Genomic DNA, 57,671 nt, shown 5'->3' with positions numbered 1-57,671 from the left:
GATATCTTCTGCCCGTTTATCATCAATTGCATTTACGATTAATTTTAATTCTTGTTCGACTGTCATAGGACGGTCCCCTTTCGTTTAGCCGTGACGAACGCGTTATACGTTTCAATCGTCAACGGAAAAATCACTGTTTGTTTGTTACATAAAAATTGGATGGTATGCGCAAGCGTCGCGATGACGGCGTCCGTTAAATCGGCGTCTGCAATTTCACGTAATGTTTCAACGCCTGGATACGTACGATTCGGCTCAATCGCATCGGCGACGAAAATCACTTGATCGAGCAATGGCATATCCGGAGCACCGGTCGTATGATTCGCGATCGCTTGGTAAATCACCGTATCTTTGACGCCAAGTTCACGTTTGACGAGTTCTGCGCCGATTGGCGCGTGCAAAAGCTCATCGTCATAATCGAGCAACTCGAGCTGTCCGAGTTCGCGAGCGAGCGTCCGCATTTCTTCGGTGTCCCGATACTTCGCATAATCGTGCAGCATCGCAGCGAACGCTGCCGTTTCCTCGTCGACACCGTTTCGCCGTGCGAGTTGACGAGCTGTTTCAACAACTCCAAGCGTATGCATATAACGCTTATGCGGGAGTGTTTGTTTAATGATATCGTCTGCTTCTTCAAGTAACATACAATTCCCACTCCTCGATTAGTTGTCGGACAGCTTCAGGAACAAGGTAACGGATACTTTTACCGCGGGCGACACGTTTTCGAATGTCCGTCGAAGACACTTCAAGCGACGGTAAGTCGACTGCTGTCACTTGCGCACCTGCCGGAATCAAATAACGACTGCCTGGACGTGCGACCGCTCCGAATTGAACTGCCTCAAACAGGCGGTCTGCTTGATACCATGTATCAAGGCTCGCAAGCGAGTCTGCCCCGAGTAGAAACACGAACTCGTCTGTCGGATACCGTTTTTTCAATTCGAGAACCGTCTCAAGCGTATACGATTTTTCCTGACGCTCGAACTCAATCGTCGAGACGGAAAACGCATCGTTTGCCTGGACAGCGGCTTCAACGAGCTTCAACCGTTGCGCAGCACTCGTCACGTTCGCCGCTTTATGCGGAGGGACGTTCGCAGGTAAAAACCAAACCGCATCAAGATGCAGTTGTTCCTTTGCTTGTTCCGCTATCAATAAATGACCGATGTGGGGCGGGTCAAACGTTCCGCCCATCAAACCAATCTTCATCGTGGTAATTGTAACGTTTTATTCTCTTTCGATTCTTTGTAGAGAACAACAACTTTACCGATGACTTGAACGAGTTCAGCATTTGTTCCGTCGACGAGTTCAGCCGCTACGTCTTTTGGTGTGTCGGCACAGTTCTGCAAAACTTGGACTTTCAATAATTCACGTTTTTCGAGTGCATCGATCAAATCCGCACACATCGCTTCTCCAACGCCATTTTTCCCTACTTGGAAAATCGGGCTTAAATCATGTGCTGTCGCACGTAAAAATCGTTTTTGTTTACCTGTTAACATATCAATATTCCTCCAATTGCTTTCGAATCACCTGCTCACCAAGCGTAAGATCAGGTGCATGACCGGTGAAGCGTTCAAATGCTTCAGCCGCTTGTAAAACGAACATCGGGACGCCGTCTAGTGTCGCGAGTCCTCGAGCCGAGGCATCACGTAGTAGTTGCGTCGGAGTCGGTCGATAAATAATATCACAAATCAGTGCCGTCGTCTCGGTCAATACGATTGGTGTTGCTTCGATGCGTGGCATCATACCGACCGATGTCGTATTGATGATTGTGTCATACGGCGTTAAATCTGGTGACCCCGACCAGTCGATTGCCTGCGCCTGAAATTCAGCGGCAAGCGCGCGCGCGCGTTGATTCGTCCGGTTCATGAGTGTGACAGTCCCGTCGAGCGCTGCGACGATTCCTCGCGCCGCCCCGCCCGCGCCAATCACAAGAATGTTTTCTGACGATTGTCTTGCGGACAAGGCACGAACGAATCCCGTCCCGTCCGTATTCGCACCGACCAGTTCCGTCCCGTCAAAATAGACCGTATTGACCGCCCCTGCTTTTTCAGCAGAAGGCTCGAGTCGATCAAGAAACGGGATGATTGCCGTCTTATAGGGAATCGTGACGTTAATCCCGTCGAGCTCGCGCATCCGTAATTGCCGGACGACCTGCTCTAAATCGTCTGCTTCGACATCTATCATACTATAACAGCCGAAAAGCCCAGCCGCTTCCAGCCATGCCTCGTGCAGCACGGGTGAAAGTGAATGGGCAATCGGATGACCGATGACAGCGAAACGCATCAGACGAGCGCCTCACGTAAGGAAACAGCAACACCTTTAGGCGCGTAGGCAGCTACTCGTCCACCTTTTCCGTGAACTGCAACCCAACCGAGTCCACTGAAGACGATATCTGTTTTCATGTTGTCACGTAAGCTGAACTCATGACGGACGAGCGGTGGTAACATCTCAAGCGTTTTTTCATTCGGAGGCGATAATAACTCTCCATTATGATTTGCATAAAGATCGTCCGCCTTATCTAACTTCGTCCGGTGAACCTTGAGTTCATTTGACATATAGATGACGAATGAACGTTTGTTCCCTTCCATGTAGTCAAGGCGTGCTAAACCACCAAAGAATAACGTTTGTTGCGGGTGGATTTGGAAGACTTGTGGTTTGATTTCTTTTTTCGGCGTAATCAATTTCAAGTCGCGCGCATCGACATAGTGCGCCATCTGATGATGATTGATGATTCCTGGCGTGTCGTACAGGTTACAGTTGTCATCTAGCGGAATGTCGATCAAATCGAGTGTCGTTCCTGGGAAGTGACTGACGGTGATGACGGCCTCTTCTTCTTCACCAAAACGTTTAATGACTTGGTTGATGAGCGTTGATTTCCCGACGTTCGTACAGCCGACGACGTAAACGTCGCGCCCTTTACGATAGTAGTCAATCTTCTCGGCTAATTCATCGACGCCATGCCCTTTTTTCGCACTAATCAAGTGAACATCTACCGGACGTAAGCCCAGTTCCTTCGATGTTTGGCGCATCCAGTTCATCAAACGATTCGGATTAAGTGATTTCGGCAACAAATCTGCCTTATTCCCGACAAGCAGGACATCATTTTTTCCGACGAAGCGGTGTAATCCTGGTAACCAACTTCCGTTGAAATCAAAAATATCAACGATTTTAACGACGAGTGCATCTTTTTGACCGATTCCGTCTAAAATTTTGACAAAATCATCGTCCGTCAATGCAACGTCTTGAATTTGGTTGTAGTGTTTCAGTTTAAAACAACGTTGGCAAATGACCATTTCACGGTCAAGTGCAGATTTAGGCGCATAACCTGGTGCTTTCGGATCCTCTGTTTGAATCTCGACACCACAGCCGGCGCAATGAATTTCTTCGTTCATATGTGTGTTGAGCCGCATCGGGAACTTTCCCTTCTCTATTCAACGTAGCACCCTGCACGCTACTCCAAGAGCGTAACTTCCGACCTATTGCCGTACATGTTGCGACTACTGCCTATCCTTTCATCTACCGGTATGACAGGGTCATTGTTGCTTATCTTGACGCAGTGACTCGATCTGCCGCTTTTCCGTTTCAGACTCTTCTTTGACACGTTGCGTCAATTTATAGATGCCTTTACGTTTCATGCGACGGAAGACGAGACGTTCCATCAAGCGATTGAATTTAGTGACGACACCGTCTGTTTTAACGACGGGTTGGACGTGAATGACTTCGATGCCTACGGAATTTGCTCCTAGCACATCAGTAAACAGCTGATCCCCAAGAAATACAACTTCTTTTGCATGGTAACCGAATTCCGTTAATGCTCGTTTGAAACCGATTGGTAATGGTTTTCGGGCAGGTGCAATATAGTGAAGTCCGAGTGGATCCGCGAACTTTTTGACACGATCGCCGTTATTATTCGAGACGATGATGACGTCAAATCCGTATTGATTATTCACCATATCCAGCCATGACACCAATTCGTCTGGAGCATCGGCAATATCCCATGCAACAAGCGTGTTATCAAGATCCGTCAAAATTGCTTTGACACCGTTTCGTTTTAACATCTCTAAATCGATATCATAAATGGATGCGACGAAATGTTTCGGATAAAGTCGTTTGAACAAGAATAAAACCTCCAGATAATGGTCTAGCTCTATAGTTAAGTTTAAGAAACAGTTATGTTCTTATCGTTCGATTATAGCACAATCAATGGCGTAGAGCGATGCACAAAAGAAAACGCCCTTTCACTTTAAGGGCGCTTTTGCTTTCATGAATTCCAAATACCAAGTGCTTGTCCCATCAAGACAGGACCAGTTACATCACCTTCTAAATCAAGCGCACCTTTTGGAGCAATTAAAACGACCGTCGAACCGAATGAAAAATACCCGAACTCGTCGCCACGACGAATGTCACGTGCATGATTCGTCTGGACGATCGTGTTGACGTTCAACGCTCCGACCATGACGTGTTCAAGCGCATGTGCACCTTGGACGATTCGCGTCACCCGTCGATAGTTTCGTGTCAGCGGTCGCGTTCCGTAAGCCAATCCAAGATCATTGACCGGTGCAGAATCCCGCCCGAGCGTATAACTCGTCCGAACTGTCCCATCGATTGGAACATGAACGCGATGATAATTTTGTGGGCTGAGATAAAAAATCAGGACACGGCCACCAACGTACGTTGCCGCTTCATGGTGTGAACCAATCAATTCCGCGACTGAATACGTTTGTCCTTTGACCGTGAAGCGACTCTCTTCCGTCAAGTCGTCGACGACAGATAAAACACCGTCGCACGGACTGACGAATGCGTGCTCAGCTTGCGTAATCGGTCGGACTTCTTCTTTTAAGTGACGGACGAACAACTCATGTAGAGTCGGGTACGCGTCGACCGGCTGACTCGCTTCGTCCATTTGTAAATCATACAGCTTAATAAACGGTTTGATGAAAGGCCGGCTCAATTCACTCATCGCAAAGCGCCGCAATTGATGTGCGACGAACGGGCGTCCATTTAATTCGAATAGATTTTTAAAAAACCATTTTTTAATCATTTAAATCACCCGATGATTCTTCTTTTGAATCCTCAATATCCTTACCTGCGAAGAATTCCTTATAGCTTTCTTCTGTCTGTTCGCCTGCGACACGGCTTACTTCTTTCCCATCTTTGAAGTGGACGACAGTTGGTGTTCCTTCGATACCGAATGTATCCCACGCCGACTGTTCGACAGCAAGATCAATCTGTTCAAACGGAATATCCTGTTGCTCGCCGAGCGGTACTAAGTACGGTTTTACTTTTTCACAGTGGACGCACCCTGTCTGATAGAAGTACGTATAGAATTCGTCACCTGACTTTAATTTTTCAGCGACTTGACTCGCTGTTAGATTTCCATCTTTCGTTGCTGAATCTTCATTATCCATGAAGAGCAGCAATGTTGCTCCCAGTATGACGATCAATGCGATGACGCCGGCCGTTATCCAATTCGCTTTTGATTGCGACTTTTTCGACGGCTTCACGCGCGTAGACTTTTTCGACAAATCGATCCCTCCATCATTTTGGCATAAGCCATTTTTTCTGAATCATTATAGCATGACCACCCGCTAGAATCGTATCGATTTCAAAAGCGTCACTAATCAGTAACAGGTCGGCACGTTCACCCGGTTTGATTGTCCCTCCAGAAATCCCGTAAGCTTCGGCAACGTTTCGTGTGACCGTCTGAATGGCGTCCGTAAACGCTACCCCATGACGAACCGCTTCCTCGACCGCTTGCAACATCGAGGTCGGCTTTCCTGATTCCATTCGTAGAAGTTTACCTGCCGCATCGAACGCCGGCAGACTCGCACCGGCGTCACTCGACATCGTGATCTGCCGTAAGGGAATCCCTGCTTCAAGTGCCCGTTTCAGCGCAAGTCCAGCCGGCACCTCGCCTTCTTCGATGAAGGCTTTTGTCGTACAGGTCGTAAAATCAATCCGTCCCCCTTGTTTCGCCCAAGCAAGACCGGCTTCAAAAATCCGTTCACTTCGATTGATATGTGTCGGTAAAAATTGTTCGATCGGTACATCCGACGTCCGGACGACTTCTTCGAGGAGATGTAACGCTAGTTTCCCGTCTCCAATATGGACGTTCATCGTTCCATTGACCCCTTTGACCATCCCGGCGATGCGCGCCTCAGCTGTGAGTCGCGTCAGCTCCTGAACAGTCGGTTGAGTCGAACGATGATCATTGATCGCAATCTCGCCGAGTCCGATGACTTCATTGATAAGGACGATATCACGACCAATCGTATCCGTAATCGAAACGGGCGGGACAGCGTAGCTGCCCGTTAACAGAAAAGGTCGAATTCCGTGTCGTGCAAACCCGCGGACGTGTGCCAGTAAATCAATCCCGGTCCGGGTCCAACCATCCGTGCCAAGTAATCCGACGACCGTCGTCACACCACCCGTCAAGAAATCACTAGCGACTAACGGAGCCGTCCGAGAAGCAAATCCGCCTTCCCCACCTCCGCCAATCGGATGAACATGACCATCGATCAATCCTGGAACGAGTCGCTTCCCCGTACCGTCAATCGTTTGTTCAAGCAAATCCTGATCGATATTATATGTCCCGATTCCTAGAATCGTTCCACCTCCGACAAGTACATCCGTCGGGATCTCGTTAACAAGTGCTTGTTTAATTAAAATCAAGCCTCTTCCCCCTCACTATAAACGATAAAAAGCGAGCATATCGCCCAGTGACGATACCTCGCTTTCAAGTTATTCTGCCTTTGTCCCTTGACCAAGACCAAGATCTTCGTTGACTGCATCAAGTGCGAAGACAACAAGTGACGTCACGACTGACATCGCTGTCGCAAATCCAAAGTTATACGTAACTGCATCGACCGCTGATACGATGAACACAGCTGTGTTCACGAGTAAGAACGACCAAAAGAATGTAACGAGAAAACGCATTCTTTCCCCTCCATTTCCATAGCTTACTTTTATTAGTCCTACGTCTCGTAGTATATCATTTTTTAAATCATCCGACAGCTTTAATCGGATTTTTTTAAGCGTTTTCCTTTTTGCTCAAAACAGTCACTTCCCTGTTTTCTACCGGTCCATATGCTAAAGTAATGAGGAAAGAATCTAAAGCGAAGTTGGTGAATGTATGAAACGTCATCTTATTGCCGTCGACCTCGACGGTACACTCTTAAAAGACGACAAGACAATCAGTCCTGCAAATATTGCCGCACTGCACAAAGCGCGTGAAAATGGTCATGAAGTCGTCATCGCGACAGGTCGTCCGTTTCGCCACGCGAAACGCTACTATGAAGAACTTGGTTTAACGACACCAATCGTTAATTTCAACGGAGGTTTCGTTCATCATCCGAATGATCCCCACTTTCAAGTCAGTCATCATCCGATTCCGTTAAAAACCGTGCAACATATTCTCGAGTCCGTTGCTGATACGAAAACACAAAACATCGTCTGTGAAGTGACCGATCATGTCTATTTCCAACGTGATCCGGTCGGGATTTACGAATTTTATACCGATCATGCCCTGTCCGTGACGACCGGTGATTTGCGGAGGCTGCTCCAACATGAACCGACCTCGCTGTTGATTCATGCCAAGGGTGAGCACGTTAACGAAATCCGGTCAGAGCTGTCGCATGTTCATGCCGAGACCGTCTTGAACCGTCAGTGGATCAAGCCCGAGTATATGGTCGAAGTCATGCGTAAAGGAACGAGCAAAGCGATTGGTCTTGAGCAAATCGCACGACATCTCGGAATTGAACAGAAACAAATCGTTGCCTTTGGTGACGAAGAAAACGATTTAGAAATGATTGAGTATGCGGGACACGGTGTCGCGATGGGCAATGCGATCGGACCACTCAAATTACTTGCGAACGGGACGACAAAACGAAATGAAGACGATGGCATCGCCTATTACTTGAAGCATGTCCTCGGACTCGCTTGATGATAAAAAAACGCATCTCCTTGACCGACAAATGTCGTTACTCAAGAGGATGCGTTTTTTGTTCTATCCTTTTCGGAAGTAACCAACGACTGAATCGGTTGGTACGACATTGATAAAGACGGTTTCATCCGCGTCACGGCAAATCCGTTCGATATCCCGCAGTTCATGTCGTTCGATGACCATCATCAGCGTCGATTTCTCGGCCCGTGAATACGTTCCGATCGACGGCATCTGTGTGATTCCACGAATGATATGTTGGTGCAGTGCCATCGTGATATCGTCGGCATGGTTCGTGATGATGAAGATTGTCAGGCGCTGATTGCTCGTATGAATCTCATCGACCACTTTCGACGTCACGTAGATAAAGACAATCGTATAGAGAGCTGTCGACCAACCGAACAATGCGCCGGCAAGGATTGCAATCAAAAAATTCAAAACGAATAAATAAAGACCGACACTTCGGTCCGAGAACCGGGCAAAAATCAAGGCGACGATATCGAAGCCACCGGTCGACGCACCAAATTTAATCGTAATCCCCGTTCCAATCGCAAGCAAGACACCACCAAACACTGCGTTTAATGTTTGGTCACCCGGAATGACAGCATATTGTGGAATCAAACCGATAAAGATCGTTGTCGCTAAAACAGAAATCAGCGTAATGATTGTAAAGCTACGACCGAGCATAATCCACGCCAATATAATCAATGGAATATTAAGGGCTAAAAACCAAACGTTCTCACCGAACGCAAATGCCGTGTCCTGTAAAACCTGAGTCAGGATTTGGGCAAGCCCCGTAAACCCTGTCGAATAAACGCCACTTGGAATCAAGAACCAGTTCATTGCGACCGCAATGACGAACCCACCAATCGAAGCGACCATTACCTTTAAAATATTTTCCTTCACAACTGCTGTCACACCTCGTTCTCCTCTCCTGCTTGAACTATCTTGGAACACTTTAGCACATAACAAATGACAGCGGATAGTCAAGAATGCGAAAGAAATTGATTTCTTTTTTTGGTAGCGCTCTCATGTGTCCGCGCGATGACTGAACGAAAACAACTCGAAAAACCGGACGATTTTCGAGATTCATCAAGAATTTCGAAAATCGTCCGGTTTTGTGTCAATCATATACACCTGATTCGTTCTAATTTTTAGACCGTCATTGAAGAAGGAACCGTGACGCTACCTTCAGCTGGTACGTCAACGACTTGATTATGGAGTTTCAACGAGAATGCTTCACCTACAGATTGCTCAATCGAGATTTCATTTTGTTTGACGTGAATATGGATATGATGACCGCGCCACTGCATCCGGAACGAATAACTCGTCCAGCCTTGCGGTAACATCGGATTGAAGGATAATACTCCTTCTTGAACACGGAGTCCGGCAAAACCATGCACGATCGACATCCATGATCCGACCATTGACGTGATGTGAAGACCATCTTCCGTATCATTGTTGTAGTTATCCAGATCGAGGCGTGCAGAACGTTGATACAATTCAACCGCCTTTTCTTCATATCCGACTTCAGCGGCAATGATGGAATAGATACAAGGTGAGAGCGACGATTCATGCACCGTACGTGGTTCATAGAAGTCGAAGTTCGCTTTCTTTTGCTCAATCGAGAAACGATCCGTCAAGAAGTAAAGGCCTTGCAAGACGTCTGCTTGTTTAATGAATACAGACCGGAGGACACGATCCCACGACCAGTTTTGATTGAGTGGCAAGTGTTTCGGATCAAGATCAGCAACCATGATTTGTTCTTTATCCATGAAGCCGTCTTGTTGCATGAAAACTGCCGGCTCCGTCTCATCTTTTGGATAATACATTTTTTGATCGATGTCGGCCCACTGCGCAAGCTCTTCATCCGTCAATGTTAATTGATGCATCAACTCGGCGAGACGGTCCGGCTCGTTGTCCGCTAAATGACGATGGACGGTTTGCGCGTATTCAAGGCACCATGCTGCCATCAAGTTCGTATACCAGTTATTGTTGACGTTATTTTCATATTCATTCGGTCCTGTCACACCGAGGATCATGTAGACGTCTTTTTGCGGGACATAGTTGACACGGCTCGCCCAGTACCGCGCAATTTCGACAAGGACTTCAAACCCGTATTGTCCGAGATATGACGTATCCCCTGTATAGTTCGTATAGTTATAAATCGCATGCGCAATCGCGCCGTTCCGGTGAATTTCTTCATGGGTGATTTCCCACTCGTTGTGACACTCTTCCCCGTTCATCGTGACCATCGGATAGAGTGCACCTTTCATACCGACGTTCTTGTCTGCATTCTCTTTTGCTTGCGGCAATTGATTATGACGGTATTTCAACAAGTTCCACGCGACGTCAGGTTTTGATGTCGCAAGGTAGAAGTTGAGACAATACGCTTCCGTATCCCAGTAGGTCGCGCCACCATATTTTTCGCCGGTGAATCCTTTTGGTCCGATGTTCAACCGGGAGTCTTCTCCTGTGTAGGTTTGGAACATGTGGAAGATGTTGAAGCGAATCCCTTGTTGCGCTTCGACGTCACCTTCGATTTTAACGTCTGCTTCTTCCCAGTGCTTCAACCAAGCGGCCTCATGCTGTGCGAGGACGGTATCGAATCCCAGTTCGAACGCTTCATTGACACGCTTCATTGCCTGCTCCAGTAAATGTTCGACTTCATAATCACGGTTTGTCACGAGCGCGACTACTTTCTCTACCGTCGCCGCTTCACCTGGTTCGACTTGTTTCGTAAAGCGGTTCGCCACGTATTGTGACGTCCCTTCAACGACTTCACAAAATGCGCCTTCAACATCTGTAATCATCGCCGCCGTTACGTGCCAATCGAGTTTTTTTGTTTTTGACGTGACATATCCGAAACGCTCTTCCGTCCCATGTTCGACCGGGAGCCAAAATTTTTCATCGTAGTTCGAGTCCTCGTTCTCGACATCCGCATCAAGATACGACTCGATGATGATTTCCGCTTCAAAGTTGATCGGTGTGACCGTATAACGGAGTGCTGCGATTTCTTTTGTCACGATTGAGAAGAATCGCGTCGATTCAATCTTCGTCTCTTCGACGCCATTCTTAAGTAACATCGTTCGTGTCAAAACACCATGTTGCATATCAAGTTCACGCTTAAAATCGACGACTTCCCACTCATTCAAATCGACATTCTTACCATTGATCGAAACACGGATACCCATGATATTGACTGCGTTCAATACTTTTGCGAAGTACTCGGGATAGCCATTTTTCCACCAGCCGACACGTGTTTTATCCGGATAATAGACACCTGCCACATACATTCCTTGGTGTGTATCGCCTGAGTAATCTTCCTCGAAATTACCACGCATCCCCATATGGCCATTCCCAATCGAAGTCATCGATTCGGCGAGACGGTTATCCTCAGGATGGAACCCCTGCTCTATAATTTTCCATTCATTCATATCAAATAATCGTTTCATCATCAGTCGCTCCTTTTATCATTGCCGATTTCGAACGTTTTCATCGTCATTTGTAAGCGTTTCAACGTTTCTGTACATTCTTTATTTTACACATAAAACAGCTTAATGCAATCGTTTGCACGAAAATAAATTTCTTTTTGTGAAACCGTTCCTAATAACTTACTTTCCACTTTAGTTTCTTTGTGTTTTTTTGTTCATAGCATAAAAAAAACTTCATCTCGAGCCCCGTTCCGGGCGAGATGAAGTCACTGGTTTTCATTCGTTTTTTGGACCCCCGCAAGACTGACGAACGACGAGGTAATGCGGGACGATGACACGTTTACCATACGGCGTCGCATCTTCATTGATTTGTTCAATCAAACAATTCGTCGCTTCAAATCCTAGACCAAAGATGTTGATTTCGACCGAGGTCAATGGCGGACTCGAAAACTCAGCGATGAACAGGTTATTGAAGCTGACGACCGCCATTTGGTCCGGGACACTAATCCCCATCTCATTCAACGTACTCATGACGCCGAGCGCCATCATATCATCACTGACGACGACGGCAGTCGGCGGATGATCGAGTGACATCAATCGTTTAACGGCGTCAGCCCCACCAGTCGTCATGAATGGTGCACTGACGATATAGTTATCCTCGACCGGAAGACCCTCTTCCATTAAAGCCGTTTTATACCCACCGACGCGTTCTTGCGTGACCGCTAAGTCTTGTGACCCGCCAACGAAGGCAATACATTCATGTCCGAGCTGATGCAAATACTTTGTCACTTCACGACCGGCAAGGTAATTATCCGTATCGACATACGTGACTTGCGATGAGTCACTGAACGGTTTCCCGACGACGACGAAGGGAAACTTCGATTCTTGAAGAAATTGTACGACTTTATCATCGGTTCTTGAATATAAAACGACAACTCCGTCGACGCGACGGCCCTGAACCATCGAGACGACGCCCTCATATACTTCTTCTTCCGACACGCCTGTCGTCATATAAAGCGAGTACCCGTTTTGATGCGCTTTCGTACTGATTCCACGGATGACTTCTGAAAAGAATGGGTTTTGAAGTGTTTTCGTCGCTGCGCTCGGCATGACGAGACCAATTGCTTGCGTCGTCCGGTTCGCTAAACTCCGAGCATGGACGTTCGGATAATAACCGAGATCTTCCATTGCTTGTCGAACACGTTCTTTTGTTTTTTGACTGATTCGCGGACTATTCGCGATGACACGTGAGACCGTCGATGGTGCGACGTTCGCTTCCCTAGCGACGTCTTTAATTGTGACTTGCATCCCCTTCACCTCATCATTTCCCTACAAATGTATTTTATTGTTTTTCGTTCGAACGATTGACGCGTCTGCGATGGACCAAGAGAAGAATCAACGCAAGGATTGGGGCAATGGATCCAATCGCAACAAGTGACCACCAGTTCACTTGAGAATCTTCTAAGATATATCCATTCGCACTACTGCCATCCAATGTAATTTCATAGGCATCTCCATCTTGTCGGACGAGATCGGAAAATAATAATCCTCGCAGACGTTGATCATCACCGATTTCAGAAGCTTTAATCCGCATCGTCGTTTTCTTCTCTCCTAGATTGATTGCGTAAATCGCCGTCTGATTTTTTGATTCTCGAGCGTATACGGCCATATGATCCGTCTTTCCTAACAAGCGTTGCTTCCCTGTCGCGAACGCTGGGTAGTCTTGACGCATCTGATTCAACGTTTTTACATACTCCTGCATCTTTTCATTTTTATCAAACTCCATCATCATTCGGTTCCCCGGATCTTCACCACCCGGCATGGCGACTTCCGTTCCTTGATAGACGACCGGCATACCTGGAGCAGCATATAGGGCGAATAACGCGAGGCGTAATTGGCGTTCTTCATCTGAAGTTCCACCGATTTTCGCTTCTGTAATGAATCGTTTCAAATCATGATTATCAATGAATGTCGCGAGCGACATCGCTTTCGGATTAAATGTGATATCTCGATTATAAACTGAATCGAGTTCTTCCGCTGAACCATTTTTGCGGGCAAATTGATCTTTTATCCCGTAATAGAAAGGAAAGTTTGTCACGGAATCAAATCCAAGCTCTGAATAGGTCGCAATCTTTCGCGGATCACCATCGAATACCTCTCCGAGTAAAAATAAGTCCGGATGTTTTTCTTTGACGGCCGGAATGAATTCCTTCCAAAATGCCGGCGGAACATGACGGACCGTATCGAGACGATACCCATCGATTCCTGTCTCATCGACCCAGTAATTCGCGACGTCAACCAAATAATCGACGACTTCTGGATTTTCAGTATTGAAATCTGGCAAATCAAATAACCAGTTGTTTTCGACTTCGACTTGATTGTTCCAATTCATAATCGGTTGTTCTTCATGGAACCAATCCGGCTTTTCTTCGACAAGCGGATGATTTGGTCCGAGATGATTGACAACTAAATCAAGAACAACTTTGATGTCACGCTCGTGTGCTTCGTCGACCAATGTTTTAAATTCTTCTTTTGTTCCGAAATGGGGATCGATTTTATAATAATCCTCCGTCCAGTAACCATGATAGCCATTCGGTCGATTCTTAAAGACCGGTGTCAACCAGATTGACGTGAATCCTTCATCTTTTATGTAATCAAGGCGTTTCGTCACCCCTGCCAAATCACCACCATGATAAGCTTTCGGATCGTCCTTGTTCACATCGATATCATTACTCGTTTTCCCGTTCTCAAACCGGTCGATCATAATAAAATACATTCGTTCCTTTTCCCAATTTGCTGCTTCACTCGTCTGCGGAAAAAGTCCGAAAGACAAGAGAAGCGGCAAGAAGAGAAGCATCACGCCTCGTCTCATGCCGCTAATTCCTCCTTTATTACCCTTTCGTTCCACCTGCCGTCAATCCAGATACGAAGTAGCGCTGGAAGGCGAAGAACAGAAGGACGATTGGGACTGCAGATAAAACGGCACCTGCCGCAAACAACGTGAAGTTGTTATCAAATTGCTCAGAAACCATGTTGTATAATCCGACCGCAAGCGTCTGTTTCTCCGGCGAACGGAGAACGAGTGACGCCAGGATGAAATCATTGAACGGTGCCATGAAATTGAACAAAGCGATGACAGCAACCATTGGTTTAGCAAGCGGAAGGATGATTTGCCAGAAAATCCGAAGATGACCTGCCCCATCCATTCGTGCCGCTTCATCTAGCTCTTTTGGTATTGTATCAAAATATCCTTTGGCGAGATACGTATTCATCGGAATCGCTCCACCAGAGTATAAAAGAATCAACGCAAGATGTGTATCGAACAAATCGAGCATGTTGAGCAACACATAAATCGCGATGATCGCGACGAATTGCGGAACCATCTGCAAGACGAGGAACAAAATCAACGAATTTTTTCGCCCGACGAACCGGTAACGTGAGAAGATATAGCCCGTTAACGTGATCAATGCGACCGAGACGACCATTGTAATGACAGCGATTTTGATGGTGTTCAAATACCACATGCCGTAATCCGTTTGTGTCGCATCAAACAGATCGAAGTAATGGATGAGTGTCGGATTACTCGGGAAGATGTCCGAAGTAATGCTTTTCCCCGGGTTGAGCGAAGTCCCGACAACCCAAAGTAGTGGATAGACAATAATAATCGAGGCGATCGTCAAAATGAGGTATGACAACGCCATATTGATTCGGTTTTGTTTTCTCATTAGATCATATCCTCATCTTTGAATGATTTTGAACGTTTAAACTGAATGACGGCAATCGTCATGATGAAGAACGACAGTACGAGTGTAATTGCTGCTGCGAAACCATACTGTGGATTTGAACCGAGCGATAGCTTATAGATCCAGGAGATTAAGATATCGGTTCCACCCGCAGATTGTCCCGGTACAGCCGGTCCACCATTGTTAAAGAGATAGATGATGTTGAAGTTATTGAAGTTAAACGTGTATTGCGTAATTAAGATTGGAGCTGTCGCGAATAAAATCATCGGTAACGTGATCAAACGGAATTTTTCACCTGAAGTCGCCCCGTCAATCGTCGCCGCTTCATATAGATCTTCCGGAATCGACTGTAAGATTCCTGTCGTGAGCGTCATGATATACGGGAATCCGAGCCACCACTGAATCCCGATCAGTGCGAGACGTGTGTACGTCGGGTCAGTCATCCACTCGACACCACCGCCTATTCCGATTGCCGGGAGCAACGTCGTGTTAAAGACGCCAAATGTTTCATTGAACATTGAACGGAAAATCAAAATCGTGATAAAAGCCGGTACCGCCCACGATAAAATCAAAATTGAACGGAAGAAGCGTTTCCCTTTAAGACCTTTTTGGTTCAAGAGAACAGCCAGACCAATTCCGATTGCGATGACGCCTGTCGTCGAAGCAACTGTCCAAACGAGCGTCCAACCTAACACACTGATGAACGTATCACGGAAAATATCGACCGTGAAAATGTTTAAGAAGTTTTGAATGCCAATCCAGTCGACGAGCTTGGCTGGTGGCGAGTTATTGAATTTATAGTTCGTAAAAGCAATCAAGAATGTAAAAATCAACGGTAAAACGACTGTGAAGACGAGTAGTACCAACGATGGAATCAGCATGGCATACGGGAACCCATTATCACGGAAATTCCGTAGCTGCATCTTCAATGAAGGTACTTCTACATTTAAATCACGCAGTTTACCGATTCGATACGCATCGATAAAGTTCCAGACGTAAATGGCGATACCAAACACAAGTAAAATCAACGCGATGATTCCCTCGACCATTAAGAAAATCGAGTGATCTCCCCTTACGCCTGCTACCTCACCGAGTGTAATCAGACCCCAGATCGCACCGCGATCCCCTGGTCCATTCCCGGCTCCTTTAAAAAACAAATCAAAATTGACTAAAAAATATGACAGGACGACGATAAAGAATATCGCGCCTTTTAAAAATTGTTTATTATACAGTTGCCCTAAACCTGGCACGATTGAAATCAACGAAGCAATTTTGCGGTGATTCGTTTGTAGTTCCGGTGTCGGGTCCGTTTGTTTCGGTGTCGTAATGGCAGCCATCGTCTGTTCTCCTTTCCAAAGGTCATGTCTGACCTCAGGCTTCTCTTCCAACCATAAAGATGAGGGGGAATCAATGATCCCCCTCTCTTTAATTCTTTTTTAGTGATTCAATTGGGAAACGACGACTTATTGATTGTTCGCTTCGATTTGTTGCTTGATTTGTTTGACAGCGTCATCTGCTGATTTTTGAGCATCTTGCTTGTCTGTTGCAACAAGTTGAAGTGCTGCTGCCATTGGTTCCCAAACTTGTCCCATCTCGGCGATGTTCGGCATTGGCACACCGTCTTTAGACTGAGCGAAGACTGCTGCTGCAACTTCGTTATCTTTAATCGATGCATCTTCTTGGAGTGAAGTGACCGGTGGAATCTCGTTGTATTTCTCAAACATCGCTTTCGCGTTTTCTTCACCTGTTAATGTAGCAAGGAATTTCTCAGCCCATTCCGGATTTTTAGAATATGCAGAAACCGCATACGTTTTAACTCCTACGAATGTTTTGATTGCTTCACCGTTCGGAAGCTTCGGAAGCGCCGATGCTCCTAAGTTGATGCCTTTTTCTTTATAGCTTGAGACTGCCCATGGTCCGTTCATGACAGCGACTGCTTTCTTGTCACCGAACAATTGATCCATTGCTTGACCGCCGCCACCGCCGATCAACCCTTTCGGGAAGAGACCTTCTTTGTACCATTTGCCGATGTAGTCCATTCCTTCGACAGCACCAGCATTGTTCAAGCCGATGTCTGCAGGATCAAGTTTTCCACCGTTATCTTTAAAGACATATCCACCGTACCCAGCAATCGGACCGTGTGCGAAGTAGAAGTTATCCCAAAGTGCGAGGAAACCATACTTGCCGTCTTTTTTCTGTTCCGTTGATACTTTATAGAGATCATCCATTGAAGCTGGTGCTTCTTTTAACTCATCCTTGTTGAAAAGGAGAATCGGTGTTTCAACAGCTTTTGGATAGCCGTACACTTTACCATCAAATGTGACAGCAGATTTTGCTGTATCGATGAATGGCTCAAGTGCTTTTTCACCATCTTTAAGTTCAGTGATCAATCCTTGGTCAACGACTGTCCCAATCTGGTCGTGTGGAAGAAGAATGATATCTGGTCCTTTATCAGCAGGTCCGTCAAGTGCAACTTTTTTCTGTTGATCTGTCATTTTGACTTCTTTAACTTCAACTTTTACGCCTTCTTTTTCTTCAAACGCTTTTGCCGCTGCTTTTGTTGTTTCGGCTTTTTCAGTATCTTCCCAAATAACGATTTTATCTGGTTTGCCACCATCGCCTGATGTATTCGATGAAGAGTCTGAATCTGTTCCGCCACCACATGCTGCGAGAGCACCGATTGCCATTACCGATACCGAAAGACCTGCTACAAGTTTTTTCATTTCCATGATTGAAAATTCCTCCCCAAGTTAACGTACGAATGATAAGTTCTAATGCACAACGTTTGCATAAAGGCACAACCATTTTCTCATGATAACAACTGAGTAGTTGTAAGCGTTTTATGAAAACGTTTGCATCACCTTTACATTTTTATTATACAATCTAAATCCCTTTTGACAAGTCCTTTTTATTAATTATTTTCCTACATTTTAAAAACATTCTAAAAAAGTATTTAATCGAATAAACTTCCCTAAAATTTTTATTACCCAAAAAAGAAAACGTTTACATTTAATTTAATTGCGCACTTTAATGCAATCGATTGCATTAAATCATAAAATTATCTTTTGGAATTCTCGTTTTCACCAATTCTAATTGACTTTAAGAAAGCGCTTTACTATTCTTAGTTCGAGGACCATTACATTAGAGTGCAATCGATTGCACTAGAGGAGTGACCATTATGCTCAAAGAAGCCGTATTCCATCGCGCCATGTCTCCGTTCGTCTATAAGTACGACGAAAACACGATTCATATCCGTCTCCAAACTAAGAAAAATGATGTTGAGCATGTCGAACTGATTTGGGGAGACCCGTATGATTGGCATACTGAAAATCCCGATGATGCGGACTGGAACTTCGATCCATCGAAAACAAATCATTGGAACACATTCGAAACATCAATGAAAAGAAGTGGTTCAGACGAATTATATGATTACTGGTTTATTGATGTCATCCCCCCATTCCGTCGTCTTCGCTATGGTTTCCGGTTACACGATGGGCAAACAACACAAGTTTTCACAGAACGTGGGTGGTTCAATGAAAAACCACTTGATGATACCGGTTACTACTTCTGTGTACCTTACTTAAATAAAATCGATGTCTTCACATCACCCGCTTGGGTCAAAGATACGGTCTGGTACCAAATTTTCCCTGATCGTTTTGCGAATGGTGATCCATCGAACGACCCTACCGGTACATTGCCTTGGAATAGTACAGAACCGACGACAACGAATCTGTTCGGTGGGGATTTCCAAGGGGTGATTGATCACATCGACTACTTGGTTGAGCTTGGTATTACGGGCATTTATTTCTGTCCTATCTTTAAAGCGAAATCAAATCATAAATACGATACAATCGACTATCTCGAAATCGACCCACAGTTCGGAACAAAAGAAAAATTTAAACAAATGGTCGACCTTCTACATGAAAATGGCATTCGTATCATGCTCGACGCCGTTTTCAATCATGCCGGATTCCATCACGAAGCCTTCGCTGATATCCGTGAACACGGTAGCAACTCGTCTTACCGTGATTGGTTCCACCTCCGCGACTTCCCACTCGTCACAGAACCGATGCCGAACTATGATACGTTCGCCTTTGTGCCTGAGATGCCGAAATTCAATACAGAAAATGCTGAAGTAAAAGCATACCTTCTTCACGTCGCCCGCTACTGGGTCGAGGAATTCGGAATCGACGGTTGGCGATTAGATGTCGCGAATGAAGTCGACCACGCTTTTTGGCGTGATTTCCGTCGGGTCGTCAAAGAAGCAAATCCTGAAACGTATATACTTGGAGAAATTTGGCATGATTCGCAAGAGTGGTTACTCGGTGATCAATTTGATGCCGTCATGAACTATCCGTTTACGAACGCAGCGTTAAACTTCTTTGCCCTTGATAAAACGAAGGCGACGGCGTATGCCAATGAAATGTCACACGTTCTCTTCTCGAATACGATGAACGTCAACGAAGTGACATTTAACTTAATCGGCTCACATGATACACCGCGCGCCTTGACGCGTGCCGGCCATGACAAAAATAAGATGCGTCTCCTCTTACTATCGATGTTGACGTTTTCCGGTAGTCCCGTCATCTATTATGGCGATGAAATCGGACTCGATGGGGATCAAGATCCGGGTTGCCGTAAATGTATGCCATGGGACAAAGAAGAACAGGACTTAAACCTTTTGATGTATACAAAACATTTACTTCAACTGCGGCAACAGCATAAGACTCTTGCGAATAACGGACACATTTCATTCGTTCATGCGGATGACGAGACGAATTCGATCGTCATGCGTCGAACGAGCGAAGATGGAACTTACTACATCTACTTCAACAACTCGAATCAGCAAGTAACACTTCCCGCACCAGCGGCAGGACAAGGCATGGATTTGTTCTCGAATTCACCACTTCCTTCTTTAGAAGTAACACTTCCACCTTATGCAGGAACAATCGTCCAAGTCCTTTAATCAATACGGTATCTGTCTCGTTTCGAGATGGATGCCGTATTTTGACGTGTCGACAAAGTAATATTGGACACGTCCTTTTCGTTACTTTTCTCGGACAAAGCGCAAGCTGTTGCTTCTTAATCCCATTCTTACCTGTTTCTAGCTATGCGGGGACAAGTACTGTCACGGGCAAGTACAGGAAGGAAGAAACAAAATCAGCGAGTTTTCCCTCCTACTTCATTTTCTGTCCCTTGAAACTCATCTAATAGTTATTTTGATGCTTTTCTAGGGTAAAGGAAAACATAAAAGGAGGACGTGCTCGCTATGGAATTATTTTTTTATGCCGGTCTTATTCTCATCGGCTTATTTGCAATCAGTTATTTGAGTGAACGTTTCCACCTTCCGAGTATCCTCGCTTTCATTTTAATCGGGATTGCCATCGGGCTTTATTACGATGCACCTGAAGAATTGAAGTTAGGCGGTGAAGCGGGAATCATCGTTCTATTTTTTTTGCTGGGACTTAAATTTTCAATTGCTGACTTGCTCAGTCAACTACGCCACGTGTGGAAAGCCGGATTAATTGATGTTGCGTTATCTTTTGGTGGAACATTCCTCCTGACGCTTGCGTTTGGCTTTTCCATTCCTGAAGCCTTTTTAATCGGCTGCGTTTTATATGCGACGAGTTCTTCGATTTCTGCCCGTTTGCTCGATCGTGAGCCAGACAAACACAAGGACGTTAATCGCTTTGTCTTATCGTTACTTATTTTTGAAGATTTGATTGCCCCGCTTCTCTTGACGACGGCACCGTTTATACTTGGTACAGAACCTTTTACATTTGCCAAAGTAGGGTCCATTTTCGCGGGTTTTCTCTTTCTGTTCAGTGCTTTAATCTTACTAACCGTCTTTATTCGCAGAAAAGAACGGATCATTGGTTCCTTGTACCGGCATCCTGACGCCGGAATTGGAATCATCGGCTTGATTTTAACTTTTTCAGGTGTCGGTATCATGTTCGGTTTATCAGAAGTACTCGGTGCTTTCATCGTCGGGATTTTGTTGACTGAACTAAAGGAAACACGCTACTTGAAGCGGCTCGTCACACCTTTTCAAGATTTACTGCTCCCTCTCTTTTTCATTGCATTCGGGATGTCGTTTGAATTGACGGAAGGACTGCCTTTAGACTGGTTCTTTTTGGCACTCGTCATCTGGGGGCTGTTATCTAAATTTTTGGTCGGATTCTTCGGTGGTCGTTCATTCGGGCTGTCAAACTACCATGCCATCGAATCCGGTTTTTGCTTAGGACCACGCGGAGAATTTTCAATTCTTTTTATTACACTCGCTAGCGGCGCCTTCATCACGCTGACGGGGTTATATATTTTCGTCTCCGCTTTTCTAGGAATTTTACTATTTCGTCTCTCGAGTAGGTTAACCGATCAAACACATGCTACGGCCCAAAAAATCAAACAAAAAATGCGCTAAAACAAGCAGGACCATTTCCGATTACAACGGAAGTGGTCCTGCTTGTTTCACTGATATTAAAATAAGTCGTTTTAACGTCCGGTAAAAACAGGCGGTTTTTTTTCAAGAAATGCTTGAACCGCACGTTGATGGTCTTCCGTTTTACCGGCACGTGATTGGTAGATAATTTCCTGTGCCAACATATCATCGAGCGTCGACTCGAAACTTGCTGATTGAAGTTGTTTAATATACGCAATTACTTTTGTCGGTCGCGCTGCGAGCTGCTGAGCAAAATCCATTACTTCCTCTTTAAACCGGTCAGTTGCGACCGCTTTTGTCACGAGTTGAAACTCGACTGCTTGCTTCCCTGTTATCGTATCACCAAGCAGCGCTAATTCGAGTGCTTTCGCCGAACCGATTAAACGCGGTAAGAAGTATGGTGCTCCAGCATCCGGGACGAGACCGATGTTAATGAAGCCGAGTGACAATTTTGCATCTTCCTGAACAATCCGGAAGTCACATGCGAGTGTCAACGACAGTCCTGCTCCTGCTGCCACACCATTGATTGCTGCGATGATCGGCTTTTTCGATCCGGCTAATGCACGGACAACGGGATGATAATAGCTTTTCAAATAATCGCCATGGTCCATTCCTGGTGAGACCGTCTTTAAATCTTGACCGGCACAAAAGCCGCGTCCTTTTCCAGTCAATACGATGACGCGGACTGCTTCATCTTGATTGGCTTCCTCGATTGAATCTGCTAATTCATTTAAAAGTGTTGATGTTAAGGCATTTAATCGTTCCGGACGAGCTAACGTCACCGTTGCTACGCTCGATGCTACCGTGTACTCTACTTCAGAATTCATCACATTCCCCTACCTTTCAAAAGTGAACAACGATTCATTATGATGTATTCGTGATGTTTTATGAAAATCCTTTTAAATCCCCGTTTTTTTTATGAAAGCTTTGTTTTTCACTTTCATTATGAAAATTGAAGGCGTATAGTTTCCAAAAGATACAGTAAGACAAAATGTTTTAAGGACTTAAAAGGGGAATTTAATTTTATGAAAACTGTAAAACAACCAACATTATTCCAAATCACTTGGCCATTATTCATCGAAATCGCGTTGCATATGAGTTTAGGGATCATCGCGACATTAATCTTAAGTTACTACTCTGACAGTGCAGCAGCCGCTGTCGGTGTCTCGAACCAGGTTTTGAACATCTTTATTATTTTATTTAATATCACATCTGTCGGAGCGACAATCATCATCGGTCAGTACCTAGGTGCAAAACGTGTCCAAGATGCACGTCAAACCGCCCGCTCTGCCTTCTCGATTAATCTTTACATCGGATTAATCATATCTGTACTCGTCGCCCTAACCGGGAAACAATTATTAGGTTTCTTCTCATTAGAAGGACAAACATTAGTTTACGGCGAAACATTCATAAAGATTGTTGGCTTATTCCTATTTTTAGAAGCCATTTCGTTAACACTCGGAGCAATCCTCCGGAGTCATGGTTTCACAAAAAATGCAATGTACGTCACTCTTTTGATGAACTTCGTCAGTGCCTTCGGTAACGTCATCGCCGTACTCGGTCTGTTCGGTATTCCGGTACTCGGCGTCGCAGGTGTCGCGTGGTCGATCGTCATCGCACGTGCTTTCGCCGTCACACTGTTATTCTTTGTCGTTTACCGTAAATTATCACTACGTTTTCGTTTGAAAGATTTAATTCAAATCAACCGTCAAGACATCAAGAGCATCATGAACATCGGAATTCCATCAGCGGGAGAAGGAATTTCTTATCAGTTTTCACAGCTCATCATCACTGGTTTCATCGCAACAATTGGTGAAGCTGCCTTGTCTGCACGCGTTTACGTCTCAAACATCACAATGCTCTGCTTCTTGTTCAGTCTCGCAATTGCCCAAGGAACACAATTGTTAGTCGCCCGCCAAGTTGGAGCACAACAATTTGAACAGGCACATGCACGTGGCATCAAGACATTAAAAATCGCTGTCTTCGCAAGTTTCGTATCAGCCGTCGCAATCGCAGCGTTCGGGACATCCATCATGTCACTCTTTACATCGAGCCCTGAAATCATTGCCATCGGTATTCCGTTGCTCTGGGCAAGTGTCATCCTCGAACCAGGACGCGCGCTGAATATCGTCTTGATGGGAACGTTGAAATCAGCAGGAGACGTCCGCTTCCCGGTCACAATCGGTGTCCTATCGATGTGGGGAATCGCTGTCGTTGTCAGTTATGTACTCGGACTTCAGTTCGGTCTCGGACTTCTCGGTATCTGGATTGCATTCTCAGCCGACGAATGGTTCCGTGGTATCTTCGCACTGAAACGCTGGAACGGTCGTAAGTGGGTTCAATATTCCCTCACTAAAGGAGAATCTCATGAGCAAAACGAACGCAGAAAGGCTACTGAAGCAGTCTAACGTTTCCTTTGAATCCATTTCTTATCCGGTCGACTTGAGCGATTTGTCCGCTCAAGCCGTCTCTGAAAAAATTAAATTCCCGCTTTCATCGGTTTTTAAAACATTAGTTTTAGAGGACGATCAAAAAAACTACTTGTTCTCTGTCATCTCTGGCGAAGAAGAGGTTAACTTGAAGGCGGTCGCTCGGGCATCTGGTGCGAAGAAAGTGGCATTGGTCCCAATGAAGGCATTAGAAAGTCTGACAGGATACGTCCGTGGCGGTGTTTCTCCGATCGGAGCTAAAAAAGCTTTTCCCGTCTTCCTGTCCGACCGTGCCATCGGTCAACCGTTCATCATCATCTCAGCCGGTAAACGGGGACAGCAAATCAAATTGTCTCCGGATGATTTATTGGAATTTACTAGTGGGATTCTCTATCGAAACCGCTGATACGAACAGCTAGATATGATATGATGAGTAGTATCGAAGAAGTGGCAGGAGGAATCATTTTGTGGAAAGAACGTGTTCGTAACTCAATCCCGAATCTCTTTACATTCGGGAATTTATATTGTGGTTTTCTCGCAATCGTCATGGCGGCGCGGGGAGATTTTCAAAATGCCACACTGTTGATTGTCATCGCCATGATGTTGGATAGTTTAGATGGTCGGATTGCACGGATGCTCGGTGTCGCTGGCGATTTTGGGAAAGAACTTGATTCGCTCGCCGATGTCGTCACGTTCGGTGTCGCCCCCGCAATGATGGCATATTACACTTATTTTTACGACTTTGGTGAAATCGGCTTACTCGTTGCTGCTTTGTTCCCTTTATTCGGAGCATTTCGCTTGGCACGATTCAACCTTTCAGCAACAAATGTCGCGTCCACCTACTTCTCAGGTGTACCGATTACGGCAGCAGGTGGGATTTTAGCTGTCGTCACGCTGTTTAGTGGACGAATGAATGATTTAATGGTTCCGCTCGCCTTTACGGGACTTGCCTTCTTGATGGTCAGTCGCGTCAAGATTCCGAGTTTCAAAGATATTCCAGTGCCGCGCCATACATTCGTCATCACGTTCACGTTACTCTATGTCACGTATGTCATGATTGCCCGGAGTAACGAATGGTCGACGTTTTGGTTTATTGCCGTCCCCCTTTATATTGCCTTTTTACTCTTTTCATTCGTCAAACGAAAAAAACAAAAGCAACATTAAACGCTTTACTGCTGAACAGACCGTCTTTTGACGGTCTGTTTTTTTAATCTGCCCCTCCATGCTCGCTCGAGTCAGATGGATATGGGTATACTAGTGACATCATGCTAATGAATGGAGGTTTACATACGTCATGGCCATATTTCAGCGCCGCCTTTGGTTATTCTTTACAGTTTGGTTCGTCATCGGGCTCATTTTAGTCGGATTTTCATTATTACCCCCTTGGCTCGAATGGGCCAATGCCGTTTTTTTGTTCGCTTCTGGTCTGTATGCCGCTTGTTACTTATGGGATGTCTTACCGAAAGGACGCTTCATTATTCCTTTTATTTTCTTTGGGTCTATTTTAATCGAATCAATTGGTGTCCACACCGGATGGCCATTCGGGACCTATCGGTATGAATCGGACTTCGGTGTTCAGTTACTCGGTGTTCCAATCACGATCGGTGCAGCTTGGTTGTCCGTTATGGGGGCAAGTCTTGCATTCTCGAAGCGTTTTCCGTTTCGTTACAACACCCTGATCCTCGTCCCCTTGTTTGCTGTTTGGCTCGACTTGGCCATTGATCCGGTCTCAGCGAACGTCAAATCGTATTGGCTTTGGCAAGATGGGGGTCTGTACTATGATATCCCAACACAAAACTTTATCGGTTGGTACGGAACAGCACTTGTCTTCGCTCTTTTGATGGCACGATTTGAACAAAAGCCAACGTTCGCCGAGCTCGAACGAAACAACCAGTACTTATTTTTGATGCTTCATGGTTTATTTGGACTGACTGCTGGTGTCGCAGGCCTTTATGGTGTGACGATAATCAGTAGCCTAGCATTGCTTGTTTACTGGCTGACGAAAGGAGGAGCACTACATGCAAAAGGCGCAAAAAAACAAATTAGCTGAACAAGCCTTTCATCTGTACTTGAAAGAGCGGCTCATCCGCAAACAGTTCCATCGAATATTGTATCGCCCTGATGATTTACCGGTACCTGGTTTGATGCTTGCAACACATGGTTCGTGGTGGGACGGGATGATCTTATTTCATCTCGATCAATCCGTACTCCATCAAAACCCGTACGTCATGATTGATGAACATGGCTTAAAGCGCTTCCCTTTCTTTTCACGACTCGGTGCCTTTTCCATCAACCGGGACTCCTTAAAGGATGTAAAGATGAGCCTCAACTACGCAAAGGAACGTTTGCAGGAAGGCAGTAGTGTTTGGATGTTCCCGCAAGGCGAAGAACGCCATCAAGAAGAACGACCGCTTCAACTCGCGAGCGGCGCGACTTATCTTGCTAAAGCAGCCCGGTCTGTCTCCATTTTTTCATTTTATTATTCGTTCAGTCATGAACAACAACCGGATGTCTACATCCGAACACGCCAAATCGAAATACCACCTGGTCGTACTTCAAACCAGACTGAATTTCTAACAGCAGCAATGACTCGCTTATATGATGATGTCCGGCTTGATGCGATGTCAGAAAATGTCGAGGCTTATCAAGTGTTGACGCAGCGAACAGACCCGCTTCCTGTTAAAACGGAGCGTTGGCTAAAGGCGGTTCGACGATGAGCATGATTTTATTCATATTCTCGCTCCTTGTTTGCCTCTATACGTTCATTAACTTGATGTTTCTCCCTAAACTCGCTGCACCCGTTCCACCACCGAGTCTCGCAATTTGTATCCCCTTGCGGAACGAGGAACGAAATGTCGTGAAGTTGCTTGATTCACTCAAACGCGCACTCGGACCGAATATGCATGTCTATCTTTATGAAGATCGCTCAACGGATGAGACACGTAACCTACTGTTGCAACAGACACATCAGGATGACCGCTTTACAATCATTGACGGAATCGACCTCCCCTCAGATTGGGCGGGAAAGGTTCATGCTTGCCATCAACTATCACTTGTCGCAAAGGAAGACTATCTGTTATTTCTTGACGCAGACATTACATTGATGCCGGATACGATTCCTCGACTATATGCGACGATGCGACAGGAAAAAGCTAGCTTTTTATCTGGTTTTCCGTCATTTCCTGTACCAACGTTTTTAGGCAAGTGTTTGATTCCGATGCAACATGTCTTAATTTCGCAACATCTCCCGCTTGCTTTTCGCAAGGTAAAGCACCCTGCTTTTGCCGCTGCGAACGGGATGGTCGTAATCGTTGAACGTGCATCTTATTTACACGTCGGGGGACATCAAGCGATTCAAACGGCACTCGTCGATGATTTAGAGCTCTGTCGGACGTTTAAGCAACACGGTCATACGACGACACTCGTTCATGTCGCCCCTTATGTCAGTTGTGACATGTATGCTACGAACGGTGAAGTATGGCAGGGATTTCTCAAAAATGTCTTTCGGGGAATGAACGACTCCTACTTCGTCGGCAGTTACTTCCTGTTGTTCTATCTCGTACAGTTTTCTTTACTACCAGCTGCCCTCCTCTTTCCGTCTTGGGAGACGATTGGTGGACTTGCTCTCTTGTTGCTCGCACGATACAGGATTGATCGGATGGCGCGGATTCGCCATGTTTGGTTGTTGCACCCGTTCGCAACCGGTCTTTATGTCCTCTTACTTGCAACGGCGATGATTCGAAGAGCTCGGAAACGGGAAATCACTTGGAAAGGTCGGGCCTATTCTTAAGGAGGAATTGTTCATTATGAAACATGTCGCTATCATCGGAGCCGGTTTAGGTGGTTTAAGTGCCGCTATTTCACTCGCTTCAAAAGGATTTAAAGTTACTGTCGTTGAACGAAATGATCATATTGGTGGAAAATTGATGCCGCTGATCACGGAAGGACACCGGTTTGATTTCGGTCCAAATACCATCACGATGCCCGAAGTCTTTCAATCTGTCATCCGGGAGTCGGGAGCAGATCCCGATGATTACTTCCAGTTCGAAAAATTAGCACGCCATACCGCCAATCACTTTCCTGACGGGCGGACCTTAACTTTTACGCATGGCCGAGAAGCAATGCGGACGGAAATCGATCGTTTTACGAACGGACAATTAGCAAAAAATGATATCACAGGCTATCAAGAAGAGGCCGCCGAATTATTCCGAATCGCTAAACAGCAATTTTTTATCAATATCGATTCATATTTCAATTTCTCTTTACTACGAGATATGGTCAAAGTTCACCCGTTCAAAACGATCCATTCGCTGCACAAGAGCTATTTCAAGGATCCTCAACTGATTCAGGCACTCGATCGTTACGCGACGTATATTGGTAGTAGTCCGTATCAGGCGCCCGCGACATTTGCTTTAATCGCTCATCTCGAACTGAATGACGGCGTCTACTTTACTCGTGGCGGAAATACGGCAATCGCAGAAGGGTTCGCACGCCGGGCGCAAGAGATGGGCGTCGTTTTCCGCTTAGGCGAGGAAGTCACACAAATCGAAGTTACGGATGGACTTGCGACAGAAATCGAACTGAACCATGTCGATTACTTACCTGTCGACTTCGTCGTGATGAATGGTGATCTATTGACACAATACCCGCGTCTCGTTTCGGAAACGATTCGACCCGATTTTAAAAACCCGACACCCAGTCAAATGGAACCTTCGATTTCGGCCTATGTTCGTTGTATCGGGCTCACGCGACGAATTGAAGGGCTTGCCCATCATAACGTCTTCTTCTCATCGGATTATGAAGCAGAATTTCGTGCCCTTTTTGAAGAACACCGTTACGCGGAAGAACCGACCATCTACATTTCGAATTCTTCCGTTACGGCACCTGAGATGGGCGAAGCTGGGGACAACCTCTTTATACTTGTCAACGCACCCGCGACGAATGAAGGCAACGTCATCGACTTCGACACGTATGATCACTTGATTAATCAACGGCTGAAACAGTTCGGAATCGATATCGAATCGGACGTCGTCTTCGAACAACGCATCACACCGACCGATATCGAACAAAAATTTTCTGCGTATCATGGGTCTCTTTATGGACTCTCTTCGAATGGTACACGCAATGCGTTCATGCGCCCAAGCAACCGTTCAAAAAATGTTCACAATTTGTTTTTCGCGGGAGGATCGACCCATCCTGGTGGCGGTAGTCCAATGGTGACGCTTTCAGGAAAACTGGCAAGTGAACGAATCGTGTCAAGTGCTGCCCAATCCCTGTGAACGTTATGTGAATTGCAAATCGATTACTTGTACGGACAACTAAGATTTGATACGATTACTTCGAGTTCAAGAGGTAGTGATTGACCCCACATCCTCAATCAAGCGCAAGGTGACTTCCCCGAGTCAAGAGCGTTTAGGAACTTAACACACTTGCAGCGGTTATTTGATTCATCGTTTAAGACCCACTTAAACGAAGTAGTTCTACGTTTGAACTGTCAGCATGATTTACGACGTTCCCCCTTAGATCGTCTCATCCTGATTAGTTCACAGGCAGCTCGTTGAAATACAGTTCATCCCCGTGAATTGTTGACCTGCCTTGTTAGCAACTGCTCAACTGTTTCAAAAATCGCTCAGAAACGTCTTAGACTCCCCGGTCTAGACGAAACATAAAAAAAAGACCTTGGTCCCCGCCAAGGTCTTTTTTTTATGGACTTTTAAATCGTTGCGAGTAACTTCATCTTTTGCCAGCGGCTTACGTACGCCCGCTTCGTAAAAACATCATATTGGTTATCGCGTGCCGCATCCAAAATACCACGATAAAGCAATGCTGCCACTTTTAAGGCCCGTCGACTTTCTTTTGGATAACGCTCGAACGAAGGACTTGCTGCATCATAGAGATGCTCTGCGCGTAGAGCTAATGCCTCCCAAAGACCTACGAAGTCCCCAGACGGCGTTCCTGCGAGCAAAGAATGTGGCGTGACGTCGTATTCATCCATCCATTCTTTCGGCAAATAGATTCGGCCACGCTTTGCATCTTCACCGACGTCCCGTAAAATATTCGTTAATTGCATCGCGATGCCTAACTCAATCGCAGATTGACGGAGTTCCGGTTGACCCGGTGCTAAAATCGGCAGCAGCATCAAGCCGACCGTACTTGCAACATAATAACTGTATTGTTCTGTTTCTTCGAGTGACTGATATCGATTTTTTTCGATGTCCCAACGCATACCTTCCGCCAGCTCAAGGAAAGGCGTCTCATCCATTTCATACCGTTCAAAGACATCCGTCAATGCAATCCAAAGTGGCTTTTTTATAGGGTATCCTGAACGGAACAAACGAAATTCTTCTAAAAAGGCTTCCAAACTTTCTTTAGGTGTGTCGGATTCATCAACGGCATCATCTAAAAAACGACAGAATGTATAAATGGCATAAACGGCTAATCGATCTTGTTTTGGTAATAACGAAAATGCTTTATAAAAGGTTTTTGATCCGTTCTGAATCGTTTCTTCACACGTTGCGTATGCCTGCGTCACTGTATTCATTTTTCCACCTCATCTCTTGTTCCATACGATTGACAAGTAATGTCGCTCCCATCATGACGATCGGAACGCCTCCACATGGATGGACGGATGCACCTACTGCATATAATCGTTCAATATCAGGATAAGGACGCGCCTGCGTTTTCAAGGCTGCTGATTGGCGAATCGTCGGTGCGATACCAAAGCTTCCGCCTTCATACAATCCAAACTCTTTTGCGTCTTGCGGTGTTCGGATTTGCATCTCTTCGATTTGATTACGGAATCCTGGATGATGATTCTCAATTTTCGTTAAGATGGTTTCAATAAAACCGTGTTGCTCGAACTTCTCCCGATTAAAATTCCGCGGAGAAGGAACTAACGCATAGACGACACTATCCTCACGATCCGTTAGCGAATCGTCAACCTTGCTCGGATTAAACAAATAAACAGCCGGATGTTCTGGTAGTTCATCTTGATGGAAAATCGAGTTCATCAACGGTTCTAGGTCATTCGGCATCAAAAAACGATGAACCGGCAGATTGACTTTTCCTCGCATTTTAAAATACAAGAGTAACGTTCCGCCAGAAGGCGTATAGGCTTTCGGTTTTTTCCCTTCGACAAGGTATTCCATCAATGGAAACTCACCGTTTAAAACAACGTTATCATAATGATATTCTGCATCACCCACTACGATACCTGTCGCTTGCCCGTCCTGAATCGTGACACGTTCGACGGACTGATTGAATTCAAAACGAACACCGCGTTCAACCAATACTTCATACATGCGTTCAGCTAAAGAGAAATAGCCGCCCTTAACGTACCAGACACCTTCTGCTTGTTCACGATATGGAATCAAACCGTAAATCGAGGGAGTTGTGTAAGGATTCCCACCAATGTAAAACGTCGGAAAACTGTAGGCCATTCGCAAGTATTTATTTTTAAAATATCGCTTCAAATGATCATGCGCTGTCTCAAGTGCATGCATCTTTACTAATGGTTTCAACATGCCTGGCTGTAACAATTCAGTTTTACGGAAATAACTCCGCTCTAAAAATTTCGAGACGCTGATGTCATAATCCTTTGATTTTTGATGCATAAATTCAGAAAAGCCACGGCCTTCTCCAAACTGTCGCTCAATCGCAACTGCCTGATCGACGACATCACCTAATTTCGTCACGACCGTCCCATCATCAAAATGTAAATCGTACAGGGGATCGATTCGTAACAATTCGACTCCATCGAGTCCCGCTTCCGCTAGCTGTTCCTGTAATTTTCCAGGCATCAAGACAATCGTCGGCCCTTGATCAATCCGACCGCCTGACTCAAAGTCGACAGAAGCGAGTCGACCACCGACCCGCCCTTCCTTTTCGTAGATTGTAATATCAATCTCTGGATAGCGTTTCGTCAATAAGAGCGCCGCATGCAGTGTCCCGACGCCCGCGCCTACAAATCCAATCTTCATTTCGTCACACCTACTTCACCAGTCAACAAATCGGCAGTGATACGAGCGGACTCAAAAATCGTCGGAAGGCCACTACCTGGGTGTGTCCCGCCTCCAACTAGATAGACATGATCTAATTCTTCAAACCGATTGTGTGGTCTAAAATACATCATCTGCGTCAATTGATGTCCTAAGTTGAACGTCGCTCCTTGATGGACCCCCATCGCTTCCCAATCGTCAGGCGTGAACATTTCTTCGACTTCAATTGCCCCTTCCACACCTTTATAAGGAGAACGTTCTTCTAGTGCATCGAGGACTTTCCGGCGTAACTTCGGTCCTTCAACTGCCCAATCAAGATCTGAATAATTATTCGGGACTGGGACGAGCACATATAGAGATGACTTGCCTTCAGGAGCAAGCGTCGTGTCAATGATTGAAGGATTTTGAACATAAAACGAAAAGTCTTCTGATAATTCAAGAGTCTGCGTCATCTCACGGACATTTTTTTCGTAGTCTTCCGCAAAATAAATCGTATGATGCGGAGCGTCAAACCGTTTATCGACACCTAAATACAACATGAATGTCGAACATGAGAATTTTTTACGATCGATTTTCGGACGGGACCATTTTTTGAGAACACCTTCCGGTACGAGATGATTCATCGCATGAGCGAAATCCGCACCTACGACTACATCGTCATATAACACATGTTCTCCCGATTCTAGAATAACACCGGTTGCTTCTTTTCCATCTAAAATCAATTGATCGACTCCAGCATTCAGATGAACTTTCCCGCCTAAGTCCTCAATTGCTTGTTTCATCGCTTCCGGGATGCGGTTCATTCCGCCAATCGGATGATGAACGCCGTAAGCATGTTCCATGTAAGATAGAATTGAAAAGCCGCCTGGACATTCCCAAGCTGACATACCAAGGTATTTTGCTTGGAACGTAAACGAATACTTTAATTCTTCACTTGTAAAGTAGTCCGACAATACATCATATAACGAGCGTCCTAACGATAGCCGAGGTAACGCCGTCAACACACGTGGTGATAAATAATCCGTCAATCGATCATGCTTCGTTTGGAGGATAGGCATCAACTTCCCTAGTTTTAATGCTTGTTCCGCCATAAAGCGATCATACCCTTCTCCATTACCCGGGAACTGGTCTTCAATTGCTTGCTTCATCCGGTCTCGGTCCGTCGTCATCGTGAACTGATCCTTTCCTCCATTGAAATAGAGTGTATACATCGGATCCAATGCCTTTAGTTCCAAATAATCGTGTAAATTCAATCCGATGCTCGTAAATAGATTTTCTAAAATATGGGGCATATTTAAGAAGGTCGGTCCTCGATCAAATTGATAATCACCAACTTGCACACGTGACGTCCGTCCACCTACGACTGCTTGTTTCTCGTACACAGTCACATCTACCCCTCGCCCTGCTAATAACATGGCGCAGGCGAGTCCTCCGGGTCCTGCTCCAATAACGGCTACACGCTGCTTCACACGAATCTCTCCTTTTTCTCTCTGGTCGTTTTAACTATTATACTAATCACATACTATGCCCACAAATCTAAAGTGCCTTCAAACTGTAAAAACGCCAAGCTTCCGATTAGGAAGTGGCGTTTGCAGTGACGATATACCAAGCTCCTTCTTTCAAAAATGGTGTGATCGATACATTTTCAAAACCGGCTGCATGTAATTGTTCAGTCAATTCTTTTTTTCCAGGAAGCGGATATAAATTTTCGTGTAACGTCATGAAGGCGTTAAAGGCAGCTGAGAACGGCGCCCCGTATTCACTATCCCGAAGTGGTGTGACAAGAATAACTGTTCCATCGTCCTTGACGAAGCGACGGACACCTTCGAGGAGACGGAGTCGCTCTTCCTTCGGAAAATAGTAAAGAATGTTGTTCATCATGACACCATCGTATGTTTCCGTTACTTCAAAGGTTTTAATATCTCCGACAACAAAATCAATTTCTCCTGTCGTATCGCGTCGCTTCGCTTCAGCGATGACAGACTCTTCGATATCAATTCCAGCCAAACGGAGTTCCGGTAAGGCTTCATGGATTTTTCGTAAGTATCCTCCGTACGCACATCCGATATCAAGTAAGGACGTGACGTTTTCATTTCGAATGATATGACGTACTGCCGGAAAAGCAACCGTTTCGACAAGTGCGGACGTCTCAGCAACAATGTCTCCGTGTTCCTCTCCATTAAAGGTCTTCTGTTGACCATCTTCTAAAAATTGCGGATAGGAAAATAAAGCCGGCAAATGAAGTTCCATCAGTTCTGATAACATGAAGCCGATACTGCGGTCATCTGATTTCGAGAGTTCTGGAAGGACATGCCGTGTTGCCGTGTACCGTAAATCTTTCTTTTTGAGGTGTCCGACTGCCAGACCAACCTCGAACCAACGCGATAATGCCTCTGTTGTGAGCGGTTGCTTCAGTCGTATTTGGGCTTCTGCTTGTGTTGCGCCAGCACCTAAGACATCGAACAACCCATATTTATAGCCAATATATCCATGCCATAATGGTAAAACCGGTTCCGCCCGTTTCATCCATTTTCTCGCCCGAAAAACCTTTGTCCATTCTTTCAACTGTGCCACAAGCGTTCCCCTCTCTACCACGTAATACATCCCTTTTCCCAAATAACAACAACTTGTAAACAAAAAAAACGCATTAAACTTTTGCTTCAGACTGTATACAAAGTGCTATCGGGAGATAAAAGCATTTTTTTCGTTGTTTTCCTCGATCGAGGCGGGAAAACGCAAAATAAAAAGAGTCGACCATCGCTGTGCCGGAACACAATGATGGTCGACTCTCAACCGGACAGTGAATTAGAAGAACTCCATACCGAATGGTAACGAGTATCCTAAGAAAATCGTCACGAGTATGAGCACCGCAAATCCGAGCAAGAACCCAGAATACGATTTTCCTTTTTTCAGTCGAACTAATGTCAATTCACCCAAGATGAGTGACAATAAACCACCGGTGATTTTTGCATGGTATAAACCGTCCGGATTTTCAGACATCCCCATGATTTGGATATACAGATACAATCCTGTCGCAAACGTTAACACCAATAAGAGGCGAAAGGCCATATGGATTCCTTTAGCTGCAGGCTTCCCCTTCTTATACATTGAAAAGGCGACAAAGAACGCAACGAGTAGTAACACCCATAGTAAAACATGGGTATGAACAAAAGCAGTGATTGGCATGATGATTTCCCCCTTTTTCTAGTTCCTATTTCATGGTAGCTGATTTCCCCTGCTAGATATAGGGTTATTTTCGTAACATATCATTTATTCAAGAAATCGTCACACGTTCTACCAGTAATGGAAGTTTAACCATGAACGCACTTCCATGTTTTTCGATGGACTCGACTTGAATTTCTCCGCCGTGACCCGTGACGATTTCTTTACAGATCGCGAGTCCAAGTCCAGTCCCGCCAATTTTACGGCTATCTGAATTATCGACACGATAAAACTTCTCGAATAAGTGGTTGAGTGCTGCCGCTGGAATACCAATCCCTTGATCACGGACCTCGAACAAGACATGTTGTTCTTCAATCGACAGGGTCACGTCAATGTTTCCACCGAACGGTGAATATTTGACAGCATTGTTCAATAGGTTATTCATCAACTGTTTCATCTTTTCTTCATCTGCTTCTATGAGCGGAAGTGCCTCACTCATCGCCCGGAAAGAAATCGTGTGCTTTTTCGTCGATGCTGCATAAAATTGTGTCGTCTCTTCGAGGAGTAGACGCAAATCAAGCGGCTCTTTTTTATACGACTGTGTCCCCGATTCCATCCGTTGTACGTCAAGAAAATCATTGACGAGATTGGCAAGGCGCTCTGTCTCGGAGTGAATCGTCTGCAAATACTTATCTTGACGGGTCGTATCGATATCTCGATTCAACATCAACTCCGTAAATCCATAGATGGACGATAGCGGCGTCCGTAATTCATGCGAAACCGTCGAAACAAGCTCCGACTTCAGTCGATCCATTTCCGTCTCTTTCGTCACGTCACGCAAGACGAGCATCGTCCCTTTGTGAACACCAAGGATTTCAATCGACTCGACATAAAATTGAATGAAGACCGTTTGTTGTCGGATTGAGAATTGAAGACTTTCTGTCGGGACATCTCCTTCTAGAACGGCTTCAACGTACTGTGAAAATGCCGCTTGGTCATCGACGATGGAATGAATTGCTTCTAGGCAGAAATCAAGTGTCTCGACTTCTTCGTTCGCTCCATAGCGCAACTCTGGAAATAGATCATACAATGGCTGATTGACGAAGACCTCTTCTTTACCGGGTTCGATGTAAATGACCGCTTCACGGATCGAATCGAGAATACGTTCAGTTTTCGTTTTCTCTTTGTTCATCTCATCAAATAACCGCATCCGTAATAGGGAAAGTGACAATTGACGTGAGAACGACATGACATCCCGCATTTGTTCATTCGTAAATTGGTCGCGGTAACGAACGAGATAGATGAAAGCAATCACTTCATCCGATGACGGATCTAAAATCGGTACTGCTGTCTCATACATATAGTACGGGTAGGGCAACGGGTGATTACTCGATACTTGTTTAGACGAATGGACTGCTTTTTTCAAAGTATCTGCTCGCTTCAACAATGAGAAATCGCTACCTAGCAATTGTTCCGTCAATTGCTCCGTCATACCATGCGTGACGACAGAATAACTTTGTCCTTCATCGACGAAAACGAGGGCACCAATTTCTGAATCTGTAATCGTTACAAGTTTTTCGATAATTTCCGGATAGGCTGTCAATGCTTCCCGAGCCGCCAGCGTCTCTGTTAAATCATTTCGGTATTGAAGATGCTGTTCGTTTCGCATCGTCAGTTCTAGCGCTTCTTCTAACTCTTGTTGTTGGGCTTGCAGTTCTTCTTGTTGTGCTTGCAGTTCTTCTTGTTGCGCTTGCAGTTCTTCGTTTTTTGCAAGTAAGTGTTGTTTATTTTCTGAGATTGAACTGGCCATTTGATTGAATGACAAAGCTAGGATTCCGATTTCGTCTTTTCGTTTTGGGACTTGAATGTTCGAAATGTCTTCTCCATTTGCAAGGCGCTGACTATTTTTAACGAGTCCTAAAAGCTCAGAGGTGATTCTTCGAATGAACGGGTAGATAAAGAAAATCAACACAGCAATGACGACGATGATATTCGACAACCAAATCAGTTGTGTCGTTCGAATCTCTTGTCCTAACTGCTGGCTCGTTCTCTCTGCCCACTCATCAAGAAATTCACGGTATCCTCCAAGTGCCAACTCACTTTTATCGATTTCCGAGAGGACATCGATATTGCCTGCGTCATCTAATGAAATTTTTCCATCCGCGACAAGTTCTTTCCCTAATGGAAGATTTGTTAAAGTCGTCCCGCGAAGAAAAGTCTCCGTTACGTCCCCATCTTTTTTACCTTTTACATAGGACTGCACAAGCGGCAAAACCGAATCGAAGTAATAGCTATACAATTCGCGTGAAGATGTCGCATAGACTTTTCCTTGCTCATAAATCGCATTTTTTTCGAACCACCGTGTTTGACGATCAATCGTTGTTTGTTGCGCAGCGATTTTTTCATATAAGGTGGCATCCCCCATTAACGCATAACCACGCATATTAAACTGAAGGTCTTGCCACTCTTCCCATAGTGCACCGGCCCGGGCGCTACGATCCCTGATATCTTCAAGCTTCGCGCGGGTATCTTGTAACCTTGTGTCCGTATAGTTGTAGACGACCAAAGAAGAAATCATCAGCGTAGCTAAAACGACATAAAAGGAAGCCATTAGTTGGCGTCCGATTTTTCGATTAATCCACTTGATGATCACTCAATATCCCTCCTACGACATCAATCAACTCTAACGGACTGAACGGTTTTGAGAAAAAGTAATTCGCCCCGATCTCTTCAGCACGCTCACGGTCAGATTGTTGACTTTTAGCCGTTAACATCATGATCTTTAATTGTTGTTTGTCCGGATGACGTCGTACTTTTTCGATAACTTCGATTCCCGTCATTCCAGGCATCATGTAATCAAGTAATACAAGATCATAATGCTGACTCATGATTTTTTGATAGGCTTCGTCGCCATCCGTCGCTTCATCGATCGTGTACCCTTCATCTTCTAACGTATCAAGGACCAACATCCGTAATACGTCTTCGTCCTCTGCTAATAAAATACGTGCCATCTATAATTCCTCCTAAAATATCTACTCATCTTGGCGGTACTCGCTCCATCCTCACTTATACACATGGATGGAGGAAGTTCAACCATACTTCCTTCATTCTACACAGTTCCTTCATAATAGGAAATGGAAATTACTCGATGACTATTGTTTTTAAATGCGAGTCGTCTCATGCGCCTAGCCGAAAGGAGTTGATTCAAAAAGGAATCAACTCCTTTCACGTGCTTTTTCCTGTAGGAATCGTGTAAGGCGATATGCTTCCTTTTCCTCATATACAAGGGAAGAGGACTTTTGCAGGCACGCCTTAAAGAAACGAACATCAGGATTGGGAAAAATCCACATAGAAATGACCGATGATTCCCCTTTTTCATCGGATCATCGGCCATTTGATTGCGGTAAAGTGGAACCTTCCATCCTCGACGCCTACTGGAAAAGAAATCCTACTCTTGTTTACTCGTTAGATAACTTCAATCACTTGCTCTAAGGAAAATGCATAAATCAATTTTCGAGAGATAGAAATGTTCAAAATGGATTCAAGAGCTTCTTGATACAGGTTCAATTGTGTCGCGTAACGTTCGCAAAGAATCTCAGCTGGCGTTTGGTCAGCGCTCGTCTCGAAGACTTGGTCCGATTTATAGTCGAGAAGAATATAGTCCTCCCCGTCTTGAATTAAACAATCGACAATCCCTTGCATGACTGCTTGATCAACGGGACCATGCCAATCCGTACGAAAACGTGAGGCATCGATTTTGTACGTGAAAGGTAGTTCACGGTAGACGTCTCCCGTCCGTAAACGCTCCTCAAATAATCGTCCGATGCTTGAGGACAGGAATGTCTCGAGCTGATTTTGCGCATCACGCATCGTCAAAGCTTCTTGTTCTGAGATTCGTTCACCTGTCTCCCACTTCGTGATTTGTTCAGCGAGCGGCAGATCCGCTTCATAAAGTTGCATCGCTAAGTGTAAGACAGTCCCACGTTCTGCTCCCGTTAAGACCGGGCCTAAGAACTGTGGGGTCCGGTAATACGTCGCTTGACGTTCTGTCGCTTCAAACGCTGCCCGCTCCAGTTGTTCGGTCCGTTTGAGTTCAGTCACGGTTTGCTTCGCTGCCGTCTCGGTCGCAAGCTGGTGCGCATAGCGATAAGCAAAACTTTCTTCGATTCGCGCTTTGAAAGCGTCATTTTCAGGACGATCAATTTTTTCAAGTGAGCGGACATGTTCCAGTTGTTCAATCATCGTCGAAATTTCTTGGTATGGGGCAATTTCGTTCAGTTCCATGATCCGGAATGCCCATTGTTGCTCTCCTTCTTGTAACATAAAGTTTCGAAGTACAGCTGGTGCTACCCAGTCTGCATACGTTTTCGCATTACGACGGTCGATTTCCGGCAACAATAATTCGTCGTGTGGAGCAGCTTGCCATTTTACCAACTGTTCATCTAATCCCTTGATTGAACCGACTAATACCAGCTTTTCTTTTGCTCGGGTCATCGCGACATAAAGAACTCGCATTTCTTCCGCTTTCATTTCACGATCCATCTCACGGCGAATGACCTCTTTTAACAATGTACCTGACCGCAGGCGTTTGATTGGATCAATCGCGTCAAGCGCAATCCCATACGTTTTGTGTAATTGTATGGCTTGGATTTGATCTTGTTTATTAAATTGCTTTCCGAGCTGACTGACAATCGTGACAGGAAACTCGAGCCCTTTCGATTGATGAATCGTCATGATGCGAATGACATCTTCGTCTTCTCCTAGTGAACGAGCTTCGGAAAAGTCTTCGCCACGCTCAATCAAACGATTTATCAGTCGTAGGAAACGATACAACCCGCGATACCCTGCTCCTTCATATTGTTTTGCACGTTCGTATAACGCATTCAAATTCGCTTGACGACTTCGTCCTCCTGCGAGACACCCGACGTATTCGAAATACCCGGTTTGATCAAACAGTGAGCGAATGAGTGCAGCAAGTGACTTACCACGGGCTTCTGTCCGCCATTGGTTGACACGTTGTAACGCTTCATCGACTCGAATCCCGAGTGGTGTCGCTTCGCCTGCCACATGGACGGCAGCCTCATAAAAACTCGTATCCTCCGATTTTGCACGAATCCGTCCTAAATCGCGATCGGTCAGACCAAAAATCGGCGACCGGAGCAAACTCGCGAATGGAATGTCCTGTAACGGATTATCAATCGTTTTTAATAATGCCATCATGATTTGAATTTCCGTCGCTTGGAAGTAACCGCCTGTCGTGTCCGCGTATACCGGCAGCTCATATTGTTCAAACACTTCAACGAGCGCTTGAACGCGTTTCCCACGTGAACGAACGAGCACGACGATGTCACGGTATTCACATTTTCGAAAACGTTTTTGTTTAGCATCGAAGACGAGATAGGGATTGTCATCATTGACCATCTCGATGATTCGGGTTGCGATGGCACGGGCCTCTAATTCTTCCTTATTTTCATCTTGTTGATCGATTAAAATCAATTCCGGTTCGACTTGTTCTGATTCGAAGTAACCCAGATTCCCGAGCCGTAGATAGGCTGCGTCGTCATAATCGATTTCACCGACGGCGGCATCCATCACTTGTCTGAAAATATGATTCGTCCCATCAAGGACTTCAAGACGACTCCGGAAATTTTTCGTCAAATCGATTCGTGTTCCATAATCTGTTTGCCGGAATCGCTTGAACTTATCAAGAAAAAGTCCCGGCTCAGCATGACGGAATTTATAAATCGATTGTTTAACGTCACCGACCATAAATAAATTACCGGTTTGTTCGTCTGATTGGGAGACTAACGTCAAGATACGTTCTTGCACTTCGTTCGTATCTTGGTATTCATCGACGAGCACTTCGACGAAGCGTTCTTGAAGCAAGCGGGCGACATCGGTCGGTGCCCCGTCTTCTTCTAAAACGGCTAAAGCAAAATGTTCCAAATCGGAAAAATCGACAAGCCCCCGTTCTTGTTTGGCTTCGAGATAGGCTTCAGCAAACTTTCGGACGAGTGTCACGATCATCTCGACATGTCCAAGTTGCGACCGAAGATCTTCGAGGTAGTCGACACCCTCTTTTTGAACGAATAGTTCCTGACGCTTTTTCAACTCACTGACGAGACGCGTCCGTTCCGTTTGAAATGTTTTAATCGCCTCATCCCCACGCGGACTTTTCCAGCGTCCGAACTCGACAGCTTGGAACGTCAGTGCGACCGTCGTCCAACGATCAGTCGCCGGATTAATACGGCGTAACGGTTCAATGTCACGCATTAGGAGCTCCGCCATTTCTGTATAGCCGGACTGATGCAAACGATAGGAGAGCTCAAGGTAACGTTCTAAAAGCGGTGCGATTTTTTGCCATTCTAATTCAAGGAGTCGTGTCAGCAACGAAGATTCATCAGGATCAACCGGCTGGTCGTATTGTGCAAGCAGATGCTCGTAAAAACCGTCTGGATCTGGTAGCGAACGCGAAAACCGGTACAAGTTTGAAATCAGAGAGAGCATTGCCTGATCGTCCCGATCGGAAGTATAACTATCAATCAATTCATAAAATGCCGGATTGGCGGCAGCGTAAAATTCTTCAAAGACCTCTTCCAGTACATCATCTTGTAACAACAATAATTCGGATTCATCCGCAATTCGAAAAGCCGGATCCAGCCCGATTCGATAATAGTTTTCCCGTAAGATTGATAAACAGAAGGAATGGATTGTCGTAATTTGTGCCCGGTTCATCATCTGACGCTGCTTCTTCAAATAAACATCGTCTGGGGCTTCTTTGATTTTCGCTTCGATCGCCTCGATGACACGCGTTTTCATTTCTTTTGCGGCAGCGTTTGTAAACGTCGCGACTAAAATCCGGTCTGCTGTCAGTGGATCTTCTTGATCGATGACGCGTTGCGTCAACCGTTCAACGAGTACGGCGGTCTTCCCTGAACCGGCTGCTGCCGAAACGAGAATGTGTCCTCCGCGCGCATCGATTGCTTGTTGTTGCTCATCCGTCCAATTGACGCTCATTCCTCTTCCTCCTTCAGTCGGTCCAATACTTCTTTTTCAGATAAAGGGTCCAGTTGACGATAACTGTTCCCGAGCGATTCGTCGAATTGACAGACCGAACGGTATTCGCAAAACGTACACGGTGTTCGCTCTTGATAGTCGAACGGATCGATGGCGATATCTCCCGCGTACATCTCGGCACTGCTTGTTTTCAATTCGTCCCAGGCATGATCCATCAACGCGTTCAGTTCCGCTTCTTTGACGACCCCTTTCGTATGTGATTTATGCAGTCCTGTCTTCGTAAACGTCACTTTGACGAGTGGCGATTTTTTCCGTTCATCAAACGCGATTTGATCCATCGCCCGTAACACATCATCATTTTCGACAATCACACCTTGCATCTGGTAGGATTCGAGCAATAAACGATTCCGTTCTTCTTCAGCCGCCGACAAATCACTTCGTAACATCGGATTTTTGACATGGAAGTACAGGGCGCCTGCTGGTTTCGCTTGTTGATTAAATAAGACTTCTGATTGTTCGACGACCGTTTTTAAATAGAGCAACATCTGAATCGCAAGACCATAATAAATTTCAGCAAAATCAAGCGCTCGGGCACTCGACTTGTAATCGACAATCCGGACGTACAATTGGTCACCAATCGTCGCTTGGTCGACTCGATCAATTCGACCAGTGAATTCGATTTCCGTTCCATCCGGCAGTGTAAACCGTAAAGGAGGGAACATCGCGTTCCCAAAGCTGATTTCAAATAAATCAGGTTCGAAGTCAGACCGTTCTGCTTGTTTGACGAGCATCTTCGCCGTTTGTTCGACGACATCCGTTAATTTTTTCTGAATGTATCCGAACCGATTCGAACTCATCAAAATAGCATTTTGAATGTCTGGTGTCACTTTTTCCACGGCATTTTTCGCAAGTTCTGTGCACGATGCATCATCTAAATCACGCCATTTTCTGCCGGACTCCTTGATGTTGACGGACAAATCATTTAACGCGCCATGAAATAGATTTCCAATGTCGGGTGCCTCGAATTTATATAGTTTTCGTTCCTTCAAACGTAGCCCATACCGTGCAAAATGCTTATAGGAACACGCATTATACGTCTCAAATCTAGAGACACTCGCCTTAATGCTGTCACCGTAAAGGGAACGTGCTAAGTCGTCTGGAAGTTCATCTGCTCGGTTTTGATAAAATAACGCATCGACGAGTAACGCCATTCGTTCTCGTCCTTGACCATTCTCGAGCAATGCATTGTAGACATCAAACCATGACGATTGAATCGGATACCGGCGCTGTAAACGGCGTAACTCGATTGCCGTCGCAGCCGCCGCTCGGTCGGGATCAGTTACGAAATCGAATTGATCATTTGGTGCATGCTCTCCTGCTTCTGCGAAGTGTGTTTTGACAGGACGGTCTTGCAGTAACTGGTACTTGATTTGTTTCACGATGGAGGCTGGTTGTAATGCCTTCCCGTCCTCATCAACAAGAGCATAACTGATATACAACGATTCACTCGGTGCCGTCACTCCGTGGTACAGGTAGTATAATTCGTCATCAAAGACATCCAGTGACGCTTTACCGACCGGAACTCCATGATTATGAAGGAAATCATGATCTCCTTCCGACAATAGTTTCGACTGGTCTTCGACGAACGGAATCATACCATCATTCGCGCCGAGTAAAAATGCGACTTTTACTCGTTGTAAACGCCCCCGGACATAATCCGTCGCGATGACCTGATCGAGCGATGGTGGGACGAGTGAGAAGCGCAAACTCTCAAGTCCGGTTTCGACCATTTGTACGAATAAGTCTGTCGACAGTTCCGTCTCAGGAGCTGCCGCTTCGAGTTGTTCAAGTAAATGTAAGACCGCTTCATATACTTGATCATGTTCCCGGGCATGACTGAGCTCATTGCGCTCGAGCGCTTCTTGTTTCCAACTGAACAGCCGATCTGTCAACTGGTGTTCTTCAAGGAACTGATAAAGCGAACGCGTATGTTCACTCATTGTTTTTGATTTCTTCAACCGGTCTTGTAACGGTGTAATCGCATCGACGACGAATTGACGCATCCGGTTTAACTCATCCTCTTCTTCGAGTTCCTCCGCCGTCAGACTGACTTCATCCGTTAAGCGTCGTTTCAATTGCCACGGCTTTTGCCACATCGTGCCTTTAATACCACGTTCTAAGACAAACGTCTCCAATCGATCAAGCGCGAGCCGTTGGTCATCTGCCGGGAGAGGCATCAATTCCGTTTTCAGCAAACGAAAGACTGCTTCTTCACGGTAACCGGCGACGACGAGCTCTAAAGCAGACTGAATCAATTCAACAATCGGATGATGAATCATCGTTTCCCGCTTATCAAGGAAATACGGAATGTCATAGAGCTGAAACGCACGTTCTAAATGATCCGCATACGGTTCAAGATGTCGTACGATAAAAGCAATTTCATTGAACCGGTAACCATGCTGGCGCACGAGTTGGATTGCCTGGCGGACAGCGGCTTCCGTTTCGACTTGGCGATTGACGGCAGCTGTCACCGTGACCCCGTCCACTTGATGATCGACAGAAGGATAGGCAGGACTCATCAATGCTTGTTCTAGTATTTGTAATCCTTCCGACTTGAACTTAATCGTCCGTTCATAATGGACCTCTTCATGCTCGAGCTGTCGGTCTTGCATCTGTTCGAGCAATTGCATATAACAACGTTGGGAGACCCCAAACTCCGTCTGTTTCGCATAGGGATCACTTACATCGATTGTAAAGCTGATATGCACTTCTTTTGCTAGTTCCATCAATTTAAGCAACACCTGTTGTTCCTGTAACGAAAACTCATAGAAACCATCAATAAAGAATTGCGTATTGCCAAGATCTGCTGTCGGTAACAAGTCGAGTAACGTTGTATAGTAATCATCTGCATGAAGCGCTTTATCCACGATGCGTTCTGAGAACCGCTCATAAATCAGAGCTAAATCATTTAGTTTCGGCGAGCGTTCCGGAGAAAGTCCGCTAATTTGACGTAACATGTCTGGAGCGACGAGCGAACGTTTGAACGTAGCGATCAGTTCATCAAGCCCCTTGTAAAACCCGGGCATATTCTTTGTCCGTTTGAAAATCTTTAACTCATTTTCAACTTCTTCGACGACTTGACGTAATAACAACTGTGTCCCTGTCTCGTCTAAAAACGGAATCGCCTGATTGCCATGATCCCGCATGATATGAAAAGCAAAGCGCCGCAAACTCATGACTTCCATCCGTACTAATCCAGATAGGCGGGCATCCGTCGCAATTCGACGTTCCATCTCAAATGACATTTGATCGGGGACGATAAAATAAATCGGCTCTCCAAGTGGTCGCTCCTCGAGCTCATTGATTACAGTCTCTATTAATTTTGTGGTTTTTCCGGTTCCGGCACGACCGAGGTGCATATGATTCATGGTCATCAGTTCCTCCCTTAGCTCGTTTTTGTATACGTCATTATCTCATAAAACACGAACAAACGTCCGTTTTTGAAGCTATATTTTTCTACTTATTTTTGCTACACTGAAGCCAATTAAAATTAGTTAGACAGGAGGAATACCATGCTATATGATGACATCGGAAAACAACCGATGCTTGAACAGCTAGTCGCTCGCTTTTATCAACTTGTTTATGCCGACCCCATACTTCGTCCGATTTTTCCTGATGATCGTCAACGTGTCGAGCAGGCGCAAATTATTTTTTTGACACACTTAACAGGTGGTCCACGCCAATATGAGTTAGATGATTCGCGGACGAATTTAGCGATGATTCACCGACTCTTACCAATTGAACAGCAACACGCCTTTCGCTGGATGGAGTTGATGGAAGTGGCCATCTATGAGACAATTTCCAATCGAGCTGTAGCTGAACGTTTGATGGAGCGCTTACGAATTGGTGCATTAAACGTCTTACGGATTTGTGAGGCTCACCAGGAACCGTGAGGGATTTTTCTTTCTCATCTGTCCATTTCCATGTAAAATGAAAGATGGAGGCGATAATTATGACTGAAGAACAAGATAAGAAACCTGATTTAGTGAAATCGGCACTCGAACAAGCAGAGGCGAAAACTGCAGAGGAACCGGTTGAAGAAGAAAAGTCTGACGAGCAAAAGAAACTCGAACATATTAAAGGGCTCGTCACATTAGAGCGCGGTTCTGATTACTTCCGTGTCGTCTTTTATGATGACCACAAGCATTTGATTTTCAAGGAACTCGATTATGATCGTGTCGAATTCGTTGGTCGCTTCTATAATGATAGTTTTGACGCGACGAATTTGAAACAGCTCGAAGAAATTGCAGAGAAAGCACTCTCAACTTCGATTCGAAAACGTTTCCTTTAAGATAGGTTATGTATAGAGAAAGCCGCGTCCCTGGATTAAATGAGGGACGCGGCTTTTTTCTTATACGCTTGTTTATTCACTCTCGGGAGTGTTTCTTTTTTTGCGACGAAGTACATATGCGAGTACCCCTCCGGCAACGGCAAGCCCTGTCGCCGCTAAAACGGGAATCAATACTTTCTTCGAAGATAATTTTTGCTTCACTTGCTCTAAGCGAGATTCTGTTACTTCTTTTTGCGCAATCGATGTGCGGCGGTTAATCGTCATATGTTTTGATGCATCTGTGACGACTACTCGCTTTGTCACCCAACGTCGATTTCCTGCCTCGTCGACGATGAGTTGGCGTGTTCGCTTAATATCTTTAATTCGTTTGCCGGGCGTGTTTTCTGGACGGACGATCCGTGAACTAATAAAACGGCGTCCTCCATTAACACCGAAGCCCGGCTGTAATTTTCTACGGTTTAACCATTCATATGATTCATTCATCGTGTAGCGACCAGATCGGTCGCTTCACCTCCCCTTCAATGCGCATTCAGTTTCTACTCAAGTTCATTTCGCTCTCATTGGTAACGTTTCCTGTTAGAGTTTTCCACTTTTCTGCACTTGTTAAACGTGTTCATGTCCCGTTCCCTGGAAGCGTCGTTGCATTTCGTAAGCTAATTCTAGGGTTTTAATCCGCTGTCGTTCAATACTATAGGCAGATGCGGCCGTATCAATCCGCTGTCCTGTTTGAAACTCGACTTGCACCTTTCCGCCACTCTTCTTAACGGTCTTCATTTGTTTAAAGTTAATCCAGATGCACTCCGCCTTTTCTTTAGCTGTCGTCGGAAAGAAGATGGTTTGTGCTTGCCAATCAATTAAAACCGGCGTTTTTCGGTTTGGTCCTAAGATATGTCGTGCTGCTTCAATTCTTCCTCGCATCGAAGAACCAAAATACAAACATGATTCTTCAATCAGTTTGATCGGATGTCCTTCGAGCACAAGTTCCGACCGTTCTTTAATAAGTAGTGTTTGCGGTTCCCCGTATTGACCGAACTGAGGAATAAGAGCTAACGTTTCTTCCGTGATGTTATGTGGCATCCTACTATCTCCCTTCTTCTATTACTTTGTTTGTATCAAAGAACCCACCTGTACGCCCTCGACTGTTCGATATTTCCCAATATAAAAAACGAGATATCGCTATCTCGTTTTTAAAGTTCTTTCGTTGATTGGTCCATCTCTGGCTTAAAATGACGTGGGAATTTGAAAATCACACAAACTTTATCTTTTCCATTTCCCACTGCTTGGTTCTCGATTGAAACTTCCCCGTCATGACGCTCAACGATACGTTTTACGATATAAAGACCTAGACCAAATTTACCTTCTTTACCACGTGAAAATTGATGAAAAAGTGGTGATGATGAATCGAGTGGTGGACCGTCGTTTTCAATCTCGATTTGAGCTATCTCTTCGGTCCCGGATAAACGAATATCAATCGATGTCTCAGCATATCGCATCGCATTATCAATTACATTTTCAAGTGCAACCCGTAATTGTTCTCCTTCGCCAAGTACAAGACCGGCTTCCCCTGTAATCGTCCACGAAAGCGGCTTTGTACTTGAAAAACGACTTTGTAGTAAATGAACCATTCGGTCTAAATCAATCGTATCCCATGTAGAACGATCTAATTCAAAGTAATCCAATTTCGTCACATAAAGCAAGGCAGCGACTTTCTTTTCTAACCGTTCGGCCTCTTCCTCAATCACTGAGACCGAACCTGTCAAATCACCATCCGGATAAATCCCGTCAGAAATGGACTGTGCATAACTGCGAATGACCATGATTGGTGTCTTCAGGTCATGTGAAATATTTTGTAACAACGCTTTTTGTGCTTTATCCTGCTTTTCTAAATCGACGCGCATGGCATTGACCGATCGTGCCAAACGACCAATTTCATCTCCGCGATCAAGAGGAAGTGGCGTATTCCACTGTTGCGCTGCAATCTTTCCGACTGCACCTTCAATTTCAATCAATGGTTGCGTCAAGCGACGTGCTAACCAAAAAGCGATGAACAATGTCAAGATACTCACAATTACGACGACCCAGCCAATTTTTGAAAACAATTGCGTAATCAGTTCTTGACGATAGGCATCCCAGACATAAGAGACACGATAATACGTCTCCCCTTCCGATTCTATCTTGAGAATGCTGTAATAGACGTCTTCTTTATCAAGTTGCGTCGTATATTTTTCCGTTTCTGCTTTTTGATTGATCGCATCACGATACATCTGATCAATCAATTGTTGCGGGGCTCCCCCATAATAGAGTTTCCCATTTTTCGAAAGCAACAAAATATTAACGGAACGCGACTCCTGTTTTCGACGATCAAATTCAATTGGATTGTCCTGCAACATGTCGATGACAGAAGCATCTTTTGAAAAGAAGACTTCACTGTTTTCTAACGTCGAATAGACCTGTTCATCAATAAAGTTTCCAATCGATGACCGCATGACGACAAGGATAACGATCGAGAGCGTTGCGATGACGAGTAGAAACATCGCCCAAATCTGAAATCCCAAACTCCGATTCTTCATGCAGACACCAACCGGTAGCCAATCCCATAAATCGTCTCTAGTTCAAGTTTGGATAATTTTTTCCGGACTCGTCGAACTAAATCATCGACGACACGATCGGAACCAAAGTAATCATCACCCCAGACACTGACAAGAATCTGTTCACGGGACATTGGCGTCCCGATTTGTGTCGCAAATAAAATCAACAAATCATACTCTTTTGAGGTCAAATCAATTTCTTGACCATTTTCTTCGATGACTCGTTTTTCAGGATAGATTGTATAATCGCCATACTGAATCACTCCTGTTTTTGGTGTCGCATAGGCGCGCGCTAAGATTTTTTTGACACGAATGACAAGTTCTCTTGGCAAAAACGGTTTCGCGATGTAATCATCCGAGCCCATTTCTAAGCCGATGATTTTGTCGATATCTTCGTCTCGGGCAGAGATGAAAATAACAGGTGTCGTCTCATCATGTGCCTTGATTCGTTTAATCAACTGAAATCCGTCCATATCCGGTAACATAATATCGAGCACCCATAAATCAGGCTTTTCAATAATCGCTGAAGCTGCCGCTTCCCCAGAGGTGAACGATTTCACTTGCCATCCTTCTTGTTCTAAATATTTTACGAGCACGCGGTTCAGATTCACTTCATCATCCACTAAATAAATCGTATGCATCACTGTCACTCCTGACTAAGTCCTTTTTTTGTAGTGTATCAAAGGAATTCCGCACAATTATGTGAGAACACTCCAAATGTGAAAAAAACGCCCTCTTTTATCCAAAAAGAGGCGCGTTTAGTCAGTAACACTATTTATTTTACGAGGCGCAACGATGGATAGGTTGCACGTTCTACGTTCGTTTTAACATCTGTCGCAATATGACGACGTTCCGTCTTTACAATATGTGCTAAGAAGGTTGCTCCTCCACCGAGTAAGACCGTGACACCTGTCATTAAAATGATTTCCATTGTTTTCGCCGCCCTTTTCTATCGCAATTGATAATCAGTATCATCTTCAATACGACTATAACACGATGAAACGAAAATGAGAAGCGTTCTCAAGCAGTTTGTTACGAAGAAAATTTATCTTGTTCCTCTTCCCGTCGCTTTTGAATAATTTCACGCCATTTAAAATCACCTTGTTCAAGCCCATTAATTAAAATCTCAGCCGTCCCGACATTTGTCGCTAACGGCAAGTCATAGACATCACATAAGCGAATCAAGGCCGATACATCCGGTTCATGAGGCTGTGCCGTCAACGGATCACGTAAAAAGATCACGATGTCAATTTCCCCTCGAGCAACCATCGCGCCAATTTCTTGATCGCCACCAAGTGGTCCAGATTTACAGCGGTGTACGTCGAGCGCCGTCGCTTCGACGATCCGCTTCCCTGTCGTCCCCGTGGCGTACAATTGATTCTTTGCTAAATAGTCCTGGTAGGCCCGGGCAAACATGATCATCTCATCTTTTTTCTCGTCATGTGCAATCAATGCAATGTTCATTTTATCGTCCTCCTCTCTAGAGTATATGCACTCAAACGCGCCTTCAAAAACCTCTCATTTTCATGAATAGACTAAAAAACCGACGATGTTCACGCTTGAACGTCGTCGGTTAAGAAGGATGTCATGAATTGGATGGTTGTTTTTTCAACACGGTCCGTAAAATTTTTCCGGTCGTATTGCGTGGCAATTGATCAATGAATTCGAGACGTGTCGGACACTTGTATTTCGCGAGTGAAATCGCACAAAAATCGAGAAGGTCTGCTTCTGTGACGCTATCTTTTAACACGATAAATGCCTTGACGGCTTCTCCCATCTCTTCATCTGGTACACCGATTACGGCAGCTTCGACGACCCCTGGATGTTTATAGAGCACTTCTTCGACTTCACGTGGATAGACATTGTAACCACCAACGATAATCATATCTTTTTTCCGATCGACGATATAAAAATAACCGTCCTCGTCTCTTCTCGCGAGATCTCCCGTATATAACCAACCGTCGCGTAGCGTCGCTTGTGTCTCTTCCGGCATCTTATAATAGCCCGTCATGACATTCGGTCCACGGACAATTAACTCTCCGACTTGACCATCCGGTAATTCTTGTCCGAGTTCGTCCACAATTTTATTTTCGACATCGATGATGGACGGACCGATCGACCCCGGCTTTTGGATTCCATTTAACGGATTGAAGCACGTGACGGGTGAGGCTTCTGATAGGCCGTATCCTTCTAGTATGTGACAGTTGAACGTCTTTTCAAATGATTCAAGTAAAGGAACCGGTAAGCTCGCTCCACCGGAAACGAATAATCGGCTCGACGCAAAGTAATCTGCAAAATGCGGGTGGGCTTGAACCGTCTGAAGAAGGAAATTATACATTGTCGGTACGCCGGCAAAAATCGTAACTTGCTCTTTTTTCGCCAGTTCAAACGTTTCTTGCGGTGAAAAACGTGGTGCAATGATGATTGATGCTCCGTGTGCAAGTGAAGCGTTAACGACGACCGTCAAGCAAAAGACATGGAACATCGGTAACACAGCGAGCGTCCGGTCGCGCTCTGACACATTTAAGTATTCACCAATCGATTGTGCATTTGATGTTAAGTTACGGTGTGAGAGCATGGCGCCTTTCGGTTTCCCTGTTGTTCCGCTCGTATACAAAATGACTGCCGTATCATCGAGTTCATTCATCACGTCTTTGACCGGATGTTCGATGGAAAGCCAGTCTTCTAACGTCGTAAATTCAACATTCCCGATTTTTTCGCTTGGGCCAATTACCCCGTTAAACGGCACCGATACGACAACGGATAAGTTCGGTAAATGAACTAACCGTGCTTTTGCTGCTTCGACGAGCGGAGCGATCCCAAGAATTCCTTTAACGTCCCCATTCATCAAAATGTACCCGATTTCATCCGGTGTATATGTTGGGTTGATTGGAATCGCAATCGCCCCTTGCTTCATGATGGCATAATACCCAACTAAAAACGCTGGACTGTTCCCAAGTATCAATGCAACATGATCTCCTTTGCGAATCCCGTTCGCTTCTAATGCCCCTGCTGCCCGGTGGAACTTCTCGACAAACTCATGATAACTGACTTTCGTGTCTTCGAAGACGTAGGCGACTGCATCCGGACTTCTCCGGGCGGTCTCCTCTACAGAATGAATCAATCCCATCATCATTAACTTCCCCCTTCAAATGAACAACCATTCATTTTTTACGCAAAAAAAATCCATACATAACGCTTGCGTTAGTATGGATAGTATATCATTTTATGGAAACGTTTTCACGTTCTTTATCATTATCCGTTGACGATGACGCCACCATTGAGATGAAGCACTTGTCCTGTCATATAGCTCGAATCGTTACATGCTAAGAACACGTACGCGGATGCCATTTCTGCCGGTTGGCCCGGTCGATCCATCGGTGTATTTTTACCAAACGTTTTTACCGATTCATCCGGGAACGTCTCCGTGATCAACGGTGTCCAAATCGGACCTGGTGCGACAGCATTGACACGAACCCCTTGTTTTGCGAGATTCATGGATAAACTTCGCGTGAAGCTGACGATCGCCCCTTTTGTTGAAGAATAATCAATCAGAAGGGCATTGCCTTCATATGCTGTTGATGATGTTGTATTGATGATGGCAGATCCTTGCTTGAGGTGTGGTAAAGCAGCACGTGCAAGACGCATCATTCCAAAAATATTTGTTTTGAATGTCTTCTCCAGCGACTTGTCTTCAATATCGAGAAGCGAGTCTTCTGGTTTTTGCATACTCGCATTATTGACGACAATATCGAGGCGGCCAAATTTGTCGATTGTTTTTTGAACGAGTTCTTCACAATAAGCTGCGTCTCCAATGTCTCCTTTAGACAGGAGCACTTCCCCACCAAGCTCTTCGACACGCGCTTTCGTTTCTTCCGCGCCCTCTTGGTCGCCATAGAAGGCGATGACGATTTTCGCACCTTCAAGCGTATAGGCAAGCGATACGGCACGTCCGATTCCGGAATTACCACCAGTGATGATTGCGACCTTGCCTTTTAATTTCCCGGCCGCACGATAATCGTCACGTTCATAGTAAGGGAGCGGTTGATTATCCTCTGTTTTTGGTAACCCTTCTGAGACCTGTTCAAAATTGATGAAATCCTCTAACGTACCTTCTAAAAAGTTATCTTTATTGTAGCCCATAAAAAAAGCTCCCCCTATGCAAGTTGATAGAGAGAGTTTTCCCAAAAAAGCTTATGCTAAAACGTCGAGTACTTCGTCTAGTTCGACAGCACCAAAATATTTTTTTAATTCATACTGACTTAATACTTCCCGCAATGACGCACGGTCGTATCGTTTTCCTTCTAATGCTTGAGCAATTTCCGAGGCATCCGCGACACCAAAGAAATCTCCATAGATTTTCGCTTCTTGAATGATGCCCTTCGTAACATTAAGCCGGAAATCAATCGTTCCGATCGGGAAACGTTTTTTATGGATGACATCAAACTTCGGAGACTTGCCGAAGTTCCAGTCCCAGTTGCCATACCGTTCTGCTGAAATCGCATTAACCTTTTCCCAATCTGCTTCCGTCAACGTATAACGCTCGATTTCTTTTCCTTCATAAATCGAAGCGAGCAGATGATCAACGAATTGATCCATCGTCAACGGTTCAGTTAAGAATTCAGAAATATTGGCGACACGACTACGAACTGATTTGATTCCTTTTGATCGCATTTTTTCTTCGCTGACGACTAACGCATTGACGACTTCTTCAATATTCGAATCAAGCATCAATGTCCCGTGGCTAAACATCCGTCCACGGGTCGTAAACTGAGCATTCCCACTAATCTTACGCGTTCCGACATGAATATCGTTTCGCCCAGATAGCTCAGCTTCCACGCCCAGTTTGTGAAGGGCTTGCACGACAGGCTCCGTGAACTTTTTGTAGTTATTAAACGAATCACCGTCATCTTTCGTCAAGAAACTGAAGTTCAAGTTTCCCTCATCGTGATAAACCGCTCCACCACCAGATAGACGACGCACGACGTGAATGCCATGATCCTCGACGTACTTCAAGTTGACTTCTTCATTCGTGTTTTGATTTTTTCCGACGATGATGGAAGGACCATTGATATAAAATAAAAAATAGTCTTCTTCATTGACGTTCAAGTTATTCAAGATGAATTCTTCGACAGCAAGGTTAATCCGCGCATCTCGAATTTCAGGGTGAAAGATAAGTTTCATGTAGGGTACGTTCTCCTTTTGTTAGCCTGGATTTTAGTTACAACCATCGACTCCGCAAGCATCACCATCTGCTACGACTTCAATCTTTTGTTCCGCTTGAATCCGGTCCATCACTTGGCTAAACGCTTCAACGGGTTGCGCCCCTGAAATCGCATATTTACGATCAAATACGAAGAAGGGAACTCCTGTCACACCAAGTTCGCGTGCCATATCTTCTTCTTCCCGGACTTCAGTTGTTGAAGTATCTGATGCAAGGAATGCCTCAACCTCTTCTGAGTCGAGTCCGACTTCCTGCGCAACGCGCGTCAAGATTGACGGATCGTTCAAGTTCTCCCCTTTCATGAAGTAAGACTGAAAGAGTGCTTCCGATATCTCATCCATTTTACCATGTTTTTTCGCGAGTTGAGTCAAGCGATGAGCTTCAAATGTATTGGCAGGAACGACACGATCCATTTCGTACATTAATCCGTCAGCTTTCGCTGACTCAACGATGCCTTGTGACATATTACGTGCTTCCTCGACTGTCGTACCGTATTTCGAAGCAAGAATTTCATATAATCCTTTCGTCGGTTCAGCCGGTGCATTCGGATCGAGTTCAAAACTTTTAAATTCGACCTCTACATTTTTCATTCCATTCGCTTCAATTGCTTTTTCTAGACGTTTTTTCCCGATATAACAAAACGGACACGCGTAATCTGACCATACTTCTACTTTCATTTCATTCCAACTCCCTTTGATTTTTCAGTATGGACTAAGCATAATCCTCAGCGACACCTCTTGCAATTAATCTGATTTCAAGTCATGGAAAAATGCCCCCGACGTATTGTAGGGAGCATTACAACGTGTAGATAAAGTAATCTCGAGAAATAAAAGCGGTTTTTTTCGTTGCTTTCCTCGGGTGAGGCGCAAGCCATTGCGCCTTGATCTTAATGGACAACGAGCAGGGTCTTGCCTGCCTCTGAAAGTGCGTTAAACACGCACTTTCACCCGTAGGAGTCAACGACACGTGACGCTTTTTAGGTGATACCGTGAGGGAAAGGCATGCATACGGTTTAGAGCACAATCCGTCTTGAATCGCTTTAGACCGCGAAAAGCAATCGGTCGCGCTCCTGCAACTTTGCTGTAGCGGCGCGATCGATTGCCACTTGGAAAACGAGGCGGGACAGGGAATCGCGAGTTGATAGCATCTCGATATCGCATGTTCACGCTTCATAAGCATTTGTCTACAACCTCAAATGCCCCCGACGTGTCGTCGGGGGCATTACACACTTATTTCATTCAGTTAGCGGCAGAAGCTGTTTCAGTAACGAGTGCGTGTGACGCATCGTTAATTTCAATTTCTAATTCTTCTGTATACTGTTTCGTTTGTTCTTCCGTCCAGTTCAAGTGTTGTTTCATCTCTTCGATGACTGCGTCTTTATACTGACGTGCCCAAGCGATATTGAAGAAGACAGCGCCAGTCCGACGAATAAAGAAATCGATTGGACGTGCGACCATTTCTTGCTCAATTCCATAATGGAGCTGTGCATAGACATCACGCGGAAGTTTTGTTTCTGCTTGATCGTAAGCTGCAGCATACGTCAATACTTCAGAGATGTTTGATCCGTAACGTTGCGCAAGGAACAAGACTTCTTCTGAAGTGAGTCCGTTTGCTGGTGCTTGCGATTTCAAGAACCGTTCGAAACCTTTTGCTCCGTCGACATGTCCACCTGAGATTGGCATATTTTTTGTTGAACAACGCGCATAGGCACGGTTCGTTTCTTCTTTTAATAGTTTCGCGACCAGGTTGACAACATGCTCTGCCATTTTGCGGTATCCTGTCAATTTACCACCTGCGATTGTGATGAGTCCTGACTCTGACTGCCATACTTCATCTTTCCGTGAAATTTCAGAAGGATCTTTCCCTTCTTCATAAATCAATGGACGAACACCAGCCCAGCTTGACTCGACGTCTTCCGCCGTGACTTTGACTTCTGGGAACATGTAGCGAATCGCGTCTAAGACATAATCTTGATCTTCGACAGTGAATTTCGGATGCGCTGTATCTTTATCGAAGAACGTATCGGTTGTTCCGACATATGCTTTACCGTCACGTGGAATCGCGAAAATCATCCGACCGTCTGGTGTATCAAAATAGACTGCTTGTTTGAGTGGGAATTTAGATTGGTCGATGACAACGTGAACCCCTTTTGTCAAACGAAGTTGTTTCCCGACTTTTGAACCATCTTTCTCACGTAACTCATCGACCCATGGTCCTGTCGCATTCACAACTTTTTTAGCACGGATTTCATGAACATCTCCTGTTAAGAGATCTGTCACACGCATACCGACGACTTTACCTGCTTCGTAGATGATTTCTTCAGCTTTCGTATAGTTGACGACACGTGCTCCGTGACTGACGGCTTCTTTCATGACTTCAATCGTCAATCGTGCATCATCTGTCCGGTACTCGACGTAATAGCCGCCACCTTTTAATCCGTCTTGTTTGACTAACGGTTCTTTTGCGAGTGTTTCTTTTGCAGATAACATCGAACGCCATTCTGAACGTTTGACACCCGCTAGGAAATCGTAGACACGGAGTCCGATTGACGTACTGAACGGTCCGAATGTACCACCTTTATGCATCGGTAGTAACATCCACTCCGGTGTCGTAACATGTGGTCCGTTCTCATAGACGATTGCTCGTTCTTTCCCGACTTCAGCGACCATTTGAATTTCAAATTGTTTCAGGTAACGTAAACCACCATGGACGAGTTTCGTTGAACGACTTGACGTCCCGGCTGCAAAGTCTTGCATTTCAACGAGACCGATTTTCATGCCGCGTGACGCAGCATCGAGTGCGATTCCTGCGCCTGTAATTCCGCCACCGACGACGAGTATGTCAAGTTCTTCACGTGTCAATCGATTGTAGACGTCTGTACGGTTTTTGCTTGAAAAAGATTGGTTAGCCATGAATAGTTCCTCCTGTTAGGTTCGAAAAAGAAAAAAAGAGACCACAACGAACAAGCTGACTATGCCAACTGCTGTTGTGGTCTCTCCATATTCTCCGACCGGTTTATTAACTTATACCCAATATAACATATGTCACATCATTTAAACAACATCGTAGCTTGGACAGCTTTTTTCCATCCGTCATATAATGCATCGCTTTCTGTTCCATCCATCTCTGGTTCGAAACGACGATCCATTTTCCAATGTGCCGCGATTTGCTCTTTGTCCTTAAAGAATCCGACTGCGAGTCCTGCAAGATATGCAGCACCAAGTGCCGTCGTCTCATTGATTTCCGGACGTTCGACTGGTGCATTGATGATATCGCCTTGGAACTGCATTAAGAAATCATTTTTAACAGCACCACCATCAACACGAAGTGCTGACATTTCAATTCCTGAATCTTGCT

At 45.2% G+C, this 57,671-nt stretch carries 52 protein-coding genes (2 of these 52 only partly in view); 12 read left to right on the top strand and 40 right to left on the bottom strand.

What is annotated here, in order from left to right:
- The 11 genes from rsfS to KNP96_RS07455 form a co-directional block, all read right to left on the bottom strand.
- Nucleotides 1-66, bottom strand: the 5' portion of a protein-coding gene (rsfS, locus tag KNP96_RS07505) for a ribosome silencing factor (RefSeq protein ID WP_029332888.1). It extends 282 nt beyond the left edge of the window; 66 of the gene's 348 nt are visible here — the first part of the coding sequence; the start codon lies at nucleotides 64-66; the stop codon falls past the left edge of the window.
- Entirely contained in the window at nucleotides 63-638 is a 576-nt protein-coding gene (gene yqeK, locus KNP96_RS07500) for a bis(5'-nucleosyl)-tetraphosphatase (symmetrical) YqeK (protein WP_088836515.1), read from the bottom strand. Before yqeK ends, rsfS begins: the two co-directional genes overlap by 4 nt.
- Entirely contained in the window at nucleotides 628-1,197 is a 570-nt protein-coding gene (locus tag KNP96_RS07495) for a nicotinate-nucleotide adenylyltransferase (RefSeq protein WP_088836514.1), read from the bottom strand. Before KNP96_RS07495 ends, yqeK begins: the two co-directional genes overlap by 11 nt.
- Nucleotides 1,194-1,487, bottom strand: coding sequence for a ribosome assembly RNA-binding protein YhbY (yhbY, locus tag KNP96_RS07490; RefSeq protein WP_088836513.1), 294 nt, complete (start codon nucleotides 1,485-1,487; stop codon nucleotides 1,194-1,196). Before yhbY ends, KNP96_RS07495 begins: the two co-directional genes overlap by 4 nt.
- Before the next feature lies 1 nt (nucleotide 1,488).
- Nucleotides 1,489-2,274: a shikimate dehydrogenase gene (aroE, locus tag KNP96_RS07485; RefSeq protein ID WP_088836512.1), complete on the bottom strand. Its 786-nt coding sequence runs from the start codon at nucleotides 2,272-2,274 to the stop codon at nucleotides 1,489-1,491.
- On the bottom strand, nucleotides 2,274-3,383 hold the full coding sequence (gene yqeH, locus KNP96_RS07480; RefSeq protein WP_029332883.1) for a ribosome biogenesis GTPase YqeH: 1,110 nt from the start codon (nucleotides 3,381-3,383) through the stop codon (nucleotides 2,274-2,276). The genes aroE and yqeH overlap by 1 nt, the downstream gene beginning before the upstream one ends.
- 141 nt (nucleotides 3,384-3,524) lie before the next feature.
- The gene (locus KNP96_RS07475; protein WP_088836511.1) at nucleotides 3,525-4,109 is read right to left on the bottom strand and encodes a YqeG family HAD IIIA-type phosphatase; all 585 of its coding nucleotides are present in this window, start codon (nucleotides 4,107-4,109) and stop codon (nucleotides 3,525-3,527) included.
- A gap of 143 nt (nucleotides 4,110-4,252) precedes the next feature.
- Nucleotides 4,253-5,032, bottom strand: a complete 780-nt coding sequence (locus KNP96_RS07470; RefSeq protein WP_088836510.1) for a phosphatidylserine decarboxylase — start codon at nucleotides 5,030-5,032, stop codon at nucleotides 4,253-4,255.
- Nucleotides 5,025-5,516: a thioredoxin family protein gene (locus KNP96_RS07465; protein ID WP_029332880.1), complete on the bottom strand. Its 492-nt coding sequence runs from the start codon at nucleotides 5,514-5,516 to the stop codon at nucleotides 5,025-5,027. The genes KNP96_RS07470 and KNP96_RS07465 overlap by 8 nt, the downstream gene beginning before the upstream one ends.
- A 13-nt stretch (nucleotides 5,517-5,529) precedes the next feature.
- The gene (gene iadA / locus KNP96_RS07460; protein ID WP_088836509.1) at nucleotides 5,530-6,663 is read right to left on the bottom strand and encodes a beta-aspartyl-peptidase; all 1,134 of its coding nucleotides are present in this window, start codon (nucleotides 6,661-6,663) and stop codon (nucleotides 5,530-5,532) included.
- 69 nt (nucleotides 6,664-6,732) lie between these two features.
- On the bottom strand, nucleotides 6,733-6,927 hold the full coding sequence (locus KNP96_RS07455) for a YjzD family protein (protein WP_012369663.1): 195 nt from the start codon (nucleotides 6,925-6,927) through the stop codon (nucleotides 6,733-6,735).
- Between the two features lie 196 nt (nucleotides 6,928-7,123).
- On the opposite strand from KNP96_RS07455, the gene KNP96_RS07450 reads away from it, so the two are divergent.
- A complete protein-coding gene (locus KNP96_RS07450) occupies nucleotides 7,124-7,933 on the top strand; it encodes a Cof-type HAD-IIB family hydrolase (protein WP_088836507.1) in 810 nt (269 codons plus the stop codon).
- A gap of 63 nt (nucleotides 7,934-7,996) precedes the next feature.
- Here KNP96_RS07450 and KNP96_RS07445 read toward each other — a convergent pair whose 3' ends face one another.
- From KNP96_RS07445 to KNP96_RS07415, 7 genes are all read right to left on the bottom strand, one after another.
- The gene (locus KNP96_RS07445; protein ID WP_029332877.1) at nucleotides 7,997-8,848 is read right to left on the bottom strand and encodes a YitT family protein; all 852 of its coding nucleotides are present in this window, start codon (nucleotides 8,846-8,848) and stop codon (nucleotides 7,997-7,999) included.
- Nucleotides 8,849-9,084: 236 nt separating this feature from the next.
- Entirely contained in the window at nucleotides 9,085-11,385 is a 2,301-nt protein-coding gene (locus tag KNP96_RS07440) for a glycoside hydrolase family 65 protein (protein ID WP_088836506.1), read from the bottom strand.
- A gap of 255 nt (nucleotides 11,386-11,640) precedes the next feature.
- Nucleotides 11,641-12,672, bottom strand: coding sequence for a LacI family DNA-binding transcriptional regulator (locus KNP96_RS07435; RefSeq protein WP_088836505.1), 1,032 nt, complete (start codon nucleotides 12,670-12,672; stop codon nucleotides 11,641-11,643).
- Nucleotides 12,673-12,706: 34 nt separating this feature from the next.
- The gene (locus tag KNP96_RS07430; RefSeq protein WP_088836504.1) at nucleotides 12,707-14,236 is read right to left on the bottom strand and encodes an alpha-amylase family glycosyl hydrolase; all 1,530 of its coding nucleotides are present in this window, start codon (nucleotides 14,234-14,236) and stop codon (nucleotides 12,707-12,709) included.
- 19 nt (nucleotides 14,237-14,255) lie between these two features.
- The gene (locus KNP96_RS07425; RefSeq protein ID WP_029332873.1) at nucleotides 14,256-15,089 is read right to left on the bottom strand and encodes a sugar ABC transporter permease; all 834 of its coding nucleotides are present in this window, start codon (nucleotides 15,087-15,089) and stop codon (nucleotides 14,256-14,258) included.
- A complete protein-coding gene (locus tag KNP96_RS07420) occupies nucleotides 15,089-16,444 on the bottom strand; it encodes a carbohydrate ABC transporter permease (protein ID WP_088836503.1) in 1,356 nt (451 codons plus the stop codon). Before KNP96_RS07420 ends, KNP96_RS07425 begins: the two co-directional genes overlap by 1 nt.
- A gap of 126 nt (nucleotides 16,445-16,570) precedes the next feature.
- On the bottom strand, nucleotides 16,571-17,830 hold the full coding sequence (locus KNP96_RS07415; protein ID WP_204251432.1) for an extracellular solute-binding protein: 1,260 nt from the start codon (nucleotides 17,828-17,830) through the stop codon (nucleotides 16,571-16,573).
- A gap of 455 nt (nucleotides 17,831-18,285) precedes the next feature.
- Here KNP96_RS07415 and KNP96_RS07410 point away from each other — a divergent pair, with 455 nt between their 5' ends.
- Both KNP96_RS07410 and KNP96_RS07405 read left to right on the top strand, forming a co-directional pair.
- Nucleotides 18,286-20,073, top strand: a complete 1,788-nt coding sequence (locus KNP96_RS07410) for a glycoside hydrolase family 13 protein (RefSeq protein WP_088836501.1) — start codon at nucleotides 18,286-18,288, stop codon at nucleotides 20,071-20,073.
- Between the two features lie 303 nt (nucleotides 20,074-20,376).
- Nucleotides 20,377-21,528 (top strand): cation:proton antiporter, encoded by a 1,152-nt coding sequence (locus tag KNP96_RS07405; RefSeq protein WP_088836500.1) that lies wholly within the window; start codon nucleotides 20,377-20,379, stop codon nucleotides 21,526-21,528.
- Nucleotides 21,529-21,599: 71 nt separating this feature from the next.
- Here KNP96_RS07405 and KNP96_RS07400 read toward each other — a convergent pair whose 3' ends face one another.
- Complete coding sequence (locus KNP96_RS07400; protein WP_088836499.1) at nucleotides 21,600-22,373, bottom strand: enoyl-CoA hydratase/isomerase family protein; 774 nt, start codon at nucleotides 22,371-22,373, stop codon at nucleotides 21,600-21,602.
- 198 nt (nucleotides 22,374-22,571) lie between these two features.
- On the opposite strand from KNP96_RS07400, the gene KNP96_RS07395 reads away from it, so the two are divergent.
- The 7 genes from KNP96_RS07395 to KNP96_RS07365 all read left to right on the top strand — a co-directional run bounded on the left by KNP96_RS07395 (nucleotide 22,572) and on the right by KNP96_RS07365 (nucleotide 29,254).
- Nucleotides 22,572-23,954: an MATE family efflux transporter gene (locus tag KNP96_RS07395; protein WP_088836498.1), complete on the top strand. Its 1,383-nt coding sequence runs from the start codon at nucleotides 22,572-22,574 to the stop codon at nucleotides 23,952-23,954.
- Nucleotides 23,914-24,381, top strand: coding sequence for a Cys-tRNA(Pro) deacylase (gene ybaK / locus KNP96_RS07390; RefSeq protein WP_088836497.1), 468 nt, complete (start codon nucleotides 23,914-23,916; stop codon nucleotides 24,379-24,381). Before KNP96_RS07395 ends, ybaK begins: the two co-directional genes overlap by 41 nt.
- 20 nt (nucleotides 24,382-24,401) lie before the next feature.
- Nucleotides 24,402-25,139 (top strand): CDP-diacylglycerol--serine O-phosphatidyltransferase, encoded by a 738-nt coding sequence (gene pssA, locus KNP96_RS07385; protein WP_200872399.1) that lies wholly within the window; start codon nucleotides 24,402-24,404, stop codon nucleotides 25,137-25,139.
- A gap of 130 nt (nucleotides 25,140-25,269) precedes the next feature.
- Nucleotides 25,270-26,025 carry a carotenoid biosynthesis protein gene (locus KNP96_RS07380; RefSeq protein WP_159172698.1) on the top strand — a complete coding sequence of 252 codons (756 nt, stop codon included), beginning with the start codon at nucleotides 25,270-25,272 and terminating at the stop codon, nucleotides 26,023-26,025.
- A complete protein-coding gene (locus tag KNP96_RS07375) occupies nucleotides 25,994-26,692 on the top strand; it encodes a lysophospholipid acyltransferase family protein (protein WP_088836495.1) in 699 nt (232 codons plus the stop codon). Before KNP96_RS07380 ends, KNP96_RS07375 begins: the two co-directional genes overlap by 32 nt.
- The gene (locus KNP96_RS07370) at nucleotides 26,689-27,765 is read left to right on the top strand and encodes a glycosyltransferase family 2 protein (protein WP_088836494.1); all 1,077 of its coding nucleotides are present in this window, start codon (nucleotides 26,689-26,691) and stop codon (nucleotides 27,763-27,765) included. The genes KNP96_RS07375 and KNP96_RS07370 overlap by 4 nt, the downstream gene beginning before the upstream one ends.
- A gap of 16 nt (nucleotides 27,766-27,781) precedes the next feature.
- On the top strand, nucleotides 27,782-29,254 hold the full coding sequence (locus KNP96_RS07365; protein ID WP_088836493.1) for a phytoene desaturase family protein: 1,473 nt from the start codon (nucleotides 27,782-27,784) through the stop codon (nucleotides 29,252-29,254).
- 434 nt (nucleotides 29,255-29,688) lie between these two features.
- On the opposite strand, the gene KNP96_RS07360 is transcribed toward KNP96_RS07365, so the two are convergent.
- The 9 genes from KNP96_RS07360 to addB form a co-directional block, all read right to left on the bottom strand.
- The gene (locus KNP96_RS07360; RefSeq protein ID WP_088836492.1) at nucleotides 29,689-30,516 is read right to left on the bottom strand and encodes a phytoene/squalene synthase family protein; all 828 of its coding nucleotides are present in this window, start codon (nucleotides 30,514-30,516) and stop codon (nucleotides 29,689-29,691) included.
- Complete coding sequence (locus tag KNP96_RS07355) at nucleotides 30,482-31,954, bottom strand: phytoene desaturase family protein (protein WP_088836491.1); 1,473 nt, start codon at nucleotides 31,952-31,954, stop codon at nucleotides 30,482-30,484. The genes KNP96_RS07360 and KNP96_RS07355 overlap by 35 nt, the downstream gene beginning before the upstream one ends.
- Nucleotides 31,951-33,441 carry a phytoene desaturase family protein gene (locus KNP96_RS07350; protein ID WP_088836490.1) on the bottom strand — a complete coding sequence of 497 codons (1,491 nt, stop codon included), beginning with the start codon at nucleotides 33,439-33,441 and terminating at the stop codon, nucleotides 31,951-31,953. Before KNP96_RS07350 ends, KNP96_RS07355 begins: the two co-directional genes overlap by 4 nt.
- Nucleotides 33,442-33,547: 106 nt before the next feature.
- Complete coding sequence (locus tag KNP96_RS07345; RefSeq protein WP_088836489.1) at nucleotides 33,548-34,546, bottom strand: class I SAM-dependent methyltransferase; 999 nt, start codon at nucleotides 34,544-34,546, stop codon at nucleotides 33,548-33,550.
- 231 nt (nucleotides 34,547-34,777) lie between these two features.
- Nucleotides 34,778-35,158: a DUF1516 family protein gene (locus tag KNP96_RS07340; RefSeq protein WP_088836487.1), complete on the bottom strand. Its 381-nt coding sequence runs from the start codon at nucleotides 35,156-35,158 to the stop codon at nucleotides 34,778-34,780.
- A gap of 88 nt (nucleotides 35,159-35,246) precedes the next feature.
- Nucleotides 35,247-37,787 carry a HAMP domain-containing sensor histidine kinase gene (locus KNP96_RS07335; protein ID WP_088836486.1) on the bottom strand — a complete coding sequence of 847 codons (2,541 nt, stop codon included), beginning with the start codon at nucleotides 37,785-37,787 and terminating at the stop codon, nucleotides 35,247-35,249.
- Entirely contained in the window at nucleotides 37,768-38,145 is a 378-nt protein-coding gene (locus KNP96_RS07330) for a response regulator (RefSeq protein WP_029332854.1), read from the bottom strand. Before KNP96_RS07330 ends, KNP96_RS07335 begins: the two co-directional genes overlap by 20 nt.
- 454 nt (nucleotides 38,146-38,599) lie before the next feature.
- Nucleotides 38,600-42,151 (bottom strand): helicase-exonuclease AddAB subunit AddA, encoded by a 3,552-nt coding sequence (gene addA / locus KNP96_RS07325; RefSeq protein WP_214769873.1) that lies wholly within the window; start codon nucleotides 42,149-42,151, stop codon nucleotides 38,600-38,602.
- On the bottom strand, nucleotides 42,148-45,585 hold the full coding sequence (gene addB / locus KNP96_RS07320) for a helicase-exonuclease AddAB subunit AddB (protein WP_251131925.1): 3,438 nt from the start codon (nucleotides 45,583-45,585) through the stop codon (nucleotides 42,148-42,150). The genes addA and addB overlap by 4 nt, the downstream gene beginning before the upstream one ends.
- A gap of 138 nt (nucleotides 45,586-45,723) precedes the next feature.
- Here addB and KNP96_RS07315 point away from each other — a divergent pair, with 138 nt between their 5' ends.
- Nucleotides 45,724-46,104: a truncated hemoglobin gene (locus tag KNP96_RS07315; protein WP_214769870.1), complete on the top strand. Its 381-nt coding sequence runs from the start codon at nucleotides 45,724-45,726 to the stop codon at nucleotides 46,102-46,104.
- 59 nt (nucleotides 46,105-46,163) lie between these two features.
- Nucleotides 46,164-46,502, top strand: a complete 339-nt coding sequence (locus tag KNP96_RS07310) for a hypothetical protein (RefSeq protein ID WP_029332850.1) — start codon at nucleotides 46,164-46,166, stop codon at nucleotides 46,500-46,502.
- A 72-nt stretch (nucleotides 46,503-46,574) separates the two neighbouring features.
- On the opposite strand, the gene KNP96_RS07305 is transcribed toward KNP96_RS07310, so the two are convergent.
- From KNP96_RS07305 to glpK, 12 genes are all read right to left on the bottom strand, one after another.
- Nucleotides 46,575-46,985 (bottom strand): hypothetical protein, encoded by a 411-nt coding sequence (locus KNP96_RS07305; protein WP_029332849.1) that lies wholly within the window; start codon nucleotides 46,983-46,985, stop codon nucleotides 46,575-46,577.
- 120 nt (nucleotides 46,986-47,105) lie between these two features.
- Nucleotides 47,106-47,579: a competence protein ComK gene (locus KNP96_RS07300; RefSeq protein WP_251135760.1), complete on the bottom strand. Its 474-nt coding sequence runs from the start codon at nucleotides 47,577-47,579 to the stop codon at nucleotides 47,106-47,108.
- A gap of 110 nt (nucleotides 47,580-47,689) precedes the next feature.
- Nucleotides 47,690-49,057, bottom strand: coding sequence for a HAMP domain-containing sensor histidine kinase (locus KNP96_RS07295; protein WP_239456836.1), 1,368 nt, complete (start codon nucleotides 49,055-49,057; stop codon nucleotides 47,690-47,692).
- Nucleotides 49,058-49,068: 11 nt separating this feature from the next.
- Nucleotides 49,069-49,734: a response regulator transcription factor gene (locus KNP96_RS07290; RefSeq protein ID WP_088836482.1), complete on the bottom strand. Its 666-nt coding sequence runs from the start codon at nucleotides 49,732-49,734 to the stop codon at nucleotides 49,069-49,071.
- 131 nt (nucleotides 49,735-49,865) lie between these two features.
- Nucleotides 49,866-50,021 carry a hypothetical protein gene (locus tag KNP96_RS07285; protein ID WP_167331094.1) on the bottom strand — a complete coding sequence of 52 codons (156 nt, stop codon included), beginning with the start codon at nucleotides 50,019-50,021 and terminating at the stop codon, nucleotides 49,866-49,868.
- 101 nt (nucleotides 50,022-50,122) lie between these two features.
- Nucleotides 50,123-50,554 (bottom strand): methylglyoxal synthase, encoded by a 432-nt coding sequence (locus tag KNP96_RS07280; protein WP_088836481.1) that lies wholly within the window; start codon nucleotides 50,552-50,554, stop codon nucleotides 50,123-50,125.
- Nucleotides 50,555-50,675: 121 nt separating this feature from the next.
- Nucleotides 50,676-52,220, bottom strand: a complete 1,545-nt coding sequence (locus tag KNP96_RS07275; RefSeq protein WP_214765571.1) for a fatty acid--CoA ligase family protein — start codon at nucleotides 52,218-52,220, stop codon at nucleotides 50,676-50,678.
- 125 nt (nucleotides 52,221-52,345) lie between these two features.
- Nucleotides 52,346-53,233, bottom strand: coding sequence for an SDR family oxidoreductase (locus KNP96_RS07270; protein ID WP_159172707.1), 888 nt, complete (start codon nucleotides 53,231-53,233; stop codon nucleotides 52,346-52,348).
- A gap of 51 nt (nucleotides 53,234-53,284) precedes the next feature.
- On the bottom strand, nucleotides 53,285-54,274 hold the full coding sequence (gene lplA / locus KNP96_RS07265) for a lipoate--protein ligase (protein WP_029332843.1): 990 nt from the start codon (nucleotides 54,272-54,274) through the stop codon (nucleotides 53,285-53,287).
- 33 nt (nucleotides 54,275-54,307) lie between these two features.
- Nucleotides 54,308-54,991 (bottom strand): DsbA family oxidoreductase, encoded by a 684-nt coding sequence (locus KNP96_RS07260; RefSeq protein WP_088836479.1) that lies wholly within the window; start codon nucleotides 54,989-54,991, stop codon nucleotides 54,308-54,310.
- A 561-nt stretch (nucleotides 54,992-55,552) separates the two neighbouring features.
- Nucleotides 55,553-57,226 (bottom strand): glycerol-3-phosphate dehydrogenase/oxidase, encoded by a 1,674-nt coding sequence (locus tag KNP96_RS07255; protein ID WP_088836478.1) that lies wholly within the window; start codon nucleotides 57,224-57,226, stop codon nucleotides 55,553-55,555.
- 137 nt (nucleotides 57,227-57,363) lie between these two features.
- Nucleotides 57,364-57,671 carry the final stretch of a glycerol kinase GlpK gene (glpK, locus tag KNP96_RS07250; RefSeq protein ID WP_214765506.1) on the bottom strand. Its footprint extends 1,183 nt past the window's final position, so only the last 308 of its 1,491 coding nucleotides appear in the window; the start codon falls outside the window, past its right edge; its stop codon occupies nucleotides 57,364-57,366.

It is taken from the genome of Exiguobacterium sp. s133, assembly GCF_018618595.1.
GTDB lineage: Bacteria > Bacillota > Bacilli > Exiguobacteriales > Exiguobacteriaceae > Exiguobacterium_A > Exiguobacterium_A oxidotolerans.
The sequence above is the reverse complement of the archived record's forward strand: the minus strand, read 5'-3'. Positions and strand labels throughout refer to the sequence as shown.

Excerpts from the sequence above, each read along its gene's own strand:
- KNP96_RS07300 (WP_251135760.1), bottom strand. The coding sequence starts at position 47,579 with ATGCCACATAACATCACGGAAGAAACGTTAGCTCTTATTCCTCAGTTC.
- KNP96_RS07415 (WP_204251432.1), bottom strand. The coding sequence starts at position 17,830 with ATGAAAAAACTTGTAGCAGGTCTTTCGGTATCGGTAATGGCAATCGGT.
- KNP96_RS07285 (WP_167331094.1), bottom strand. The coding sequence starts at position 50,021 with ATGGAAATCATTTTAATGACAGGTGTCACGGTCTTACTCGGTGGAGGA.
- yqeK (WP_088836515.1), bottom strand. The coding sequence starts at position 638 with ATGTTACTTGAAGAAGCAGACGATATCATTAAACAAACACTCCCGCAT.
- addB (WP_251131925.1), bottom strand. The coding sequence starts at position 45,585 with ATGACCATGAATCATATGCACCTCGGTCGTGCCGGAACCGGAAAAACC.
- KNP96_RS07380 (WP_159172698.1), top strand. The coding sequence starts at position 25,270 with ATGGCCATATTTCAGCGCCGCCTTTGGTTATTCTTTACAGTTTGGTTC.
- KNP96_RS07280 (WP_088836481.1), bottom strand. The coding sequence starts at position 50,554 with ATGAACATTGCATTGATTGCACATGACGAGAAAAAAGATGAGATGATC.
- pssA (WP_200872399.1), top strand. The coding sequence starts at position 24,402 with ATGATGAGTAGTATCGAAGAAGTGGCAGGAGGAATCATTTTGTGGAAA.
- KNP96_RS07310 (WP_029332850.1), top strand. The coding sequence starts at position 46,164 with ATGACTGAAGAACAAGATAAGAAACCTGATTTAGTGAAATCGGCACTC.
- KNP96_RS07405 (WP_088836500.1), top strand. The coding sequence starts at position 20,377 with ATGGAATTATTTTTTTATGCCGGTCTTATTCTCATCGGCTTATTTGCA.
- KNP96_RS07330 (WP_029332854.1), bottom strand. The coding sequence starts at position 38,145 with ATGGCACGTATTTTATTAGCAGAGGACGAAGACGTATTACGGATGTTG.
- yqeH (WP_029332883.1), bottom strand. The coding sequence starts at position 3,383 with ATGAACGAAGAAATTCATTGCGCCGGCTGTGGTGTCGAGATTCAAACA.
- KNP96_RS07305 (WP_029332849.1), bottom strand. The coding sequence starts at position 46,985 with ATGAATGAATCATATGAATGGTTAAACCGTAGAAAATTACAGCCGGGC.
- ybaK (WP_088836497.1), top strand. The coding sequence starts at position 23,914 with ATGAGCAAAACGAACGCAGAAAGGCTACTGAAGCAGTCTAACGTTTCC.
- KNP96_RS07255 (WP_088836478.1), bottom strand. The coding sequence starts at position 57,226 with ATGGCTAACCAATCTTTTTCAAGCAAAAACCGTACAGACGTCTACAAT.
- KNP96_RS07455 (WP_012369663.1), bottom strand. The coding sequence starts at position 6,927 with ATGCGTTTTCTCGTTACATTCTTTTGGTCGTTCTTACTCGTGAACACA.
- KNP96_RS07440 (WP_088836506.1), bottom strand. The coding sequence starts at position 11,385 with ATGAAACGATTATTTGATATGAATGAATGGAAAATTATAGAGCAGGGG.
- KNP96_RS07435 (WP_088836505.1), bottom strand. The coding sequence starts at position 12,672 with ATGCAAGTCACAATTAAAGACGTCGCTAGGGAAGCGAACGTCGCACCA.
- KNP96_RS07495 (WP_088836514.1), bottom strand. The coding sequence starts at position 1,197 with ATGAAGATTGGTTTGATGGGCGGAACGTTTGACCCGCCCCACATCGGT.
- addA (WP_214769873.1), bottom strand. The coding sequence starts at position 42,151 with ATGAGCGTCAATTGGACGGATGAGCAACAACAAGCAATCGATGCGCGC.
- KNP96_RS07340 (WP_088836487.1), bottom strand. The coding sequence starts at position 35,158 with ATGCCAATCACTGCTTTTGTTCATACCCATGTTTTACTATGGGTGTTA.
- lplA (WP_029332843.1), bottom strand. The coding sequence starts at position 54,274 with ATGAAACTTATCTTTCACCCTGAAATTCGAGATGCGCGGATTAACCTT.
- KNP96_RS07365 (WP_088836493.1), top strand. The coding sequence starts at position 27,782 with ATGAAACATGTCGCTATCATCGGAGCCGGTTTAGGTGGTTTAAGTGCC.
- KNP96_RS07470 (WP_088836510.1), bottom strand. The coding sequence starts at position 5,032 with ATGATTAAAAAATGGTTTTTTAAAAATCTATTCGAATTAAATGGACGC.
- KNP96_RS07275 (WP_214765571.1), bottom strand. The coding sequence starts at position 52,220 with ATGGGATTGATTCATTCTGTAGAGGAGACCGCCCGGAGAAGTCCGGAT.
- KNP96_RS07450 (WP_088836507.1), top strand. The coding sequence starts at position 7,124 with ATGAAACGTCATCTTATTGCCGTCGACCTCGACGGTACACTCTTAAAA.
- KNP96_RS07375 (WP_088836495.1), top strand. The coding sequence starts at position 25,994 with ATGCAAAAGGCGCAAAAAAACAAATTAGCTGAACAAGCCTTTCATCTG.
- KNP96_RS07425 (WP_029332873.1), bottom strand. The coding sequence starts at position 15,089 with ATGAGAAAACAAAACCGAATCAATATGGCGTTGTCATACCTCATTTTG.
- KNP96_RS07400 (WP_088836499.1), bottom strand. The coding sequence starts at position 22,373 with ATGAATTCTGAAGTAGAGTACACGGTAGCATCGAGCGTAGCAACGGTG.
- KNP96_RS07270 (WP_159172707.1), bottom strand. The coding sequence starts at position 53,233 with ATGGGCTACAATAAAGATAACTTTTTAGAAGGTACGTTAGAGGATTTC.
- KNP96_RS07430 (WP_088836504.1), bottom strand. The coding sequence starts at position 14,236 with ATGAGACGAGGCGTGATGCTTCTCTTCTTGCCGCTTCTCTTGTCTTTC.
- KNP96_RS07260 (WP_088836479.1), bottom strand. The coding sequence starts at position 54,991 with ATGAAAGTAGAAGTATGGTCAGATTACGCGTGTCCGTTTTGTTATATC.
- aroE (WP_088836512.1), bottom strand. The coding sequence starts at position 2,274 with ATGCGTTTCGCTGTCATCGGTCATCCGATTGCCCATTCACTTTCACCC.
- KNP96_RS07420 (WP_088836503.1), bottom strand. The coding sequence starts at position 16,444 with ATGGCTGCCATTACGACACCGAAACAAACGGACCCGACACCGGAACTA.
- KNP96_RS07410 (WP_088836501.1), top strand. The coding sequence starts at position 18,286 with ATGCTCAAAGAAGCCGTATTCCATCGCGCCATGTCTCCGTTCGTCTAT.
- KNP96_RS07315 (WP_214769870.1), top strand. The coding sequence starts at position 45,724 with ATGCTATATGATGACATCGGAAAACAACCGATGCTTGAACAGCTAGTC.
- KNP96_RS07360 (WP_088836492.1), bottom strand. The coding sequence starts at position 30,516 with ATGAATACAGTGACGCAGGCATACGCAACGTGTGAAGAAACGATTCAG.
- KNP96_RS07395 (WP_088836498.1), top strand. The coding sequence starts at position 22,572 with ATGAAAACTGTAAAACAACCAACATTATTCCAAATCACTTGGCCATTA.
- KNP96_RS07370 (WP_088836494.1), top strand. The coding sequence starts at position 26,689 with ATGAGCATGATTTTATTCATATTCTCGCTCCTTGTTTGCCTCTATACG.
- KNP96_RS07355 (WP_088836491.1), bottom strand. The coding sequence starts at position 31,954 with ATGAAGATTGGATTTGTAGGCGCGGGCGTCGGGACACTGCATGCGGCG.
- yhbY (WP_088836513.1), bottom strand. The coding sequence starts at position 1,487 with ATGTTAACAGGTAAACAAAAACGATTTTTACGTGCGACAGCACATGAT.